The organism is Streptomyces sp. DH10, assembly GCF_029813805.1.
Classification (GTDB): Bacteria; Actinomycetota; Actinomycetes; order Streptomycetales; family Streptomycetaceae; genus Streptomyces; species Streptomyces coeruleofuscus.
Genome location: NZ_JARVKU010000025.1, coordinates 55,389 through 113,059 on the forward strand (window position 1 = coordinate 55,389; position 57,671 = coordinate 113,059).

Annotated in this window: 46 protein-coding genes and 1 pseudogene; 33 read left to right on the forward strand and 14 right to left on the reverse strand. The window is 71.1% G+C overall.

The features are described 5' to 3' along the window. Positions 1 to 60: 60 nt before the first annotated feature. From QC385_RS36635 to QC385_RS36680, 10 genes are all read left to right on the forward strand, one after another. On the forward strand, positions 61 to 1,143 hold the full coding sequence (locus QC385_RS36635) for a FecCD family ABC transporter permease (protein ID WP_279545710.1): 1,083 nt from the start codon (positions 61 to 63) through the stop codon (positions 1,141 to 1,143). Continuing rightward, entirely contained in the window at positions 1,140 to 2,147 is a 1,008-nt protein-coding gene (locus tag QC385_RS36640) for a FecCD family ABC transporter permease (protein ID WP_279545711.1), read from the forward strand. Before QC385_RS36635 ends, QC385_RS36640 begins: the two co-directional genes overlap by 4 nt. Before the next feature lie 19 nt (positions 2,148 to 2,166). Next, positions 2,167 to 2,988 carry an ABC transporter ATP-binding protein gene (locus tag QC385_RS36645; RefSeq protein ID WP_279545712.1) on the forward strand — a complete coding sequence of 274 codons (822 nt, stop codon included), beginning with the start codon at positions 2,167 to 2,169 and terminating at the stop codon, positions 2,986 to 2,988. A 58-nt stretch (positions 2,989 to 3,046) separates the two neighbouring features. Beyond that, a complete protein-coding gene (gene amiA, locus QC385_RS36650) occupies positions 3,047 to 3,160 on the forward strand; it encodes a streptamidine family RiPP (RefSeq protein WP_279545713.1) in 114 nt (37 codons plus the stop codon). A gap of 101 nt (positions 3,161 to 3,261) precedes the next feature. Next, positions 3,262 to 4,095: a hypothetical protein gene (locus QC385_RS36655; protein ID WP_279545714.1), complete on the forward strand. Its 834-nt coding sequence runs from the start codon at positions 3,262 to 3,264 to the stop codon at positions 4,093 to 4,095. Beyond that, entirely contained in the window at positions 4,092 to 5,576 is a 1,485-nt protein-coding gene (locus QC385_RS36660; protein WP_279545715.1) for a CocE/NonD family hydrolase, read from the forward strand. Before QC385_RS36655 ends, QC385_RS36660 begins: the two co-directional genes overlap by 4 nt. Continuing rightward, positions 5,573 to 6,952 carry a YcaO-like family protein gene (locus QC385_RS36665; protein WP_279545716.1) on the forward strand — a complete coding sequence of 460 codons (1,380 nt, stop codon included), beginning with the start codon at positions 5,573 to 5,575 and terminating at the stop codon, positions 6,950 to 6,952. The genes QC385_RS36660 and QC385_RS36665 overlap by 4 nt, the downstream gene beginning before the upstream one ends. A gap of 10 nt (positions 6,953 to 6,962) precedes the next feature. Continuing rightward, entirely contained in the window at positions 6,963 to 8,168 is a 1,206-nt protein-coding gene (locus QC385_RS36670) for a SagB/ThcOx family dehydrogenase (protein ID WP_279545717.1), read from the forward strand. Next, positions 8,165 to 9,904, forward strand: a complete 1,740-nt coding sequence (locus QC385_RS36675; RefSeq protein WP_279545718.1) for an ABC transporter ATP-binding protein/permease — start codon at positions 8,165 to 8,167, stop codon at positions 9,902 to 9,904. The genes QC385_RS36670 and QC385_RS36675 overlap by 4 nt, the downstream gene beginning before the upstream one ends. Then, the gene (locus tag QC385_RS36680; RefSeq protein ID WP_279545719.1) at positions 9,901 to 11,679 is read left to right on the forward strand and encodes an ABC transporter ATP-binding protein; all 1,779 of its coding nucleotides are present in this window, start codon (positions 9,901 to 9,903) and stop codon (positions 11,677 to 11,679) included. Before QC385_RS36675 ends, QC385_RS36680 begins: the two co-directional genes overlap by 4 nt. Before the next feature lie 425 nt (positions 11,680 to 12,104). Here QC385_RS36680 and QC385_RS36685 read toward each other — a convergent pair whose 3' ends face one another. Beyond that, positions 12,105 to 13,211, reverse strand: a complete 1,107-nt coding sequence (locus QC385_RS36685) for an FAD-dependent monooxygenase (protein ID WP_279545721.1) — start codon at positions 13,209 to 13,211, stop codon at positions 12,105 to 12,107. After that, positions 13,208 to 16,207, reverse strand: coding sequence for a LodA/GoxA family CTQ-dependent oxidase (locus QC385_RS36690; RefSeq protein WP_279545722.1), 3,000 nt, complete (start codon positions 16,205 to 16,207; stop codon positions 13,208 to 13,210). Before QC385_RS36690 ends, QC385_RS36685 begins: the two co-directional genes overlap by 4 nt. Before the next feature lie 822 nt (positions 16,208 to 17,029). Between QC385_RS36690 and QC385_RS36695 the strand changes: the two genes are divergently transcribed. Beyond that, positions 17,030 to 19,477, forward strand: coding sequence for a glycoside hydrolase family 95 protein (locus QC385_RS36695; protein ID WP_279545723.1), 2,448 nt, complete (start codon positions 17,030 to 17,032; stop codon positions 19,475 to 19,477). Between the two features lie 671 nt (positions 19,478 to 20,148). On the opposite strand, the gene QC385_RS36700 is transcribed toward QC385_RS36695, so the two are convergent. After that, positions 20,149 to 21,606 carry a non-reducing end alpha-L-arabinofuranosidase family hydrolase gene (locus tag QC385_RS36700; protein WP_279545783.1) on the reverse strand — a complete coding sequence of 486 codons (1,458 nt, stop codon included), beginning with the start codon at positions 21,604 to 21,606 and terminating at the stop codon, positions 20,149 to 20,151. A gap of 765 nt (positions 21,607 to 22,371) precedes the next feature. On the opposite strand from QC385_RS36700, the gene QC385_RS36705 reads away from it, so the two are divergent. Continuing rightward, positions 22,372 to 23,229: an MmyB family transcriptional regulator gene (locus QC385_RS36705; RefSeq protein ID WP_279545724.1), complete on the forward strand. Its 858-nt coding sequence runs from the start codon at positions 22,372 to 22,374 to the stop codon at positions 23,227 to 23,229. A gap of 179 nt (positions 23,230 to 23,408) precedes the next feature. On the opposite strand, the gene QC385_RS36710 is transcribed toward QC385_RS36705, so the two are convergent. The 3 genes from QC385_RS36710 to QC385_RS36720 form a co-directional block, all read right to left on the reverse strand. After that, entirely contained in the window at positions 23,409 to 24,551 is a 1,143-nt protein-coding gene (locus tag QC385_RS36710; RefSeq protein WP_279545725.1) for an acetamidase/formamidase family protein, read from the reverse strand. Positions 24,552 to 24,800: 249 nt separating this feature from the next. Continuing rightward, positions 24,801 to 27,023, reverse strand: a complete 2,223-nt coding sequence (locus QC385_RS36715; protein ID WP_279545726.1) for a cytochrome P450/oxidoreductase — start codon at positions 27,021 to 27,023, stop codon at positions 24,801 to 24,803. Between the two features lie 134 nt (positions 27,024 to 27,157). Further along, the gene (locus QC385_RS36720) at positions 27,158 to 28,240 is read right to left on the reverse strand and encodes an NAD(P)-dependent alcohol dehydrogenase (RefSeq protein WP_279545727.1); all 1,083 of its coding nucleotides are present in this window, start codon (positions 28,238 to 28,240) and stop codon (positions 27,158 to 27,160) included. Positions 28,241 to 28,313: 73 nt separating this feature from the next. Here QC385_RS36720 and QC385_RS36725 point away from each other — a divergent pair, with 73 nt between their 5' ends. The 9 genes from QC385_RS36725 (at position 28,314) to QC385_RS36765 (ending at position 39,123) form a co-directional block, all read left to right on the forward strand. Then, positions 28,314 to 29,762, forward strand: coding sequence for an aldehyde dehydrogenase family protein (locus QC385_RS36725; protein WP_279545728.1), 1,449 nt, complete (start codon positions 28,314 to 28,316; stop codon positions 29,760 to 29,762). 10 nt (positions 29,763 to 29,772) lie between these two features. Next, a complete protein-coding gene (locus QC385_RS36730) occupies positions 29,773 to 30,975 on the forward strand; it encodes a PucR family transcriptional regulator (RefSeq protein ID WP_279545729.1) in 1,203 nt (400 codons plus the stop codon). A 253-nt stretch (positions 30,976 to 31,228) separates the two neighbouring features. Further along, on the forward strand, positions 31,229 to 32,251 hold the full coding sequence (locus QC385_RS36735) for a quinone oxidoreductase family protein (protein ID WP_279545730.1): 1,023 nt from the start codon (positions 31,229 to 31,231) through the stop codon (positions 32,249 to 32,251). Then, the gene (locus tag QC385_RS36740; protein WP_279545731.1) at positions 32,248 to 33,627 is read left to right on the forward strand and encodes an amidohydrolase family protein; all 1,380 of its coding nucleotides are present in this window, start codon (positions 32,248 to 32,250) and stop codon (positions 33,625 to 33,627) included. The genes QC385_RS36735 and QC385_RS36740 overlap by 4 nt, the downstream gene beginning before the upstream one ends. Before the next feature lie 12 nt (positions 33,628 to 33,639). Continuing rightward, a complete protein-coding gene (locus QC385_RS36745; RefSeq protein ID WP_279545732.1) occupies positions 33,640 to 33,954 on the forward strand; it encodes a hypothetical protein in 315 nt (104 codons plus the stop codon). A 406-nt stretch (positions 33,955 to 34,360) separates the two neighbouring features. Next, entirely contained in the window at positions 34,361 to 35,449 is a 1,089-nt protein-coding gene (locus tag QC385_RS36750; protein WP_279545733.1) for a BMP family ABC transporter substrate-binding protein, read from the forward strand. Between the two features lie 28 nt (positions 35,450 to 35,477). Then, entirely contained in the window at positions 35,478 to 37,034 is a 1,557-nt protein-coding gene (locus tag QC385_RS36755; protein WP_279545734.1) for an ABC transporter ATP-binding protein, read from the forward strand. Beyond that, a complete protein-coding gene (locus tag QC385_RS36760) occupies positions 37,031 to 38,212 on the forward strand; it encodes an ABC transporter permease (protein ID WP_279545735.1) in 1,182 nt (393 codons plus the stop codon). Before QC385_RS36755 ends, QC385_RS36760 begins: the two co-directional genes overlap by 4 nt. Beyond that, positions 38,209 to 39,123, forward strand: coding sequence for an ABC transporter permease (locus QC385_RS36765; RefSeq protein ID WP_279545736.1), 915 nt, complete (start codon positions 38,209 to 38,211; stop codon positions 39,121 to 39,123). Before QC385_RS36760 ends, QC385_RS36765 begins: the two co-directional genes overlap by 4 nt. Positions 39,124 to 39,320: 197 nt before the next feature. Here QC385_RS36765 and QC385_RS36770 read toward each other — a convergent pair. Then, positions 39,321 to 40,354, reverse strand: a pseudogene (locus QC385_RS36770) (aldo/keto reductase). Positions 40,355 to 40,541: 187 nt separating this feature from the next. On the opposite strand from QC385_RS36770, the gene QC385_RS36775 reads away from it, so the two are divergent. Both QC385_RS36775 and QC385_RS36780 read left to right on the forward strand, forming a co-directional pair. Then, positions 40,542 to 40,994, forward strand: a complete 453-nt coding sequence (locus QC385_RS36775) for a VOC family protein (protein ID WP_279545737.1) — start codon at positions 40,542 to 40,544, stop codon at positions 40,992 to 40,994. Then, positions 40,979 to 41,374 carry a nuclear transport factor 2 family protein gene (locus QC385_RS36780; RefSeq protein ID WP_279545738.1) on the forward strand — a complete coding sequence of 132 codons (396 nt, stop codon included), beginning with the start codon at positions 40,979 to 40,981 and terminating at the stop codon, positions 41,372 to 41,374. Before QC385_RS36775 ends, QC385_RS36780 begins: the two co-directional genes overlap by 16 nt. Positions 41,375 to 41,779: 405 nt before the next feature. On the opposite strand, the gene QC385_RS36785 is transcribed toward QC385_RS36780, so the two are convergent. From QC385_RS36785 to QC385_RS36795, 3 genes are all read right to left on the reverse strand, one after another. Further along, complete coding sequence (locus QC385_RS36785) at positions 41,780 to 42,301, reverse strand: flavin reductase family protein (protein WP_279545739.1); 522 nt, start codon at positions 42,299 to 42,301, stop codon at positions 41,780 to 41,782. Between the two features lie 264 nt (positions 42,302 to 42,565). Further along, positions 42,566 to 43,231, reverse strand: a complete 666-nt coding sequence (locus tag QC385_RS36790) for a nicotinamide mononucleotide transporter family protein (protein WP_279545740.1) — start codon at positions 43,229 to 43,231, stop codon at positions 42,566 to 42,568. A 146-nt stretch (positions 43,232 to 43,377) separates the two neighbouring features. Then, entirely contained in the window at positions 43,378 to 44,487 is a 1,110-nt protein-coding gene (locus QC385_RS36795) for a sugar ABC transporter substrate-binding protein (RefSeq protein ID WP_279545741.1), read from the reverse strand. Positions 44,488 to 44,764: 277 nt separating this feature from the next. On the opposite strand from QC385_RS36795, the gene QC385_RS36800 reads away from it, so the two are divergent. The 4 genes from QC385_RS36800 to QC385_RS36815 are packed head-to-tail and all read left to right on the forward strand — an operon-like array spanning position 44,765 to position 47,969. Then, entirely contained in the window at positions 44,765 to 45,625 is an 861-nt protein-coding gene (locus QC385_RS36800; RefSeq protein WP_279545742.1) for a fumarylacetoacetate hydrolase family protein, read from the forward strand. 27 nt (positions 45,626 to 45,652) lie between these two features. Beyond that, positions 45,653 to 46,816, forward strand: a complete 1,164-nt coding sequence (locus tag QC385_RS36805; protein ID WP_279545743.1) for an amidohydrolase family protein — start codon at positions 45,653 to 45,655, stop codon at positions 46,814 to 46,816. A gap of 26 nt (positions 46,817 to 46,842) precedes the next feature. Continuing rightward, positions 46,843 to 47,616, forward strand: a complete 774-nt coding sequence (locus tag QC385_RS36810) for an HpcH/HpaI aldolase family protein (protein WP_279545744.1) — start codon at positions 46,843 to 46,845, stop codon at positions 47,614 to 47,616. Further along, complete coding sequence (locus QC385_RS36815; protein ID WP_279545745.1) at positions 47,613 to 47,969, forward strand: cupin domain-containing protein; 357 nt, start codon at positions 47,613 to 47,615, stop codon at positions 47,967 to 47,969. The genes QC385_RS36810 and QC385_RS36815 overlap by 4 nt, the downstream gene beginning before the upstream one ends. A 75-nt stretch (positions 47,970 to 48,044) precedes the next feature. On the opposite strand, the gene QC385_RS36820 is transcribed toward QC385_RS36815, so the two are convergent. The 3 genes from QC385_RS36820 to fdxA all read right to left on the reverse strand — a co-directional run bounded on the left by QC385_RS36820 (position 48,045) and on the right by fdxA (position 50,396). Continuing rightward, a complete protein-coding gene (locus tag QC385_RS36820) occupies positions 48,045 to 48,839 on the reverse strand; it encodes an IclR family transcriptional regulator (RefSeq protein WP_020277388.1) in 795 nt (264 codons plus the stop codon). A gap of 214 nt (positions 48,840 to 49,053) precedes the next feature. After that, positions 49,054 to 50,052: an NAD(P)/FAD-dependent oxidoreductase gene (locus QC385_RS36825; protein WP_336621343.1), complete on the reverse strand. Its 999-nt coding sequence runs from the start codon at positions 50,050 to 50,052 to the stop codon at positions 49,054 to 49,056. Then, the gene (gene fdxA, locus QC385_RS36830; RefSeq protein ID WP_443033080.1) at positions 50,049 to 50,396 is read right to left on the reverse strand and encodes a ferredoxin; all 348 of its coding nucleotides are present in this window, start codon (positions 50,394 to 50,396) and stop codon (positions 50,049 to 50,051) included. Before fdxA ends, QC385_RS36825 begins: the two co-directional genes overlap by 4 nt. 172 nt (positions 50,397 to 50,568) lie before the next feature. On the opposite strand from fdxA, the gene QC385_RS36835 reads away from it, so the two are divergent. The 6 genes from QC385_RS36835 to QC385_RS36860 all read left to right on the forward strand — a co-directional run bounded on the left by QC385_RS36835 (position 50,569) and on the right by QC385_RS36860 (position 56,348). Continuing rightward, positions 50,569 to 51,921 carry an aromatic ring-hydroxylating oxygenase subunit alpha gene (locus QC385_RS36835; RefSeq protein WP_279545746.1) on the forward strand — a complete coding sequence of 451 codons (1,353 nt, stop codon included), beginning with the start codon at positions 50,569 to 50,571 and terminating at the stop codon, positions 51,919 to 51,921. Continuing rightward, complete coding sequence (locus QC385_RS36840) at positions 51,918 to 52,442, forward strand: aromatic-ring-hydroxylating dioxygenase subunit beta (protein WP_279545747.1); 525 nt, start codon at positions 51,918 to 51,920, stop codon at positions 52,440 to 52,442. Before QC385_RS36835 ends, QC385_RS36840 begins: the two co-directional genes overlap by 4 nt. Positions 52,443 to 52,463: 21 nt before the next feature. Next, a complete protein-coding gene (locus tag QC385_RS36845) occupies positions 52,464 to 53,675 on the forward strand; it encodes a VOC family protein (protein WP_279545748.1) in 1,212 nt (403 codons plus the stop codon). After that, a complete protein-coding gene (locus QC385_RS36850) occupies positions 53,672 to 54,832 on the forward strand; it encodes a hypothetical protein (protein WP_279545749.1) in 1,161 nt (386 codons plus the stop codon). Before QC385_RS36845 ends, QC385_RS36850 begins: the two co-directional genes overlap by 4 nt. A 92-nt stretch (positions 54,833 to 54,924) precedes the next feature. Further along, positions 54,925 to 55,701 carry a CoA transferase subunit A gene (locus QC385_RS36855; protein WP_279545750.1) on the forward strand — a complete coding sequence of 259 codons (777 nt, stop codon included), beginning with the start codon at positions 54,925 to 54,927 and terminating at the stop codon, positions 55,699 to 55,701. Next, positions 55,701 to 56,348 (forward strand): CoA transferase subunit B, encoded by a 648-nt coding sequence (locus tag QC385_RS36860; RefSeq protein ID WP_279545751.1) that lies wholly within the window; start codon positions 55,701 to 55,703, stop codon positions 56,346 to 56,348. Before QC385_RS36855 ends, QC385_RS36860 begins: the two co-directional genes overlap by 1 nt. A 200-nt stretch (positions 56,349 to 56,548) precedes the next feature. Here the strand turns inward: QC385_RS36860 and QC385_RS36865 are convergent, their stop codons facing one another. Then, positions 56,549 to 57,622, reverse strand: a complete 1,074-nt coding sequence (locus QC385_RS36865; protein WP_279545752.1) for a TauD/TfdA family dioxygenase — start codon at positions 57,620 to 57,622, stop codon at positions 56,549 to 56,551. Positions 57,623 to 57,671: the final 49 nt, after the last annotated feature.

Sequence of the window (57,671 nt, forward strand, 5' to 3'; positions counted from 1 at the left end):
GCGACAGAAAGCGCGGTAGGTGCGACGGCCACGGGCAGGCGATTCTCGCGACCCGGCACGATGTGGCAACTTGCCGTGCTCCTCGGGCTGTTGGCCGCGGCGTCCGCCTGCGCGCTGAGCCTGGGCACGCCGTACGTCCCGCTGCACCGGCTGCCTGGTGCACTGCTGGACGCGGACGCCACGCTCGCCGGAGTCGTCGTCACCGAACTCCGTGTGCCCCGGCTGGTGCTGGCGCTGGTCGCCGGTGCCTGCCTGGGCGCGGCAGGGCTCGTGCTGCAGGAGGCGCTGCGCAATCCCCTGGCGGTCCCCGAGATGCTTGGCGTGTCCTCCGGGGCCGCGCTCGGAGTGGCCGCGCCACTGGTGCTGGCCGTGTCCATCCCCGCCGCCGTCCAGCCGCTGCTGGCCATCGGCGGGGCAGCACTCGGCGGTGCGCTCACGCTGCTCGCCGCCGGACTGGGGCGCAGCCCGTCCGCCGTGCTGCTCACCGGGGCCGCGGTCGCCGCCGCGTTGCAGGCCGCGCTGCTCGTGCTGATGGTGATGGCCGACCAGCTCGACCTCCAGCTGATCTACCGCTACCTGCTCGGCTCGCTCTCCGCCCGTACCTGGGACGACGTCACCGGCCTGTGGCCCTGGCTGCTGGTCGCCATGCCCGCGCTGGTGCTGTGCGCGCCGGTGCTGTCGGTGCTGCGGCTGGGGGACGAGGACGCCGAGGCGCTGGGGGTGCGCGCGCAGCGGGCACGGTTCGCCGCACTGGCCATCGCCATTGTGCTGATCGCGCCGGTGACGGCCGTGTGCGGGCCCGTGGCGTGGGTCGGCTTCCTCGCCCCGCACTTGGCGCGACGGCTGAACCCGGCGGTCGACGCGGTGCGTTGGCTGCCGTGGTCGGCGGCATGGGGTGCCGTCGTGGTGGCCGTCGCCGATCTGCCGGCCCGGCTCGCGCTGGCGCCCGTGGAGACGCCGGCCGGTGCTTGGACGGCCCTCTTCGGCGTGCCCGTCGGCGTCGCCCTGCTCCGGTCGGGCAAGCGGAGGCCGACGGCGCGGCGAGGGCCGGCGGCGGGTCCTGAGGCATCCGCGTCGTCGGGTGCGGAGCAGCGGGGGAGTGGTCCCGAAGTCGTGTCGACCGAAGTGGGGGAGTCCCGGTGAGCCGGCGTTTCGCGGTGTTCGCCGCGCTCGTCCTCGTGTGCGTCTGCGGCGAGTTGGCGGCTGGGCGGGGCATGTCCCCGGCCGTGGTCTGGGATGTCCTCGGTGGGGGCGGCGACGCGACGGAACAACACATCCTGTTCCAGCTCCGCCTGCCCCGGCTGCTGGTGGCTCTGGGCGCGGGGGCGTGCCTGGGCGTGGCGGGTCTGGTCCTCCAGTCCGCCCTGCGCAACCCCCTCGCCGGGCCCGAGGTCACCGGCGTCACGCCGGGCGCCGTACTCGGGGCCGTCACCGCGAGCGGCCTAGGGTTCGCGGGGTGGGAATCGCCCCTCGCCGTCGTGGTGTCCGCGTGCGTGGGCGGCTTCGTCGGGGCCGGTCTGCTCTGGCTGCTCGCCGGGCGTGGCCGGGGCGACCCCGCGCAGACGGCCGTGCACGGGGTGCTCGTCTCGGCGGTGCTCGGCGGGCTCACGGCCATGGTGCTGCTCGTGGCGCCGGGTGAGCTGGGCAGTGTGGTCCAGTGGCTCGTCGGCACGACCGAGGGCCGTGTGTGGCAGCACTGGCACCTGCTGTGGCCGTGGGCGCTCGCCTGGGGTGCCGTGGCGTGGCTGCTGGCCGGGCCGCTGACCCTGCTGCGCTGCGGCGATGACATCGCCGGTGCCGCCGGGCTGTCCGCCGCGCGGGCGCGGACCCTCGCCCTGGTGTGCGCTGTGGCGCTGACGGCGGGGGCGGTGGCCGCGGTGGGGGCGCTGGGTTTCGTGGGGCTGCTCGTGCCGCACCTCGCGCTGGCCGTGTTCGGTGCGGATCTGCGGGTGACGCTGCCCGGTGCCGCCCTCGTGGGTGCGGCCGTGGTGTGCGGTGCGGACGCGGCGGCGCAGTCGGTCTCGCAGCTGCTGGCGGTCGCGATGGATTCCGGGCGGCTCACGCTCCCGGTCGGGGCGCTCACCGCGTGCGTGGGTGCCGGGTTGCTGTTGGTCGTCGTACGCCGTACGCCGAGCCGAACGTTCTGATGTCGACGAAGGACAGAGCATGACCGAACCCGTGGGGATCCGTGTCGATGGAGTCCACTTCGGCTACCCCGGCCGACCCGTGCTGCGCGGAGTCGACGTGACCGTCGAACCGGGCGAACTCACCGCCCTCATCGGCCTCAACGGCTGTGGCAAGTCAACCCTCTTGCGGCTGGCCGCCGGGCTTCTGCAACCGGACGAGGGGCGCGTGCTGCTGGGCGGTGACGACCTGGCCCGGCTCACCCGGCGCTCCACCGCCCGGCGGGTCGCGCTGCTGCACCAGTCGGCCCCGGCCGTCCCCGGCATGACCGTCCGGCACCTCGTGCGGCAGGGGCGGTACGCGGCGCGCGGGCCCCTCGGCATGCTGCGCGAGGGCGACGACCCCGTCGTACGACGTGCGTTGCGCGACGTCGGCGTGGAACAGTGGGCCGAGCGGGACGTCGACGCCCTGTCCGGGGGCGAGCGGCAGCGGGTGCGGCTCGCCATGGCGCTCGCCCAGGACACCCGCGTCCTGCTGCTCGATGAGCCGACCACCTACCTGGACCTGCACCACCAGCTCGACGTGATGCAGACCGTGGTCCGGCTGCGCGAGGAGCGGGGCCTCACCGTGGTGTTGGTGCTTCACGACCTGGCTCACGCCGCCCGGTTCGCCGAGCGGATCGTCGCCCTGCGGGACGGCCGCGTGGTCGCCGACGGGACGCCGAAGGAGGTCGTCACGCCCGGGCTGCTGGCGGATGTGCTCAAGGTGGCGGGGCGGGTCGGCCGTGACCCCGAGGGCGGCTGGCCGGTGTGTTATCCGGATCACCCCCTCTCAGGGGTAGAATATGAAAATCATATTCATTAGAGTCTCTCCTGTGGCGCTCAACAGAACGCCGCACCTCCCTTGCGATGAAGGAGAGTTCATGGACAACGAGCAGGTCTTCGCGCCCATCGTCGACCCGGGTCAGCTGGCTCACGACTCGGCCTCCCACTCCAACGCGCTCGTCGAGAACCCCTTCGACGACACCGAGGAGTAAGCGAGATCCAGCGAGGGTCAAGACCCTCGATCGTGGGCCCGCCCGTCATCTGGCGGGCGGGCCCACGCCCTGCCAAGGCCCTTTCCCGACAGGAGGACTGAGTGTCGCGCAGCCAGCTCGCATCCGGTGTCGAGGTCGTCGCCGTACCCGGGCGGGGGCTCACCGTCCGCACGGCCGACGGGGAGTTCCTCAGCGTACGGACGGGCGACGCCGACGAGGAGGCCCTCCTCTCCCGGCTCTCCGGCTCGGCCGCCGACGAGCCGGATGCCGAACTCGACCGGATTCTGGGGGCCTTCGAGAGTGCCGGATACCTGGCCGACGGGTTGCGGCGCACGCCCTGGCCCGTCGAGCGCCGGGACATCCGGCTGCTGGGTGATGCCGGGCTGACCGAGCCGCTGGCGGAGCTTCTCCGCGCCTCGGGCGCCGACCCCCGGCCCGCCGCTCCCGACGACCTGGCCGATTCTCTGGCCAGGGAAGAGCCCGCAGCCGTCGTGTGGTGCCTCGACGGCCCCGTTCCCGAGGGGCTGTGGGATGCGGCCGACCGGCTGCCGGAGCGCGGCATCGCCTGGCTGCGCTGTCACCGGGAGGGCTGGCAGGCGTACGTGGAGCCGCTCGCGGCCGCTGCCGGTGACGTCACCTCGGCGCACGTCCGTGCCCGTCGGCTCGCCGCCACGCCCGCGCACCGTGAGCTGGCCGCCTACTGGAACGGGCCTCGCACGTCCGGCACGCCAGCCGACCTCACGGCCCCCGCGGCCGGGTTGCTCGCCGCCCTGCTCGCCGACGATCTCGCCCGGTGGGCCACCGACGCCCCCGACACCGGTGGGCTGCCCGCCCGGCGTCGGCTCCGGTGCGTCGACCTGCGCACGCTGACCGTCAGCGAGCACCCCGTCCTGCCCGTCCCCGACGTCGCCCCGATGCCGGGGAAGACCGGATGACGCTGGTCACCGTGGTCGTCGTGGGCCTTGCCACCGACGCCCGACTCCCGGACGGGGACGGGCCCTTCCCGGCCGTCCTCATCCGCACGCCCTACGACCGGCGCCGCCACCACGCCGAGCTGCGCGGGTGGGCCCGGCGCGGGTTCGCCGCCCTGGTCCAGGACGTACGCGGCCGGCACGCGTCGCCGGGGGAGTGGCACCCGTACGAGAACGAGGCCGCCGACGGAGCGGCGACCGTCCGCTGGATGCGTCAGCAGCCCTGGAGCGACGGGCGCCTCGTGGCGGTCGGCGCCTCCTACGCCGCTCACTGCGCACTCGTCCTCGCGCTCGACGCGCCCGAGGATTCCCGCCCCGACGCCGTCATCGCCGCGGTACCCGCCCTGGGCATCGCCGAGACGGCTCGCGAACCCTCGGGCGCCGAACGGCTGTTGGCCCGTGCCGGGTGGTGGGCGGCCCACGGCGACCGGCACGACTCCGACGAGGACGCCCTGGCGAAGGCCCTCGCCGCAGAGCCCGACCTGCTGGCCCACCTGCCGCTGAGCGACCTCCCCCGGCGGCTCGGCCGGAACCTTCCCTCCTGGCCGGGCCTGTGGCGGCACCGCGAGCGCGGCCGGCTCTGCTCCCGCGCGGAGCGTGCCGGTGTGCCCCTGCTCGCGGTGGGCGGCCACCACGACCACTTCACCGAGGACACCGTCACGCTGTGGCGCGGCTGGGGTGGGCCCTCGGCGCGGCTGCTGATGGGCCCGTGGGGTCACCGCCTCGTCGCCGGGCCCGGCCCCGACGCCTGGCCGGCACACCGGATCGGCCTCGGCGAGCTGTACACGCGCTGGGCCCACCTCGCCCTCACCGGGAACCTCGAGCCCGGGCACCGCGGCTCGGTCGGGCTGGGCGGCAGCCCCCTGTGGCTGCCCGTGGGTGCGGAGGGCGAGCCACGCACTCAGCGCCTGCGACCGCTGGACGGAGCCACCTTCACAGCCGACCCCGAACGCCCCGTGTCTTCCGAGGAGTTGACCATTCCCGCAGACGGCGGCACTCCTGACCGCTGCCTGCTCGTCACCCCGCCGCTGCCGCGCCCGCTCGACGTCCTCGGCACCGCGGAGGTGGCCCTGAGCGCCACTGCCGACACGCCGTCGGCCGACTGGGTCGCCCGGCTCGTCGCGATCAGCCCCACAGGGGCGGCCGAACGGCTCGCCGTCGGCACCGTCCGGCGTGAGGGCCCCCCGGGGCAGGCCGCAGAGATCACCGTGGCGCTCGGCCGGCTCGCACGACGGCTGCCCGCGGGCACCCGGCTCCGCCTGGAGATCGCCGGGCACCACTTCCCCGCCCACGCCCGCAACCCCCACACCGGCGACGACCCGGTCACGGCCACCCGGCTGCTCGCCTCCCGGCGAGAGGTCGACCCCGGGACTGTGGCGCTCCGCCTGCCCGTGCTCCGCACCCGCCCCGCCCCCACCGACCCCGTACAGGAGATCCTGCGATGACGGCGCTGCCGCTGGAAGCCCTGGTCGACCCTGTCTGCGGCATCGTCCGCAAGGTCAAGCCCGTCGAGCACCCCGTAGGCGCGCCACCCCGCTACACCGCGCTCACCGCGGAGATAGCCGACGCCCGCAGGCTCGGCCTGTGGCCCGCCGACCGGGTGTCGCTCGGCACCACCTTCGGTGACCCCGAGGGTGCCCGGATCGCGGCCATAGCGGAAGGAATCGAGCGGTACTGCGGCAACCGCGTAGCGCCGCCCGGCCACCCCGACGCCCCGCTGCGCGCCACCGCCGCCGAGCTGACCGGGAAGGGCCTGCGGCTGTACGGACCGGGCGAGCTGCCGACGTACGCCGACTGGCAGTACGCCCGCGAGAAGTTCCCCTACCGCCCCCTCACGCCCGACACCCCGTCCCTGTGGACGCGCGGCGAGGAACGGCTGCCCGGCGGGGAGCGGGCCGAGGTCTGGGCACCCGTCGCGCTCACGCACCTGAACTGGCGTCAGGGAGAGCTGCGTTCACTGCCCCGAACCCATCACCTGAACTACGCGGGGATCGCCACCGGACAGGGCCTGGACGACGCGATCGAGCGCGGACTGCTGGAGATCGTCGAACGCGACGCCCTCGAACTGTGGTGGCACCTCGACGGCCCGGCCCGCGGCATCGACCCGGCCAGCGTGCCCGGCCTCACCGACGACCTCGCCGGATCCGGGCTCGACGTCCACCTCGTCGAGATGCCCTCGGAGTTCGCCCCCTGCATGGCCGCGCTCGTCCACGACCCCCGGCTCGGCCTCTACGCCGCCGGGTTCGCGTGCAAGTACGACCCGGCCGAGGCCGCCCGCAAGGCCGTGCTCGAGGCCGTCCACACCTGGGTCTTCACCCAGGGCCTGACCGACCCCGACGGCTGGGTGTTCCAGGCCGTCGAAGCCGGACTGCTCGCCCGAGGCCTCTACCTGGACCACCGCGAGGACCGCCGCTACCTCGACGCGTGCGGCGAACACTTCGAGCACGTACGGGATCTGGGCGCACACGTCCAGGTCTGGCTGGACGAACGGATGGCCCCCGAGGCCAGGAGATTCACCGAGCCCGCGCACGGCGTCGTGCCCGTCGAAGCGGTCGAGCCCGGCAGCCGGGACCGGCTGGAGCGCGCCCTCCACGACGGCGGCCACCGCATCATGACGTTCGACCTCACCACCGAGGACGTGGCCGAGACACCGCTGCGCGTCGCCCGGGTCCTCGTCTCCGGTCTCATTCCGAACGCCCCGGCCGCCTTCGGCTACTTCGGCAGCCCGCGCCTCGCCGACATCGCCACCGGCCGAGGCTGGCGTACGACCGCGCCGAGCGCGCCGGAGGACTTCACCCTGGCTCCTCCACCTCACATGTGAGGGCGGCCTCGTGGATCTCGTCACCGCGCTCGCCCGCGCCCGTTCCCCCGAGAAGCCCGGACCGGACACGCCCGCCGGGCCCGCCGTCCACCCGTGGCCGGGACGGCCGCGCTCCCTCCCGGAGGGATGCCCGGGGGAGCTCGACCTGGGTCGGCTGCTCCGCCTCTCCCTGGCGGCCTCGGACGGTGCCGGACGGCTGCGGCCCGCCCCGTCCGCGGGCGCACTGCACCCGGTGGACACACGGCTCGTCGTGGGCACCGGATGCTCGCTGCCGCCCGGGCGTTACGGATACGACCCGTTGCGCCACCGTGTGCACCGCCTCGGCCCGGAGCCCGACGGCGCGCCGCCCGGGGCGACCGTCGAACTGTCCGCCACCCCGCAGCGCACGGTCTCTCACTACGGCCACCGTGCCTGGCCGTTGATCTTGCTGGACACCGGGCACGCCGCCGGGGCGCTGTGGCTCGCGGGATGCGCGCTGGGTGGGGCACCGGCGACGGTAGGCCTTGACGGGGGCGGTCTCGTCAGGGGCGACGAAGCCCCCCTCGCTGCTCTGCACTTCGCGCGGTCCGACGAGGCGCGAGGGGTTCCGGTCGCCCGAGGCCCGCGCCAAGTTCTCCTGGCCGAGGGGGCGGGCGGGGTCCCCCGGCCCGAGAGGGCACACCAGGGCCCCTCACCAGACGCGAGACACCAGGCCGTGGACGTGCCCATGCCCGGCGAGCTGCTGGCCCGCCGCAGCGCCCGGCCACCCCTGCGGGGCACCCCGCCCAGGGACGCCCTGCGTGCGGTGCTCGCCACGGCCCACGAAGCGAGCGCCGGCGCGGTCGCCTGGTGCGCGGCCGTCGGCGAACCTGAGCCCGAACTCGTCGGGTTGGCGCCCGACGGCACCCTGCGACGTCTTGCCGTGGGGGAGGCTCGGCCGACGCTCGCCACCTGGGCCGCCGGTCAGGCGTGGATCGCGGACACGGGCGCCGTCCTGCTGGGCTACGGCTGTCCGGCGGACGCCGATGCCCCGCTGATCCGCCGGACACACCTGCGCGCGGGCTTCGCCGTCCACCTGGCCCATGTGGCAGCAGCCCGACACGGCCTGTACGGCCGCCCCGTCGGTTCCTGGCAGCAGGCCGACCTCGGCGCCGCCCTGGGCACCCCGCCGGGCCGCGACTGGATCATCCACGGCCTTGCCCTCGGCACCACCCACTCCGAAGAAGGGTCCTTGTGATCGTTCACCCCGAGCTGCGCCGCGCCGCACATCACGCACGGCGCCCTCTGCTCGTCGCCACCCTCCTGCAAGGGGCCGTCACCGTCACCCACCTCGGCCAGGCCGTGCTGCTGGCCGCCGCCCTCGCCGACGTGGCCCAGGGCGACACCGACCGGCTCTCGCTGCTGCTCGGCGCGGTGCTCGGCGTCGTCGCCGCCCGTGCGGGGCTCGGCTACCACCAGCGTCGTACCGCCACCCGCGCCGGGGCACAGGTCAGGGTGCACCTGCGGGACGAACTCCTCGCTCACCTCGGACGGCTCGGGCCCGCGCACCTGACCACCGCGCGTGCCGGAGCGGTTCGCACCACCCTCGTCGATGGGGTCGAAGGCGTGGACGCCTACGTCTCCCGCTACCTGCCCCAGCTCCTCATCACCCTTACCGTGCCGCCCCTGCTGCTCGTCGCCCTGGCCGCGGTCGAACTGGTATCCCTCCTTGGTCTTGTGCCCGCGCTGCTGCTCGCCCTGTTCGGGCCGCGCGCCTGGGACCGGCTCCTCGCCAAGCGCGGCAAGGAACACTGGGACACCTACGAGGGACTGGGCGCCGACTACCTCGAAGCACTGCAAGGCATGCCCGCGCTGCGGGCCGCGGGTGCCGTCGGGCGCACCCGGGAGCGCCTCGAGGCACGGTCGGCGGCGCTGCACCGGGCCACAGTCGCCAAGCTGCGTGTGTCGCTCGTCGACACCGGACTCACCGACCTGGCCATCCAGGGCGGTACGGTGGCCGCCGCGCTGCTCGCCTGCTGGTCGGCCGTCACCGGATCCACCACGGCGACCGGCACGTACCTGGTGCTGCTCCTGGCCTCCGAGTGCTTCCGGCCCGTCCGTGACCTGTCCCGCGAGTGGCACGCCGGATACCTGGGCGTGTCGGCCGCGGACGGCCTCCGGGCACTGCGCACCGCCGAACCGGCGGTGCCCGACACAGGAAGGGCACGAGCACATTGGCCCTGCCCGCCCCAAGTACGCTTCGAGAACGCTGAATTCAGTTACGAGGGCGCCCAGACGCCCGCGCTCCGCAACGTCACCTTCACTGCCGAGGCAGGACGCACCACCGCGATCGTCGGCCCTTCGGGCGCCGGCAAGTCCACCCTGCTCGCCCTGCTCCTGCGCCACCGCGACCCGCAGCGGGGACGGGTCGCCGTCGACGGCCGCGACGTGACCGAGTACGCGCTCGACTCGCTGCGCCAGGGCATCGCGGTCGTCTCTCAGGAGACCTACCTCTTCCACGCCACCATCGCCGACAACCTGCGCCTGGCACGGCCCGACGCCACGGACGACGACCTCATACGCGCGGCACGGACCGCCGGCATCCACGACGAGATCGACGCCCTCCCCGACGGCTACGCCACCGTCCTCGGCGAACGCGGCGCCACCCTGTCCGGCGGGCAGCGCCAGCGACTCGCCCTCGCCCGGGCCCTGCTGGCCGACGCCCCGGTGCTCGTCCTCGACGAGGCAACGAGCGCGGTCGACGAACGCCGCGAGGCAGACATAGTGCGCGAACTGCTGGACGCCGCGGGCGACCGGACCATCCTGGTCGTCGCCCACCGGCTCGCCGCCGTCCGGCACGCCGACCGCATCGTCGTCCTCGACGGCGGACGCGTGGACGCCGTCGGCGACCACACAGCCCTCGTCGAGGCCGGAGGCGTCTACGCCGAGCTCGTCAAGGCGGGCCACACCTACGAAGGAGGGCTCGCCGCATGAGCACCACCACCGACGCGGGCGCCGATGTCACCGCCGGCGGCACCGCCGACGCGACCGAGCCCGCGCGGGGCTCGCTGCGCGCCCTGCTGCCCGCCCTCGCCGGGCACCGCGCCATGATGACCCGCACCTGTGCCGCAGCACTCATCGAACAGGGCTCCCTGGTCGCGCTGTTGACGCTCGCCGCGCACACCGTCGGAACCGCCGTCATCGAGGACCGCGCCCCCTCGGCGCTCACGGTCACCGCTCTCGTCGCCCTCGTCCTCGTACGAGCCTTGACGACCTGGCGCGAGATGGACCTGTCCCACGACCTGGCCTACCGGGTTCTGGCCGAACTGCGCGTACGGGTCTTCGACGGGCTCGCCCGCAGCGCACCCGCCCGCGTGGCCGGCCGCCGCAGCGGGGACCTCGCCGCCACCGCCATGGCCGACGTGGAGGCGCTGGAGTTCTTCTACGCCCACACCACCGCACAACTCCTCGCATCCGGCGTGGTGTTCACCGGCGGAGCCGCGGCACTGGCCACGGTGGAGCCATGGTTGCTCGTCGCGGTGCTGCCGGTCGCCGCACTGCTCGCCGTCGCACCCTTCGCCGACGCGCGCGGGCGCGCCACGCGCGGGGCCCGCACCAGGACGGCCTCCACGAAGCTCTCGGCCGACACCGTGGAGGCCGTCGACGGGCTGCGTGAACTGCTCGCCTTCGGCGGGCTGACCGAGCGGCGCGGCCGTCTCGCCGAACAGGGCCGAAGGGTGGGTGACGCACAGCGGGCGGAGGCCACCTGGGAAGCCATGGCCGCCGCCGTCCGCGACGCCCTCATCGTGCTCGCTGTCCTCGGCGTGGTCGCCGCCGCCGCGCAGTCCGTTACCTCCGGGCGGCTGCACGGGGCATGGGCGCCGGCGGCCATGGCGCTCGCCCTGTCCGTGCTGGGACCGGTCGCCGAGTCGGCCAGGGCACTGAGCCAGGCTGTCGGCCTGCGCTCCGCGGCCGCCCGCGTCCACGCGGCCCTGAAGGCCCCCGCTCTCGCCCCGCCGCCCGCCTCACCCCGCCCGCTCCCTCCGGGCCCGCTGGGCATCCGGCTGCACGGCGTGAACTTCGACTACGGGGAACGACGTGTGCTGGACGGAGTCGAGCTGACGGTCCCCGCAGGGCAGACCCTCGCCCTGGTCGGGGCCTCCGGCGCCGGCAAGTCGACCTGCGCCCACCTGCTGGCCCGCTTCTGGGACCCGTCGGAGGGTGCGGTCCACCTGGTTCCCGGCGACGGCCACCTCGTCGACCTTCGCGACCTGGCCGACGCCGACCTGCGCCTTGCCGTTGCCGTCGTGGGTCAGGACACCCCCCTCTTCCACGGCACGCTCGCCGAGAACCTTCGCCTCGCGGCACCGGACGCGGACGACGAACTGCTGGCCGAAACGGCCCGGCTGTGCGGGGTCGACCAGATCGCCCCCATGGACTCCCTCGTCGGGGAGCGCGGCACCACCCTCTCCGGTGGCCAGCGTGCCAGGATCGCTCTCGCCCGTGCGTTGTTGGCCCAGCCCCGGATCCTCGTGCTGGACGAGACCACCGCGCATCTGGACAACGCCGGCGACGCCCAACTCGCCACCGCGGTCGCCCGGGGCGACCGCACCACCGTGGTCATCGCCCACCGCCCCGCCACCATCCGCCGCGCCGACCGCATCGCCGTCCTCGAAGCCGGCCGGATCGTGGAGGAGGGCACCTGGGACGACCTCACCGCCCGCACCGACGGCGCACTCAACCGTGTGCTGGCCGTCCCGCCGTCCTGAACTCGGCAGCAAGGCGGCGGCCAGGGTGACTGTCAGGGCCGGTGAGACGGGAGCGGGGTCGGCACGTACTCACCGACCTTGCGGTGTTTGAGCCGCTGTACTGGCAGGTGGTTCGGTTGACCTGTTCGGTGATGCGGTAGACGTCGTCGGCGACGATGTTGTTGAGATTGACCGCGAACGCCTCACCGTTGCGCATGCCGCATCCGCTCATCGGGTCGGCGACCAGCAGGAAGCTGTCGTCACCGGCGGTGCGTATCGGCCGCAGCTGCTCGGGTGGGGATCACCACGCGCTCGGGGTCGTACTACGGAGGCTTCACACCGGCCACGGGATTGTCAACGAAGGGGTGAGTGCCGGTCGGAGCCGATCCTCCCCGGCAGGACCGTGGCCTTGATCCGGTGGTGGAGTCTCAGCGGGAGTGCCGCCGTCAGGGCGTTTGTTGTCGGCGTTCCCAGAACGGGTGCTCCGACCAGCGCTGTTCCTGGCCGTAGATCTCGGCGTGATGCCGCTCGTAGGCGTCCGTGATCCGCTGCAGGAACAGGGAGTAGTCCGTAAGGGCGGCCGTCTCGCCGGACAGGCACAGATCGACGGTCCGGCCTGCGCGGGCTCCCGTGTGCAGGGCCGTGAGGATGCCCTGGGAGGAGAGCGGGTCGAAGGCGAGGGCCGCGTCCCCGGCGGCGATCCATCCGGGACCCGCCGCGGGGGACAGACGCAGCCCGTGGGCCGCGGTCCAGCAAGGCGCGGGGGCGTGGGCGGGGTCGTAGCCGTCGAGGCGGGTACGGACATGACGGGTGGTCCCGATCGCGTCGAGGAACCCCTCGGCGGTGCGCAGGGCGGAGTCGGTCAGGTCCGCGTCGGTGAGGTGTGCGACCAGTCGCCCGGCCGGTACCTTGGCCGTGTACCACCAGCCGCCGGGTACCGCCTCGACGAGCGTGCGCAGCTCCGCGTCCTCGGTGCGATGACCGGGGAGCCGACGTCCGAACAGGGCGAACAGGGCCACGAGCCGGTCCTGCTTGCGTCGCCGGCCGCGTCGGCGGCCGATCACGGCGCGGCGGCCGGTGGCGTCCACGACCCAGTCGCAGCGCACCTCTTCGAGGCGGCCGTCTTCGCGGATCAGGACGCGCCGGTCGCCCGCGTGCGTGAGATGCGGCATGGCCTCCGCCCGGCGCAGCTCGGCACCGGCTGCCCCGGCGGCGCTCCGCAGGAACGCGTCGAACCGGGCCCTGTCGAGGTGCCAGCCGTGTCCGTGCGGGTCATGGAGGTGGCTGCGGCCGTGCAGTTGCTCCGATCCCCAGGAGGCGTAGGTCCCCACGCACCGCAGGTGCGGGCCCGCGGCGAACTCGGGCCACAGGCCCAGATCGTGCAGCAGCGGCCGGGCTGCGGGCAGCAGGGTCTCGCCGATCCGGAACGGGGACGACGCTGGGCCGCCCGTGCTCTTGTCGACGACCAGCACACGGCGGCCGGCCCGCGCCAGTACCAGGGCCGCGACGGCGCCCGCCGGACCGCCTCCGGCCACGATCACCTCGAAGGTCACCGCTCGTCCGGGAAGCGTGCCACCTTCTCGAAGTAGCCCGCCATGACCTGCTCGTGGGGTACGTCCGTCCGCTCCAGGGCCGCGGACACGGCGCCGCCGTTCAGTGCCGGGTCCGCCGCCTCCGGCACGTGCAGGCACCGCAGGTTCCGCAGCGCGGGCGGAGGCGGCTCGGAGGGGAAACTCACCGTGGATTCCACGAACATCGTCTCGGGCAGCTCCGGGTCGTCGGCGGCGCCGGTGCGCCGTTCGACGAGGCCCAGTTTTCCGAATTCCTTGACCATGGCGTTCATCTGCTCGATGCGGTCCGGGGGCAGCCACCTGTCCCAGACGGCCCGGCGCTCGAAGGCGGTCCGGCGTTCCTCGGCGGGCCTGCCGGGGTCGACCGCCAGGTCGTAGTCCTGTTCCGTCAGGACGTGGTTGGGCACGCGCGCGGGCCAGAAGGTGGGCAGGTAGGGGTCGTAGCGCGGGCCGTACCCGAGGTAGTAGCCGGAGCGGCAGCGCGCGGTGTCGGTCTGCCAGGGCACCGCCATCCAGCGCGTCAGATCGCCCGGCCCCTGCGCGTACAGCGGACCGTCGCCGCCGAGTGCCGCCTGCGGAGTGAGCACCTCGCCAGGGTCGGACTCGGGTGTTCCGGGGGCGCGGTGCCGCACCCGGAACGGTGCCGCGTACAGGCTGCTGTGGCGCATCGGCCAGGACAGTTCGCACCCCGGATGGAACGCGTCGGCCAGACAGAACGACAGGGCCGCGCGGTCGAGCATGCCCGGCCGCTCCGCCGGCGGCACCTCGTCGAGGTTTCGCGGCGGCACGGCCGACGGGTCGTAGTCGGCGTCGAAGTCCCCTGCGGCCCACCGAGCCAGTGACCGGTACTGCAGCGAGGACAGCGTCAGATGCTGCCGTGCGGAGACCGGCCGCACGCTCATCGAGTCACCGTAGAAGGGCGGCCACGGTACGGGGGAGAGACCGTCGCGGTCGAGGTCCCGCATCGTGGCCCAGATCTGGTGGCGCAGCTCCGCGTGGCGCGGCCCGGGGTCGGCCAGCCTGGCGAGCCGCCCGGGCGCCAGGAAGTGCTCCCGCCCGCCGTGTCCGAACAGCGCAGCGATGCCGCGGTTGACCCACTGAAGGTCGCACAGGCGCCGCAGGATCGGCAGGACGTCACGGGTGAACGACACCTTCTCCGGCATCGGCAGTGTTCCGGCGGATACGAAGACGTCGCGCATCAGGTCGTACATCGTGCGGACGGACTTCAGCTCCGGCGCGAAGTTCGGTGGCGCCACCACCACCCAGGCCGATTCGACGGGGACGCCCCGGCCGTCGATGCGCACGCGGGCCGTCACCGGGCCGTCGGAGATGTCGTCGTGCCAGCCGTCGTTGTTGGCGAAGTGCGTGGCCTGAGCGTGGTCCACCGAGGCCGAGACGCCGTGCCCACCGAGGAACAGCAGCCGGCCGGCGCCGTCGGTGCGCACCTCGCCCAGGTGGACGGGCTTCCCGAGGAAGCAGCCGGTGTCGAACCGGTACTCGGGCCGGTCGGCGCGGTCCCGACCCCGGATCGAGCGGGGACCGGGATCGATGACCAGCCGGCCGCGCTCCTTTCGCGGCACCTTGGGATTGCGGGGCGTGCTGGCGGGTGCGGCGGCCGCTTCGGGGATGTCCAGGGCCAGCTGGAACTGGTACCAGGCGGCCTTTTTGTTGGCGACATGCACGGTCCACCGGATGTCCGCGTTGTCAGCGGTCAGCTCGGCGACCGGCTCGCCGGCGGCGTTGTAGCCGTAGACGCGGAAGCGCGCCGCCTGCCGTTTCAGGGCGCCGGTGGCGTCCTTGTACGAGCCTGTGGGCAGCGGCGGAGGGTCGTCCACCTCGGGTGCGAGGAAGAACTCGTCCGTGCTGTCTCCGACCCGTGCCACGCCGATGGCGGGATGGATCGCGGCCCGCACGATCCGGGTGTCACGCCCGTGCGGTTCGCCGGACGGCGGGCGTGCGGGGCCGGGTTCCGCCGCCGGAACGCCGTTCGCGTCGCGGCGCCGGGCGGCCGACGCCCGGTACACGACCTTGCGGGCCTCGGCCATGCTGCCGACCGGCCGGTGCTCGGCCAGGCAGTGCCAGGGGTTATAAGCCAGGTTCTCGCCGTAGGCGTCCTGACCGCGTGCGCGGACGTCCTGCTGACGCAAGGTCAGTCTGGCCACGCGGACGGGAGCGCTCAGCGACTCCTCCCAGCGCACGGTGGCACGGTCCAGGGGCATACGGTCCGGGTCCGTGCGGAACTGCACCATCAGGTCGAAGGCCGCCTCACCCGCGGCCAGCCGGTGCCGCAGATCCTCCCGGAAGAAGGAGGGGTTCTCCTCGGGAGGCGTCGCCTGGGGGTCACCCGGCGGACAGGAGACGGGCACGAGCACGTACTTCACATGGCGGTCGGGCCCGAACGCGTACGGCAGCACGCCCCAGTACCTGGCCGTCAGCGTGCTCTCCTCGGGCTTGCGCATGGCCTGAAGGATGCTGCGGGTCACCGGGTGCGCGTTCTGGTACGCGACCGGGTCCTGCTGGAACTCGCACATGTCCCGCGCGGTGTCGACGAAGAACACGTCATGGTTCTGCAGCACGAGATCCTGGGTGTCCGCCCGGCTGTCGTCCTCCAGCAGCTTCGGGCCGGGAACGCCGAACAGCTTGATGCCCATGCCCAGGGGCCGACGGAAGTCCGGACGGTCCGGCAGGACGTCGCTGGAGAAACGAACCCAGGCGGTCAGACCGTCCTGCTGGTCCCGGGCGGCCCTGAGGAACCCGACACAGAGGTCCGGCGGCAGATCAGGAGCGACCGTGAGCACGCCTCGGGCGGTGCCGTGGTACTTGACGAAGACGGGCCGCAGGACCGGTTCCTGGCCCTGGGAGATCCGCTGCCCCATGCGCTTGTCCACGAACTCGGCCAGGATGCCGGCGATCGGCTCGGCCGCGCAGTCGGTCAGGGCCTGCGAGGAGTTCTGGTGCGGGTCGGCCGTACCGGTCATGGGCGCGCTCTCCTGCTGCTTGAGCTGATTCGGAGTTCCCTGCTCATAGGTGGAGCGAGACCGGAGAAAATATGTCTGACCGGGGACAAGTTCCTCCGGTCGCGGGTGCCTGAACTCCGTCGGCCCTTGTCAGAGCCGACGGAGTACACCGGGGCGGCGGAGCCGCCGTACGGCTGAGCGCAGTCCCGTGCCGCGTGTGGATGAACCAGGGCGAGTACACGGTCGCGGGGCGCCGTGCAGGTCACGCCGTTCTCGGCGCCCGGCACGCGGCCTCCGAAGTCGCGCACGGCGTGGGTGGGCCGCGTCCCAGCCGTTCCCAGCCCGGGGCCTCGTCCGTGGCGAAGCGGACCCACGCCGTGTGCATCGCGTCGGGCCGGTTCCTGAGGGGCGCCCTCCCCTGCGGGTTTCCGCCACTCGGGGGCCGTCCCGGTGTCGAAGACGAAGCCGAGCTCCAAGGCGTGGCAGGAGCCGAGGCCGGGGTGGTTCGAGGGCCAGGTGAACTCCTAGACGTACGAGGGCTCCGTACGGGCGTCGGCCAGGTGGGCCAAGGGGGACGCGGAGAAGGTGGCCGGTGACGAGCTGGCCGACGATGTCCGCCGTACTGGCCTCGGGGTACGGCGTGCGATTGCCGCGCGGGACATCGCCGCCCAGCCGCAGCGGGCCATGCACTGGCCAGGGCGAGGCCCCGAAGCGGTCGTCGCGGTCCAGGAGGCCGCGCCGTGGAGGACCGCCCACCCTCGAAGCGGTCCCAGCACGGCGGAAACTTTCGGATACGGCCCCGAGGGTCGACAGCAGACATCCCATGACTCGACGCTGTGAAGTATGGATCGCAGACATTTCCTCGCACTGTCCACCACAGCCGGAGCGAGCGCTGCGGCTCTCATGCCGTCCGGCTGCGCGTATGCCGCTGGAGGAACCGACGCCGACCGGACGCCGTTACAGGACACTTCGGCGGCCGGCCCGGACCCGGATGAGTTCGTGCTCTGGTATCCCCGGCCGGCCTCCGAGTGGCTGGAGGCACTGCCCGTCGGCAACGGGCGACTCGGCGCCATGGTCTTCGGCGGTACGGACGTCGAATTACTCCAGCTCAACGAGGACACGGTGTGGGCCGGTGGCCCCTATGAGCCGGCGAACCCCAAGGCTCTGGCCGCCCTCCCCGAGATCCGCCGACGCGTCTTCGCCGGAGAATGGAGCGCCGCCCAGTCCCTCATCGATTCGGACTTTCTCGGCATCCCCAAGGGCGAGTTGATGTATCAGCAGGTCGGCAACCTGCGGCTGGCCTTCACTGCCGAGGGCGAGACAGAGGACTATCGGCGAACGCTCGACCTTGACTCGGCGGTCACCTCCGTCCGGTACCGGCGGAACGGGGTGACGTATCGCCGCGAGACCTTCGCCAGCCATCCGGACCAGGTGATCGTCGTTCGGCTGACGGCCGATGTCCCGGGGGCACTCTCCTTCACGGCCGCCTTCGACAGCCCCCAGGCCGTAACCGCGTCATCGCCCGACCGGATCACCATCGCGATCGACGGAACGACGGAAACCCGTGAGGGCATCAAGGGACAAGTACGGTTCCGGGCCCTGACCCGCGCCCACGCCGAGAACGGGACCGTCACCAGCGACAAGGGGACGCTCGAGATCACCGGAGCCGACGCCGTCACCCTGCTGGTCTCGATCGGCACCAGCTACACCAACTACCAGGACCCGACGGGCGACCACGTCGCCAGGGCCACCACCGCGCTCAACGCCGCGTCGGCCGTCCCGTATGCCCGATTACTGAGACGTCACGTCGCCGATTACCGGAAGCTGTTCCGGCGGGTGGAGCTCGACTTCGGCAGGACCGATGCCGTGACGCTGCCCACCGACGAACGCGTGACGAGATTCGCCACCGCCGCCGACCCTCACCTGGTGGCCCTGCACTTCCAGTACGGACGCTACCTGCTGATCTCCTCGTCGCGGCCCGGCACCCAGCCCGCCAACCTCCAGGGCATCTGGAACGACTCGCTCAGTCCGCCCTGGGACTCGAAGTACACGATCAACATCAACACGGAGATGAACTACTGGCCCGCACCCGTCACCAACCTCATGGAGTGCTGGGAGCCGGTCTTCGACATGCTCGGGGACCTGGCCGATGCCGGTGCGAGAACCGCCGAGGTGCAATACGGAGCCGGCGGCTGGGTCACCCATCACAACACCGACGCCTGGCGCGGCACAGCCCCTGTGGACGGCGCGTTCTGGGGCATGTGGCAAACCGGGGGAGCCTGGCTGTCGACCGGCATCTGGGAGCACTACCTCTTCACCGGCGACAAGCAGGCGCTGCGTCGCCGCTATCCGGTACTGCGCGGCGCGGTGCGGTTCTTCCTCGACACCCTGGTCACCGATCCGGGAACCGGGCACCTCGTCACCTGCCCCGCGGTCTCCCCGGAGAACGCCCACCACCCGGACGTGTCCGTGTGCGCCGGGCCGACCATGGACAACCAAATCCTGCGTGACCTCTTCGACGGATTCGTCAAGGCATCGCAGTTGCTCGACGAGGACCGTGCCATGCGGAGCGCGGTCCGGGCCGCACGCGGGAAGCTGCCGCCCATGAAAGTCGGTGCCCAGGGGCAGTTGCAGGAGTGGTCGGAGGACTGGGACGCCACCGCGCCCGAGCAGGAGCATCGGCACGTCTCCCACCTGTACGGTCTGCACCCCAGCAACCAGATCACCAAACGGGACACCCCCGACCTGTTCGCAGCGGCCCTCAAGTCGCTGGAGCAGCGCGGAGACGCGGGTACCGGGTGGTCGCTCGCCTGGAAGATCAACTTCTGGGCGCGGCTGGAGGACGGCGCACGCTCCTACAAGCTGCTGGCCGATCTGCTCAGCCCCGAGCGCACCGCGCCGAACCTCTTCGATCTGCATCCGCCGTTCCAGATCGACGGCAACTTCGGTGCGACGGCGGGCGTTGCGGAGTGGCTGCTGCAGTCCCATGCGGGTGAGCTGCATCTGCTGCCCGCGCTGCCTCCGGCGTTGGCGAACGGATGGGTGCGCGGTCTGCTCGCGCGCGGTGGCTTCGAGGTGGATCTGGAGTGGCGCGAGGGCGCGTTGGTGGGTGGTGAGCTGCGTTCCCGCTCGGGCAATCGGGTGCTCGTGCGGTCTGCGACCCGGTTGAAGGTGACCGCGCACGGGCGCCCCGTCCGGGTACGGCACCCGGAGCCAGGAGTGCTCGAATTCGAGACACGAGCCGAGGGGAGGTACCGCCTGACGGCTGTTGGTTCGCCAACTTCCCAATGAATCGTTCCCGTTGAGGCCCTCGAAAGCGAGGCTGCAAGCCGACTACGGCTTGGGCGCCCGTTGCTCCCCGAGTTCCGGACGATCAGCCGGGTGGGTACGGTGAGGGTGCGTGCGCGGGAGCGGTCGCCGTCGAGGCGGGCCAGGGCGGTGGCCGCGGCAGGTGTTCATCCGCCGGCTGTCCAGCAGTGGCAGCAGATGGATGTTCGGCAGCGACTCGAGGTGTCCCACGGACGCCGGACCCAGGTCCCGCTGGGCGGCTTCGGCGGCGCGGCGTTCCACGATGAGGGAGACAAGGTCGTGGTGCTCCTGAAGGTCGCGGGTGCGGGGTTCGTCACCGGGTGGGAGTTCAAGGCCGAGGCGCCGGTAGCGGTCGGACTTGTCCCACAGGTCGTCCAGGAGAGGGATGAGGACGTCGTTGGTGATCGTCGACGAGCCTCACCGACCGCCGGGCCTGCGGGAACGCCGGGGTTGCCGGGCGTTGCAGCGCGTATCAGCTGCCGTTAGTGGTGCCAAATCCGGGTTCTCCGCGTGCACGGGCGGGCTCGGCCTTGCACCGAGCCCGCCGCTCCAACTCCACCCGTTCCTGATCGCCCGCTGTGACGCTCACCCGGTTCGGCGTACGTCGTTGCCCGCGAACGTCAGGAACACCAGGACCTGCGTCACGCCACCGGCTATCGCTGCAGTGTCAGCACGCCCGGCCGGTACGGCAGGAGGCCGTAGTCCATGCCGTCGGTGCGGGGGTCGCGCCCCTGGTAGAGGAACTGCAGATTGCAAGGGTCAATGGTCTTGGTCTGGTCGGGGTTGGTGCGAACCAGATCGCCGTGGCTGATGTCCCTGGTCCAGGCCGTCGCGCCGCTGTTGGCACTGCCGGCGAAGGGGCTGGTCACGGTGTCGGCCTGCGGCTGCGGTGTCCACGTGCCGCCGAGGCTGGTGGCCGTGAACGAGCGGAAGTAGCGACCATACCCTGTGTAATTCTGGGCCTCGACGATCATGAGGTACTGGTTCTGACCCTGAACCTTGTAGACCTCGACCGCCTCGAACAGGTTGAGCGGCGTGTCGCTCATGATCTTCGTGAACGAACCGAAGGTGCCCGGGAAGTTGCCGATGGGCATGCTGGCGCGGTAGATGCCGCCCTCATCGTCGGCGAAGAACATGTACATGTTCGTGTCGTCGCCGATGAGGGTCACGTCGAGGGGGCCGACCTTCCGGCCTTCAACGTCAGGGAGGGTGGTCGTGAAGAGTTCCTGCTGTGGACCCCAGCCGTTGGGGTTGGTGGGGTCGCTCGAGGTGCGGTAGGAGAAGCTGTATGGCCAACCCCCGTTGTAGGCGAGCACCCAGAGGTTCTTCGGGGCGAAGTAGAACAGCGTCGGCGCGATGCCATCGAAGGGAATCGTGTTCTGGTTGGCGGTGGCCATGTCGGACCAGTTCGTGAAGGGGCTGAAGGTCGTCAATCCCCAGCGCCCATCGTTACCGGCGAGGGTGTTGTGCGTCGTGGCATAGACGATGTGCTTGCCGTTGTGGACGACGCTGGTGAAGTCCTTGAGCGAGGCCCACCCCGCCTTCGGCTCCGCCAGCGGACCGGTCGATGTCCAGCGGTACGTCGACGGAAGAGCACACGCGTTGCCCGTCCCGGACAGACCGGTCCACTTCTGGTTGGTGCCGCCGTGGCACGACCAGATCTGCACCCCCGTGCCGTTGGCCTTGCCCCAGCCCGATACTTCCAGGCACAGCCCGGACCGCACGCCGACGATCGTGCCGTCGGGGTTCACCCGCCACTGCTGGTTGTCACTGCCGTTGCACGTCCAGATCTGCACCGGGGTACCGGACGTGGTGGCGCCGCCCCGGACATCCAGGCACTTGTTGCCGTACACGGCCAGCCGGTTGCTGTCCGTCAACGTCCACTGCTGGTTGATGCCACCGTGGCAGTCCCAGATGTGCACGTTAGCGCCGTCGGTCTGGCTGAAGCCCGCCACATCGAGACACCGGCCGGAATCAACACCGCGCACGTCGCTGGTGGTGGCCGCCTGCGCCGGACTGGCGACGAGCAGCGCCGCCAACGCGGCCAGGGCCGCAACCACGGCGGCGAGCACCAGCGACGTGCGTCTGAGACTGAAACTACGTCTGTGCATAAGGACCTCGTCATCCTTGAGCAAGCGGCTCCGGTTCGGCCCGCCGGAGGCTGTCCGGTTGCCGGTGTGGTGTGGCCCTAGCGTGTTCGGTATAGCGAACATGGGTCGAAGTATCGAGCAACTGGATAATAGGGTTCCGGTGATCAGCGTCAATACCTCTCGCAAAATCCGCGGACAGAAACGTTCGCAGGCTGAAACCAGGCGGCTTCAAGTCCCCTGGTTGTACGGGTCTTTGACTGAGGGTCAGGTGGCGGGGCGGGCGCGGGCTTGGTGATCATTACGGAACCCGACCAGGTCGCTCACCCGAGCCTCTGGTTCGGCTCGGTGCCCGACCCGCGCTCGCGGCGGGGCCGGTGGCACTCACTGACGCCGGTCCCGTCGACGTGCCTGCGGCGGTCGTCTGCACTGCGGGGAGCGTCGAGAACTCGCCGAGCGGGGTGCGAGTGGCCGGGCGAGCAGTCCTGCTCATCCCGCACCGCAGCGACGCGGCCGATGAGGGCGCGCTGCCCGGCGACTACCGCAAGATCCTTGCGATCGTGCGGGAGGCCGACGGCCTGGTGCAGGTCAGGGCGGTCGGCGAGCGGCTGGGCCTGGACGCCCTCGGCGCGCGGCAAGCTGGAGCCGCTGCGGGCGAAGACCAATCTCGCCGACCGCGGCTGGCTGCACAAGCGTCCCGACGGCAGGTTCACCGCACGCGCGCAGGCGCAGGGAGGCGGGCGCCGACGGGGCGTAACTCGCGGGCCCCCGGCGGCAGTTGATTTTCGTGTGAAGAAAGACAACCATCCCGTCGAGGGCCCTGACGGCCTTGTCCGCACTGCCCGCCTGCCGCTGTCGAGCGCCACCCTGAACTGGCTCGCCGATCTGATACGCGGCCACTGCAAGAAGATCAGATCACGGTGGCGGGCCCTGCCCTCGGGGAAGATCGCCGCCATCTTGCTCGCGGTACTGCGCTGTGACCAGCGGCCGGGCGACCTGGCCGGCGGCAACGGGATACACCGCACCACCGTGACCCGGCGGGTGCGGGAAGTCGTCGGCCTGCTGGCCGCCCGCGCCCCGCGCCTGGACCGCGCCCTCAAAAAGATCGCCCACAAGGGTGGCGGGGTGGTGCTGTTGGACGGCACGCTGATCCGCACCCGGCGGCGCACCGGCAAAGAGAACCGGAAGAACTACTCCGGCAAGAGCAAATGCCATGGCCTACTCGTCATCGCGCTCACCGACGACCGCGGCCGACTGCTCTGGGTCTCGGCGGCCCGGCCCGGACGCACCTCGGAGATCACTGCCTGCCGCCACGACCAGCTCACCGCCAAGCTGCGGGCGGCCGGCCTCGTCAGCCCGACGCTGCTGCGGGTCCTGGACCGCCTGGACGACTCCCCGGCCCTGGTGCAGACCGACCTGGTCGACACCCTCGCGATGAACCCGTTGGCCGTCGCGCTGCTCGGCGACCAGACCCGCCACACCGGTCTGGCCAGTAGCGGCGCTACTACCGCTGGTTCATGGACCCGGCCGAACGTCTCATGGTTCCCGAGGAGGCCCGTGAACGCCACGGCCGCGCCCAGGCAGCACGCCTGCGGGCCGCGCTGCGCTCCGCCGCGCTGGCCGCGCTGGCGACGGCCTGCGGAGTGACCTCTGGGGATCAGGATGGGAGCGAGTACAGGGCAGTGGTGAGGTCCCTGCGGCCGGCCTGCGCCCAGATCCTGGCCGCGGTCGCCGCCCGCGTGTTGCCCGTAGCGCTCTGCTCCTGGGCCTGAACCGGCCGCCCCGGCGTATCCCCACGCCGGGGCGGAAAGCGGCGCACCCACCGGTCAATCCGGTCGGCCGACCTCGCGGAAGTCCGACTTCCGGATCTTCCCGTGAACGCCCTTCACGCCGTCGACGACCTGGGAGACCGCGAAGTCGCCTGCCGCGCTGAGGTACGCCATCGCCACATGGCGGTCGATACCGTAGTCGGTCGCGAGCAGGTTCAGCGCGCAGCGCACGCAGTCGCGCATCGCCTCGTCCAGGTCCTCGTCCAGGCCGATCGGCACGAGGTAGTCGTCCGTCTCGGCGAACGGGGTGACGCGACCGTGACCAGGGCGCACAGCCGCACCGCCCGGCACCACCTCGAGCTTCACGGTGGCGCGCAGCGACGCCTCGAACGCCGTCAGGGCGACTTCGCCATCGCCCTGCGCGAAGTGGGGATCTCCGAAGTAGACCAGTGCGTCGTCGACCTGCACCGGAAGGAACAGCGTGGCGCCCTCGCCGAGCAGGGAGACGTCGATGTTGCCCCCGTGACGCCCCGGCGGGACCGAGTGCGGTCGTCTGTCCCCGGGCACCGCCACGCCCATGACGCCGAGGAACGGCCGCAGCGGGAAGCGCAGTGAGCCGCGGGAGGAGTCCGTCGGGTCGACCGCCATCCGGCCCCACGCGCCGTGGCGAGCCGCGTGTGCCGTCGCGAAGGTGAACGCGGGGCCGGGCAGCGACGGCATCTCGCCGGGGAGCGAGCCGAAGCCGTGGCGTGCGGAGACCATGCCGTACGGGACTCGCGGGGTGAGGTCGAGGACGGTCACGGCGAGCAGATCGCCCGGCCTGGCGCCGGCCACGGCGATCGGCCCGGTGACGAGGTGCGGCCCGTCATCGTCGAAGTCGTGCGGCATGCCGGACTCCGCCACCTGCTGGGCGTCGTCGAGCACGTGGCCGCCGCTGACGCCGTAACGGCCGAAGAACTCGCGCGGGTTGCGGCCCTGGTCCTCCAGAACTCCCTCGTGACTGATCGTGTCGACCGTGATGACGGAGCCCGTTTGCACGACCGCGCACGGTGAATCCGCCTCGCACGGAAGGCGACCCCACAGGGTGTTCCCGGGCGTGGCCGGGAGGTAGGTCGTCGACGCGATCACCCCACGACCGGGCTGGAGGATCGGGAAGCCGGTCGCGGCAACGTCGAGCAGGGGCGAGTCGGTCACGGTCATGGCCCACCTTTTCTGTAAGCGATGACTCGACGCTAGGAACGCCCTGTTGCCGTGGTGTTTCGCCTAGAGGGCTGCGCGGTAACGGTATCTCGTAATGCAATACGCCATCTTGTGAAACGGGATGGGCCCCGACCGTTGTTCGGACGGAGCCCATGTCGTGCCCGGAGGTGTCGCGCGCGGCGGTGGTGGCCTACGACGTGATCGTCGGCCCGGCCGGACGGGCGGTGGACGCGTCCGCCTGGTCGGCCCTCAGAGGTCGAGGACGAGCCGGTCGCCCTGACAGCGGCCGACGCAGATCATCATCGTGCGTCCGGCCCGGCGTTCCTCGTCGCTGAGGACGGAGTCCCGGTGTTCGGGTGTCCCGGCGAGGACACGGGTCTCGCAGGCGCCGCAGTATCCCTTCTCGCAGTCGTAGGACAGGCCGCTGACGTTCTCGCGCAGGACCTCGATGAGGCGGCGGTCGGCCGGCACGGGGAGCGTGACCCCCGTGCGCGCGAGCTGGACCTCGAAGGGCCGGTTCTCAGCGGCGTCGAACGCCGTCTCGAGGCCGTCCCCGGCGGTGAAGCGCTCCAGGTGCAGCCGGTCGGTGAGGTCCAGGCGGGCGCACTCGTGCTCGACGGCCGCCAGCATCGGTGCCGGCCCGCACGCGTAGACGGCGGTGTCCGCGTCCAGGCGGCCCAGCAGCCGGGGGAGGTCCGGCAACCCGGCCTCGTCCTGCGGGAGCAGAGTGAGCGCGTCCCCGGCGATGGCGGCCAGTTCGTCGGCGAACGCCATCGTCGAGCGGGTGCGTCCGCCGTAGACGACGGTGAAGGGCGTGCCGCGGCCGGCGGCCTCGCGGACCATGGCGAGTATCGGGGTGACGCCGATGCCGCCGGCGAGGAACAGGTAGGACGACGCGGGCGTGAGCGGGAAGTGGTTGCGCGGCCCGCGCACCGCGAAGGTGACTCCGGGGCGGGCGAGGTCGTGGAGTTCGACCGATCCGCCCCGGCCCTTCGGCTCGTGCAGGACGCCGATGCGCCACGTCGCGGTGTCGGCGGGGTCGCCACACAGCGAGTACTGGCGCAGCCTGCCCGAGGGCAGACGCAACTCGACGTGTGCGCCGGGCTGCCAGGCGGGCAGTTCCCCTCCGTCCGGCAGGCCGAGGCCGACGGCGACGACGCCGTCGGCCGCCGTGCGCACCTCGGCCACCCGCAGCGGGGTGGGCGTGGTCAGCGCGCGGATCGATCCTGCCGCCGCGGTCGCCCGGGGACCGGACGGGAAGACCGCCGGGATCGCGTCCCAGCCGGACTGGTTGCCGCGCGTCGGGTAGGGGACGAGCCCTTCCTCGATCACCCGGTAGTCGGGCAGACGGGTCAGAATTTGCGTCATCATCGCGCGGAACATGGCTCGGGCGAGGTGCGCGCCGGCACACCGGTGCGATCCGATGCCGAAGCTGAGGTGCCGGCTGGCGTCGCGGTCCAGTCGTACTTGCTCGGGGTCGGGGAACACGGCGGGGTCGTGGTTCGCGGCGACCCATGGGATCAGTACCCGGTCGCCCGCGTGCATCGGGCAGCCGCCGACCTCGACGTCCCGGGTGACCGTGCGCGCCATCGACTGCGACGGGGCGAACGCGCGCAGGAACTCCTCGGTCGCGGCGTCCAGCTGATCGGGGGAGTCGATCAGCTTCTGGCGCTGGTCGGGGTGGCGAGCGAGGTGAACGAGGGTCGATCCGGTCAGGGAGGTCGTGGTGTCGACGCCGCCGGCGATGAGCAGGCCGATCACCGACACCAGCTCGTCGTCGCCGAACTCGCTGCCGTCGGCGCGCCGGCCGGCCACCAGCGTGCTGACCCCGTCGGGCCGCGGCTCGGACCGGCGCTCGGCGATCAGCTCGCGGATGCGCCGGTCCATGTAGGCCAGCCCGGCGGCCCCGCGCACGGCGCGTTCGCTGCCGGCCGGAGCGGCGAAGATGTCGTGGATCGGCCCCGCCAGCTTCGCCCAGTCCTCCTCGGGGAAACCGAGCCAGTCCAAGGTGACCGCGGCCGGCAGCGGGTTGGTGAGGTCGCGGACGAAGTCACAGGAGCCGAGCTCGATGAACTCGTCCACGACGCGGGCGGCGTGGCGCTCGATCATGGGTACCAGGTGCCCGACCGCCTCCGGGGTCAGCAGCGGGTTGATCAGTGTCCGGTACTCGGTCGCACGCGGCGGGTCGAGCTCGATCGGATACTGCTCCAGCCCTGGTCCTTTGGGGATGACGATGCCGACCCCCTGGCCGCCGTGGTCGCTGCGGGCGGAGGAGAACGTCTCGTCGTCGCGGGCGATGCGGGCCACGTCGGCGTACCGCGTCGTGTACTGGAAGCCGCCATGGGCGGCCGAGCGGCCTACCGGACAGCTCTCGCGGAAGCGCGCGTAGTAGGCGACCGGATCGGCGTTGGCCTCGTCGGAGTGGTGGTCGAAGTCGGTGTCACCGGGCATGAAGTCGATGTCGGCGGACATGGTGGGCACGCTCCACGTGCTCGAACCTTGTGCGCGGTGTTGTCCGGCCGCGCCACCGGATGTATGCGAGCCTCATCGGCGTCGGCCCACCCTAAGGTGTCGCGCCGCGTGCGACAACGCCTCGTGGGAGACGCTCAGAAGGTCAGTACGGCCTTACCGACCGTGCCGGACCGGACCGCCGCGACGGCCTCGTTGATCTGCTCGAACGGGAAGTAGGTGATCATCTTCTCGACCGGGAACCGGCCCTTGGCGTTGAGTTCGAGCAGCCGCGGCAGGAACAGCTGCGGCAGGCTGGAACCGGCGATGATGCCGGTGACGGTCCGCCCGTTGAGGACGCTGCGCCACTCGAAGCTCATCGACTCGCTGGGGCCGATGCCGATGACACCCGCGCGACCGAGCGGTCCGAGAGCCTCCACCGCGGTGCGCAGGACGTCCTCGCGCCCGGTCGTGTCGATCACGAAGTCGAACCCCTCCGGGACCAGGGCGGCCAGCTGCTCGGCGGCCTCCCCGGCCGAGGAGTCGACGGTGTGCGTGGCTCCGTAGCCGCGGGCCGCCTGGAGCTTGGCCGGGTTCACGTCGACGGCGACGACGACCTCGCAGCCGCTCAAACCGGCGGCGATGACAGCGGCCACGCCGACGGCCCCCGCCCCGAAGACCGCGATGGACGAGCCGGGGCGCGGCTGAAGGACGTTGAGCACGCCGCCGGCTCCGGTCTGGAAACCGCATCCGAAGGGGCCGGCCCGCAGCAGGTCCAGCGACGGGTCGATCCTCACGACCGCCCGCTCCGGTGCGACGACGTGACTGGCGAAGGACGACTGTCCGAGGAAGTGGGCGTTGACCTCCCGCCCCTCGTGGGTCACCGCGGTGGAGCCGTCAGGCCGGCGGCCGGAGAAGTTCACCGCGTCGAAGCCGCGGCAGTAGGCGGGCGAGCCGGTGCGGCACAGCGCGCACGTGCCGCAGGACGCGAAGGACATGGCGACGTGGTCACCCGGGCGTACGGAGGTGACGTGGGCGCCGACCTTCTCGACGATGCCCGACCCCTCGTGCCCGAGCAGGGCGGGCGTGGGAAAGGAGGTGGCGAACTCAAGGTCGGTACCGCAGATACCGACGCCCGCGACGCGGACGAGCACCTCGTCCGGGCGGGGATCGTCCAGGTCCACCTCTGTCAGGACGAATGGCTGTCCGGCTTGCTCCAGCAGAGCGGCGGTGGCACGCACAGGGCCTCCTCGTTGCCTCACATTGCGAGACCGCATATTGACATGCGCGACAAGGTCGGTCAAGGTTCGCCCTATGGCGGCTGTTGACTTTCCTTCTTCCCAGCACTTCATCGACGGCGAGTGGGTTGCGGCCCGCGACGGCGGCACGCTGGACGTCCTCGATCCGGCCACCCGGCAGGTGATCACCGAGGTGGCCCGGGCGGGCGGCGCCGACGTCGACGACGCGGTCGCCGCGGCGCGCCGCGCGTTCCCCGCCTGGACGGCGACCAACCCGAGCGAACGCGGGGCGCTGATCCGGCGCTGGGCCGACCTCGTCATCGCCGAGGTCGAGGCCCTCGCGGCCGTCGAGGCCCAGGACGTGGGCAAGCCCCTGTCGGGGGGCCGGACGAACATCTACATCGCGCACGGCATCATCGACTACTTCGCCGGCGCGGCCGACAAGCTCACCGGCGTCACGCTGCCCACCCGCAGCCCCGACTACCTGGGCTACACGGTGCACGAGCCGTACGGCGTGTGCGCCGTCGTCATCCCGTGGAACGTTCCCGCCGTCCTCACCGCCGCCAATGTCGCGCCGGCGCTCGCCGCGGGCAACACGGTCGTGCTCAAGCCGTCCGAGATCGCGCCGCTGGCACCGTTCGCCCTCGTCGAACTCGCCCGCCGCGCGGGCTTCCCGCCGGGGGTGGTCAACGTCGTCGCGGGCCTCGGCCCCGAGGCGGGCGTCGCACTCACCACACACCCGGGCGTCGACCACATCAGCTTCGTCGGCTCCACCGCCACCGGACGGGCGATCATGGCGGCCGCCGCACAGAACCTCGTCCCGGTGAAGCTGGAGCTCGGCGGCAAGTCGCCGAACGTTCTCTTCGCCGACGCCGACCTCGACACGGCGATCCCGGCGATCGTCGCCTCGATCACCGAGAACGCGGGGCAGAACTGCTACGCCGGTTCCCGGCTGCTCGTGGAGGCTTCGGTGCATGACGAGGTCGTGGAGCGGGTCGCCGCCGGCATGGCCGACGTCAAGACCGGGCCCTGGGAAGCCGACCTGGACATGGGGCCGCTCGTCAGTGCCGCGCAGTTCGCCCGCGTCAGCGGCTTCCTCGAGGAGGCACCTCGCGAGGGGGCGCGGCTGGTCACCGGTGGCGGGCCCACTGGTGAGGGGTGGTTCGTCCGGCCGACCGTGTACGACCGTGTGGACGCGGGCATGCGCGTCGCCCGGGAGGAGGTGTTCGGCCCGGTGCTCGCCGTGCAGTCGTTCCGCGACACCGCCGAGGCGACCGGGCTGATGAACGCGACGGACTTCGGCCTGCTGGCCTGCATCTGGACCAACGACATCTCCCGGGCGCTCCGGCTGGCGAAGGGCGTCCGTTCCGGGCAGGTGGCGGTCAACCAGTTCCATGACGCCGGAGTGATCGGCTTCCCGTTCAACATGCAGAAGGACAGCGGCTTCAGCCGGGGCGGTGGATACGCGGCGCTGCGCGAGTACACGCAGGAGAAGGGCGTGGCCATCCGGCTGCTGGCCCGCTGAGAGCGACACCATGGGAACCATTGCCGGGGCACGGTCCGAACCGGCCCGGGAAGGGCCGGGGCCGGAGGCCTCGATACCTGCCCTGCTGGAGCGGGAACTGACCGAGGCGGTACTCGCCGGCGCCGCGCGCTCGGACATACTGCACGCGCTTCGCCGGGCGACCGGTCGGCACGTGCGCCTGCTGTCCGCCGAGGGCGCGCCCCTGGCCGCCACCGACAGCGGCGCGGGAGTGCCGCCCGCGGTGGCGGACGGCGTGCTCGCCGAAGCGACCGGACCGGTGGTCCACACACTGGACGGACTGCGGGCCACGGCCCTGCCCGTGCGTGCGGGGACGACAGTGGCCGGTGTGCTGCTGACCGTCGGCCCCGGTGATCCGCGCGTGCGGGCGCTGGCCGGTGCCGCCGTCACCGCGCTGCTCATCGACGCCGTGCGCGCGGGGGACGGCTCTGCCGAGGTCTCGTCGCAGCACACGCCGGCCGACGTCATCGCCGCGCTGCGGTCAGGGACGGTGAGCCCCGAGGTGTGCACGGCGGCCGCGGGGCTGGGCATCGATCTGCGGCGACCGCCGACCGGTGCCGTACTGCACTACGGCGGCTCCCGCCTGCGCGCCTGGTCCACCGCCCTCACCTGGCTGGAGCACCCGGTGCGGCAGGAGGGGCGCACCGCGTGGACGGTGGTGCCCGACGAGGCCGTGCTCGACCGCCTGCGGAACCGGCTGCGTCTCATGACCGACGACGACTCCGCCGACCACGTCATGGCGGCGAGCGGTTCCCGTCCCGACTCGCCGACAGGCCTGGCCCGGTCCTTCACCGAGGCCGAGAGGCTGCTCGGACTTGCCCGGATCCGGATGGTCCCGCTGCTCACCTTCGACCGCTGCGGGGTCGTCCAGGTACTCCTGCCCCTTCCACGACCGCAACTCGAGGCCTACGCCGAGGCGCATCTCGGGCCGATCCGGCAGCGTCCGGAGCTGATGACGACTCTGCGCGCCTGGCTGGCCGAGAGGGGCAGCCGGCAGAGCGTCTCCACACAACTGCATCTGCACCGCAACTCGGTGGGCTACCGGGTGCGCCAGATCAAGAGCCTCCTGGGCACCGACCCCCTGCTTCCCGCCACCTCGGCGCAGCTGCACCTGGCGCTCGCGGCCCTGGACCTGCTCGCCGCTGACGACCAGCGGCCGCACGGCGACGACGAGCCGGTGCCGACCGGGCGCTGAGCCGCCACCATGCCGCGCCTTCGCATGGCGCGGTGACGCCTTCCGGTGCGGTCGCCCGCACCTGCCTCCGCACCCTCACCACCTGCTGCGGCCTGGGCTGTCAGCCCTCTGTATGGGCGATACACCAATGAAACCAAGATGTTCCCAGGGAGCGTTGACAGCACCGGCCGACGGGGGCAGAGTACCTCGCATTACGTTCCACCGCCTCGCAATGCGAGACGGCCCAGGGTAAGGAGGCAGTGCGGTGCGAGCCATGGTTCAGACGGATTTCGGCGGACCCGAGGCCGTGTCCCTACGGGATGTGCCCGAGCCGGTCTGCGGACCGCGCGACGTTCTCGTCAAGGTCGTGTACTGCGGGCTGAACCGCCTGGACCTGCTGCAGCGCAAGGGGCCGGCCCTGGTTCCCGGTTTCCGGCTTCCGCACGTGCCGGGCATGGACTTCGCCGGGACGGTGGTGGCGACCGGATCCGCGGTCGGCTCGGTCGTCCCCGGTGACCGGGTCGTCGCGGATCCCACCCAGGGGTGCGGCAGTTGCTCCCGGTGCGCGGTGGGCGATCGTGCGTACTGCTCGAGTCCTCGGATCCTCGGCGGCAACGCCCCCGGCGCCCTGGCCGAGTACGTACTGGCCTCTGCAGAATCGATTGTTCAGGTCCCCGAGTCCTTGCCGCTCGCCGCGGCCGTCACCCTGCCGACCGCCGCCGCGACGGCGTGGCACGCGGTGCACTCGGTCGGGTCACTCGCCGCGGGTGAGACCCTCGTCGTACACGCCGGCGCCAGCGCCGTGAGCCTGGCGGCCATCGCGCTGGCCAAGCGGGCCGGTGCCTCGGTCGTCGCGTTCGCCGGCAGCGAGGCGAAGCGGGACGCGGCCCGCACCGCCGGTGCCGACCTGGTACTGCCCAACGGCGACCCCGACGCGGCGAAAACGGTGTCGGTGTTCACCGGCGGCGCCGGAGCGGACCTGGTCCTGGACCACGTCGGCACCCACACCTGGCGCACCTCACTGGACTGCCTGGGCATCCGCGGGCGTCTGCTGCTGATGGGCAACACCAGTGGCGACGAAGTCTCGTTCTCGCTCCAGGAGGTCTTCCACCGCGGCCTGAAATTGCTGGGCACCGGCGGCTACACCTCGGCCGACTTCGTCGCAGCCACCTCAGCCTGCTTCGCCGACGGCCTGCACCTGCCCACCGCCTTGCGGCTGCCGCTCGAGGACCTGGCCGACGCCTGGGACGTGCTCGCCGCCCGCGAGACGATCGGCAAGGTCGTGATCGAGCCATGACGGACCTTCTGATCGTGGGTGGCGACATCGTCACGATGGACCCCGCCCGACGCGTCCTCACCGGTGCGACGGTCGCCGTGTCCGGGGACAGCATCGCCGCCCTCGGCACGGCCGAGGAACTGCGCGCCCTCTTCCCGGGCGCGCGGGAGATCGACGCGTCTGGCTGTGTCGTGATCCCGGGCCTGGTCAACGCCCACCAGCACACCACCGTCGACCCCCTCGTGCGCAGCACGATCCCGGACCACATCGGCTCACAGGAGTCGATATTCGACTGGATCGTCCCGCTGCACGCCCACGCCGACGGTGACGACGACGAACTGGCCGCGACCATCACCGCGATCGACTGCCTGTCCCGGGGCGTCACCACGGTGCTGGAACCGGGCACGGTGGCATACCCGGAACGAGTCGCCGCCGGGCTCGGCACCGCGGGTGTCCGCGCGCGGGTCGGCGGCTGGGGCTGGGACGCCGAGGCCGTGCCGTTCGGCGCGCCCGCCGACGAGGTGCTCGCCCGGCAGGAGGACATCGTCCGGTCCCTGCCGGCCACCGGGCCGGTCACCGGCTGGGTGACGCTCGTCGGCCACGACCTGGCGAGCGACGAGCTCTTCGCCGGGGCGGCGAGCCTGGCCGAGCGGCTCGATGTCGGACTGACCTGGCACATCTCGCCGGGACCCGCCGACATCGAGGCATACGCCCTGCGCTGCGCGCGCCGGCCGGTGCTCCACTTCCGCGAGCTGGGAGTACTCGGCCCGCGCCTGTTGCTGGGGCACGCCGTGTGGCTCGACGACGCCGAGGTCGACGCCATCGTCGAGACCGGAACCGCGGTCGCCGCTTGCCCGGGGGCCTACCTGCGTCTCGCCCAGGGGTACACACGCGCATCCCGCCACGCCGAACTGGTGCGGCGGGGCGGTCGGGTCGCCCTGGGCTGCGACGCGCACAACGCCGGAGACGGTCCGGACGTCCTCCTCGCCGCCTATCTGTTCGCCGCTCTCGAACGCGACCGTGATCTGCCCGACCCGGTCCGCGCCGAGCAGGCGTTCGCCCTCGCGACGATCGACGGCGCCCGGGCGATCGGTCTGGGCGAACGCATCGGCTCACTCGAAGTGGGCAAGGCGGCCGACATCGTCGTGCTCGACGCCCGCGACCCCGCCTGGGTGCCCCGGGGCGACCTCGCCCGCCAGCTCGTATGGGGCCATGTGTCGCGCACCGTCCGAGACGTGCTGGTCGACGGCCGTGTGGTCGTCCGCGACCGGCGACCGACCGGCGTCGACCTCGCGGCCGTCGCCGCGGCCGCCGCCGAACGATCCGCCGCCCTCCTCAGGCGCGCCGGCATCACGCCCCGCCCCACCTGGCCCATGGAGCGGGCTGCCGACCGGTAAGGAGACCCGCCGTTGAACGTCATCGACAAGTCCGGGCTGCCGCCGGCGAAGAAGCAGGGCCCGCCGTCGCGACCGATGGTCGCCGGCCCGGAGGGCACGACCCGTCCGGCGCGACTCCGACACAGGGGTCGATGCCTCGCCGTACGGCTGCCGCACACAGGTGAGCGAGGGCCGCCGTCGATCACGGTCATTCCCTCGGCGCCCGGCGGCCGGACACCCCGGAGCCGAAGGACGCCTGTCGACACCGAGCAGATCGCCGCGTTCGTACCGAACGTCACGACCGGCGAGATCCCCGAGCACATCGAGGCACTGTCCCTCGCACACTGACCTGCGTCAGCACATGGCCGTCGCCGACCGGCGAACCCGCCCTCGCAGATCGCCGACACACCGTCGCCGGCCGTTATCCCCTGCGGAGTGCCGCGTGCACGAGGCGAAGACCGCGGCGACCACAGCCCCTGCTTCCCGGACGCGCACATCGCGCTCGCGGAGGCGTCAGCATCACCACCGACCTTCGGTCACGTCCGCTCCTTGCCGCATCGACCCCACCCGGGTCCGAGCGGTCGGGCGGATGGTCTCCCGTGGTTCGTCGCCGCGGGTGAGGAGCCCTTCTCCCACCAAGACCGTGTCTCCTGCGCCGGGACTCGACGGGGCCGTCGGCCCCGCCCACTGATCCCTCAGACGTCACCCCACCGCCCCCACGGGGCAGTGCCACTCAGCGATTGGAACCACGCACATGACTGCGAAAAGCACGCTCCGTCGTCCTCGGGCCGCGGTGGGCCTCGCCCTCGCAGGGGCCCTCGCGCTCTCCGGCTGTGCCAGCAACGCGGCGACGGCGCCCAAGGCGACCGCCCAGCCGAGCGGCGGCAGCGGCTCGGGCCTCAAGGAGCCCGATGTCAACGGCGACGGCAAGGTCGTCATCGGAGTCCTCAGCCCCGGCGACATCAACGACCACGGCTACTACCAGAGCTTCGTCGACTCGGCGGACGCCTTCGCCAAGGAGAAGGGCTGGACAGTCATCAAGCGTGGCAGCGTGCCCCCGAACGACGCGCTCAACGCGGCACGCGCGCTGTGTCAGCAGCACGTCGACATGGTCGCGCTCGCCGCGAGTGAGCTCAAGACCGCCGTACCCGCCGCCCAGGACCCGGTCTGCGCCAAGACCGCCTGGTACATGCCGGGGCAGGCGGGCTCCGCCCCGATCCCGCGGGTCCTGCTGTCCACCGACGACCCCAACCAGGGAATGTTCGCCGCCGGTTACGCCGCGGGCCTGAAGATGAAGGCGGCCGGCTACACCAAGGCCGGATTCATCACCGGTGCCAAGGCCGACTTCAGCGTCGCCGCCGCCAAGGCCTTCCTGGCCGGGATCCGGGAGGTCGTCCCCAAGGCCAAGCTGACGAGCACCTACACCGGCGACTTCAACGACTCGGCGAAGGCCAAGGAAGCCACTCAGGCCCAGATCAGCCAGGGCGCCAAGGTCATCTACCCCTATCTCGGCGGCGCGACCGACGCGTCGGCGAAGCTCGCGAACGCCAACGGCGTTCTCACCCTCACCCCCGGCACCGATCGGTGTGACTCGGCCAGCCCGAAGTTCGACTTCTCGGTGATCTTCGACCCGGGTGACTACTTCCGCGCCGCGCTGGAGGAGTTCGCCAAGGACAACCTGAAGATGGGCACGACGCGTGTGTGGCAGCTGGGCGTCGACCCCTACCCGACCGTCAAGATCTGCGACCCCAAGGGCGACGAGAGCAAGCAGCTGGCGCAGTTCCTGAACAAGATCGGCAGCAAGAAGATCGACACGGCGGCCGAGGTCAAGCGCCTCGGCTGACTGCCGACACCGACGAGGAAGATCAGCAATGACACCGACGGCCTCAGCGGTTCCGTTTCTCGAGCTGCGCGGCATCACAAAGTCCTACGGATCCGTCACGGCCTGCGACGCCGTGAACCTCAGGGTCGACGCCGGCGAGATCCACGGACTCCTTGGTGAGAACGGGGCTGGCAAGTCCAGCCTCATGAAGGTCCTGCTCGGGCTGGTCCGGCGCGACGCCGGCACCGTCCTGGTGCGCGGCGAGGAGGTCGCGCTGGACAGCCCGCAGGAAGCCGCCGAACTGGGTATCGGCATGGTGCACCAGCATTTCAGCCTCATCAACGGGCTGACCGTGTGGGAGAACGTGGCGCTCGGCGACACCGGCAAGGTGAACAAGCACGCCATCTGTGCCGGCATCGCCGAGGTCTCCGCGCGGTACGGGCTGCCGATCGACCCCGAGGCCCGCGTCGACGCGCTCTCGGCCGGCGAGCGGCAGCGGGTCGAGGTGGTCAAGTGCCTGCGGCGCGACCCTCAGATCCTGATTCTGGACGAGCCCACCTCGGTGCTGACCCAGGCCGAGTCGGAGGAGTTGTTCGCCGTGCTCGGCCGCGTGGTGCAGGAGGAGGGGCGCGCTGTCATCCTCATCAGCCACAAGCTCGCCGAGATCGCCCAGGCCACGGACCGGGTGACGGTCCTGCGCAAGGGCCGTGTCGCCTTCCGGGCGGTCACCTCCGAGACCACTCCCCAGCTACTCGCCCAGCAGATGGTGGGCCGTGAGGTGTCATTGGGCGAGGAAGGCGCCGCCCTCGGCCTGCTGCCGGTGCAGGAGGCACGCACCGGCGGGAGCGGGGCCCACGACCGGCAGCAGCCCGTCCTGCGCCTCACCGGCCTCACCGTCGAGCAACGTGGCGTCAGGGTGCTCGAAGGAGTCGACCTGACCGTGGGCGCGGGTGAGATCGTCGCCCTCTACGGCGTCGAGGGCAACGGCCAGGCGACGCTCGGCGATGTCCTCGCCGGGCTGGTCGAGCCGAACGCCGGCACCGTCGAGGTCGCCGGGAGCAGGGTCGACGTGACCCGGCCCGGTGCTCTCGCCAGGGCCGGTCTCGGCATCGTGCCCGAGGACCGGCACCAAAGCGGCGTCGTCCTCGACATGAGCGTCGCCGAGAACCTGACGATGAAGTCGCTCGACAAGGTCAGCGGCCGGTTCCTGCTGCGGCGGGGTGTGATGCTCGCCGAGGCCCGTCGCCTCGCGGACGAGTTCAACATCATCACACCGTCGCTGGACGCGCCGGTGCGCAGCCTGTCCGGCGGCAACCAGCAGCGGGTCGTACTCGCCCGGGAACTGTCCGGTGACACCCGCGTCCTGGTGGCCGCGCAGCCCACTCACGGGCTGGACGTCGGTGCCATCGAGGACATGTATGCGCGGCTGCGCAAGGCGGCCGCCGAAGGCGTCGGAGTGCTGCTCATCTCCACTGAATTCGAGGAAGTCATGGCCCTTGCGACCCGGATCGCGGTGATCTCCTCCGGGCGGATCACCGGAGCACTCTCCGCCTCGGAGGCGACCTCCGAGCGGCTCGGCATGCTGGTCGGCGGTGAGGCCGCATGAGTGCCGCCTCACCGATGGATCCGGACGACCTCGCCCGGCGCTTCCTCGTCCGGCTGCGACCAGGCCGCGACGGCTGGGTGACAGTCGGCCTCACCGTCGCCTTCGTCGCCGTCGCCCTGGGCGCGTCAGCGCTGCTGCTCATGCTGACCGGTGCCTCGCCGAGCGCCTCCCTGTCCGCGATATGGACCGGGTCGGTGGCCAACGCCACCGGATGGACGACGACGCTGCTCAACGTGGCGCCGCTGCTGCTGGTCGCGGTCGGCGCGTGCATCTGCTCGTCCGCCGGCACGTTCAACATCGGCCAAGAGGGGCAGGTGCTCATCGGCGGCCTGGCCGGAGCCTGGGTCGGGCTGCGGCTGGCCGTGCCCGGCCCCATGCTGATCGTCGTGGTGCTGATCGCCGCCGCGGTCGGCGGCGGCGCCTGGGCAGCGCTCAGCGCTCTCATGCTCCGCTACCGCGGCGTCAACGTCCCGGTGAGCACCCTGCTGATGACGTTCCTCGCCATCCAGCTCGTCACGTTCGCGGTCAGTACACCGTGGGGCCTGCAGGAGAGCGTGCAGGGCTCCTCGGGCATCGCCGACGCCCAGTCCAACCCCCTGCCGGCGAACGCCCAGCTCGCGAGCTTCGGGCAGTACCCTTCGCTCCAGCTCAACACGGGCCTGTTCATCGCGCTCGTCGCCGCGGTCGGCGTCGCCCTCGTCCTGACCCGCAGTCGGTGGGGCTTCAGGGTCCGCATGGTCGGACTGAATCCGCTGACGGCCAAGCACGCCGGTGTCCGGGTGGGCGCGCTCGGCGGATTCACCCTGGCACTGTCGGGCGCCTTCGCGGGGCTGGCGGGAGGGCTGCTGCTGGCCAGCCCGGTCAGTACCAACCGGCTCCAGACCGGGCTCTCGGACAACGTCGGCTGGGACGGCCTGCTCGTCGCGCTCGTCGCGCGCAACCGGCCCATGGCCGCGATCCCGGTGTCGTTCGTGTTCGCCGTGCTGCGTGCGGGCGGCGACTTCCTCTCGGCCACCGGCGTGCCGTCGTATCTCGTCGACATCGTCAAGGCGTTGCTCGTCCTCGCCTTCGTCGCACCGCCCGTCCTCGTCGACCTCTTCCACGGGCGTCGCGGTGCCACCCTGCGGGCGGCGCCCGCCGTTTCCGTTGTCCCGGCCAAGACGGAGGCAGCCGCGTGAGCGTTCTGGACAGCACCACGACCATTCTCGCGAGCGGCGTCCGGCTGACCGTGCCGTTGGCCTTCGCCGCCTGCGGTGAGTACCTGGCCGAGCGCGCCGGCGCGATGAACATCTCCGTCGAGGCGATGATGCTCAGCGCCGCCTTCACCTCGGTCGCCGCAGCCAGCGCTACCGGCAATGCCACCGTCGGCCTCATGGCCGGCGTCGTGACCGGCCTCGTCGTCGGTTTCGTGCACGGCAACCTGTCCCACCGGGCCCGGATCAACACCTTCGTCGTCGGCCTCGTGCTGAACGCGCTGGTGCTCGGGCTGACGAGCTACCTGATCACGACCGAGCAGTTCGCCTCGCACCAGGTCGGGGTGCTGTCGATCCCGCTGCTCGAGGACATCCCGCTCATCGGCAAGCCGCTGTTCTCCGAACGCTGGCCCGCCTACCTTCTGATTCTGCTGATACCGCTGACGTGGTGGCTGGTGGAGCGCAGCCGCTGGGGCCTGGAACTCCGGGCGGTGGGGGAGAACCCGCAGGCCGCCGACGTCACGGGTATCAAGGTGAACGTGCGCCGCCGGCAGGCCCTGCTGTGGTGCGGCGCGCTGGCCGGCCTCGGCGGCGCGTACCTCGCGGTCGGCGAGGTCGGATCGTTCAACCAGAACATGACCGCCGGACGCGGCTACATCGTCATCGCCGCGGTGATCTTCGGGGCCTGGCGGCTCGGCCGGACCATGCTCGGCTGCCTGGTGTTCGGCCTCTCCGACGCGATGCGCCTGGCGCTCCCCGCGCTCGGTGTCACCCTCAACGCCCAACTGCTCGTCGCGGCCCCGTATCTGCTCGCGCTCCTCGCCATGCTGCTGTTCACCACCCAGCACCGAGAACCCGCGGCGCTCGGCCGCCCCTTCGAGCGCGGGTCGGCCTGACGGCAGGACCCGAAGAAGGCCCCATCGGCCACGCCGCGTGCAGGCCCTCGTAAGTCCAGTACGTGGGCCTGCACGGGCACGCCGAGAGCACGCGAGTCGGACACCCCCATGACCGGCGTGCGCAGCGGTCCAAGCGCATGGCTACTCGGCGCGTGCCGGTCCCGCGGCGGGCCGGTATGCGCCGTGGCACAGCGGTGTCAGCGGCGGCGGAGCTCCGCGGTCTCCAGCGCCGGAGGCGTATGGCCGATGTCGCGTGGGTTGAGCACGCTGCCCGGTGCGACGAGTTCGTCGATCCTGTCCAGCGCCTCGGCCGACAGCGGCCGGTCCACCGCGGTGAGCTGCGTCAGGAGCTGGTCATGGGTGCGCGGGCCCATGAGGGCTGAGGTGACGCCGGGATGGGCGAGCACGAACCGCAGCGCCAGCTCGACGAGTGTGCAGCCCTCGTCGGCGGCCAGGCGCACGAGTTCCTCGACGACCGCCAGCTTGCGCTCGCGTATCCGCTCGTCGGCGTAGTCGAAGTGGTCACCGTGGGTCCGCGCGCGCGAGTCTCCCGCCGGTTCGGAGCCGACCCGGTACTTGCCCGTCAGCCAGCCGCCGCTCAGCGGGCTCCAGACCATGACCCCCACACGGTGCCGCTGCGCGGGGGCAGGGTGGCGGCCTCCGCGTGCCGGGCCAGGATCGAGTACGACAGCTGCTCCACGGTGAACCGCTCGCGGCCGGCGCGCCGTGCCGCCCACTGCGCCTCCACGATCTCCTCTGCCGGGAAGCTCGAGGTCCCGATCGCCCGCACCTTGCCCGCCCGCACCAGGTCGCTCAGCGCACCCAGCGTCTCCTCGATGCCGGTCCGGGGATCGGGCCGGTGGACGAGATACACATCGAGGTGGTCCGTCCGCAGCCGTCGCAGGCTGTCCTCCACGGCACGCATGATCCAGAGCCGGGAATTGCCGCGCCGGTTGCGGTCGAGCGGCCGTCCGGGCATCTGGTTGTGGAACTTCGACACGAGTACGACGTCGTCGCGGCGTCCTTTCAGCGCGCGGCCGAGGATCTCCTCGGACTCGCCGAAGGCGTACACGTCAGCCGTGTCGACGAAGTTGACCCCCGCGTCCAGCGCCGTCGACACGATGCGGTGGCACTCCGCCTCGTCGGTGTTGCCCCAGGCCCCGAACATCATCGACCCGAGGCAGAGCTCACTCACCTCGATGCCCGTCCCACCCAGAATCCGGTAGCGCACGTCTTCTCCTCGTCCTCCCCGGCGACATCCGTCGCCGTCATGCCGCAGGCTTCCACCGCGGCGGGCGCGGAACCGATGTCGCGCGGGGTCAGTGTTCTCGGCCTACGCGTTGTGTCCGCAGCACATCGACCTCCGGGCGCGCGCAGACCTAGGCTCGAGGAAAACCGCACCACTCACTGGAGGTACCGTGGCCACCGGTCTCACCTCGGCCCGCTGGACTCACGTCGCGCTGCCGACCGGCGATCTCGACAAGGCGATCGAGTTCTATACCTCGCTGACTCCCCTGGTCGTCGTCGAGCGCTTCAAGGACGCCGACGGCGAAAGCGTCTGGCTCTCCAACGACAAGCAGGTCGAGACGCCCTTCGTGCTCGTCCTGGTGTCGTTCAACAAGGACAAGGGCACCCAGCAGGGCCTGCTGCACCCGTTCGCGCACATCGGCATCGAGGTGCCGGAGCGCGGGGACGTCGACGCGCTCGCGGACAGGGCCCGCGAACTGGGCTGCCTGCACTGGGAGCCCCGCCAGATGCCCGACCCCATCGGCTACATCTGCGCTCTGAAGGACCCCGATGGCAACGTCATCGAGATCTCCCACGACCAGCGTGTCTTCGACACGGTCCGGCAGAAGTGGGGTTCGTCCTGAACGAAACCCGCGCCGCGGTCGAGGCGTACCTGGCGGCGTTGAACGCGCATGACGCCGACGCCGTGGCCGCCCGCGTGGCGCAGGACTTCGTCAACGAACACACCTCGTCGACGGGGCAGAGCCGCAGGGGCCGCGCCGCGTACCGCGCCGCGCTGACCGGGTTCCTCGAGAACTTCGTGGACCTGCACTACGCGCCCGAGCGCTTTCTCGTCGACGGCGAGTCGGCCGCGGTGCCGTACGTCATGACGTTCCGCATGCGCTCTGCGGGCGACCGCCCCGTGCGCATCCGGGGGGTCTTCGTGTTCACCGTCGCCGCCGGTCTCATCACGCGCCGAACGGACTACTGGGACAGCGGCGAGGTGCAGCGGCAGCTCGCGTGACGTCCCGGCCGACAGGACCGGAACCGGCGCCCTGATTCGGCAGCCTGTCCCTGTGACACCCCGCCCGCATTTCTGCGGACGGGGTGTCAGTCCTTCCCGGACGGGGATTCTCGTCTGTGCCCAGCCCTGGGCGACCGTCTCTCTCTTCTTCTCCGGCCGCGCATGCGGGGGCCTGGGAGTGTCCGCGACCGTAGGCAGCCGTGTCAGAGGTACGGCTTGGGAGCAGACGCCGCCACGTGAGGCTGACCGGCGTCAGCAGCTCGTCCGGATCTCCCGTGACAGAGACTCGGTCCACGCCGCGCCGACGGTCGCGGAGCCGCCCCACCGACCGGTTGATGCCGGTCGGCAGGGCGACGAGTTCTTGCGTGACGTCCGGACCTGTCCGGCCGGCTCCAGTGCGGCTGGCTACAGCGGGTTCAGCGTGTGGAACCGGCGTCCTTGATAGGTGAGCGGTTCCCCTCCGCCGACCACCACACCGGCCACCTCGATCAGGATGATCGTGTGGTCGCCGGCGGTGAGGCGCTGGTGCACGACGCCCTCGAGCGACACGATGGCGCCGTCGAGCAGGGGCGGACCGAGCTCACCCGGACTGAAGTGCGCCGCAGCGAACCTGTCGGCGCCGAGCGTCGCGAACGCCTGCGCCACGGGGTGCTGGTCGGCCCCCAGGACGTTGACGGCGACCGACTCGGCCTGGCTGAAGGCCGGGTGGACGTCCGCGGTGTCGGCCAGACAGACCGAGATCAGCGGCGGGTCCATCGACACGCTGGTCACCGAGTTGGCAGTGAAGCCGTACCGCTGCCCGTCCACTTCGGTGGTGACTACACAGACGGACGTGACCATGGAGGACAGTCCGTCGCGGTACGCCTGCGGGTCGTGGTGGGCGACCGGCCGGCGCGTGACGGCGTGATCCCGGGAGGGAGTGGGCATGTCAGACCCCCGCCATCTCGTCGGCGGATTCCGGCGCGCCGTCGGCCGTTGGCTCGGTGGCTCGGTGGATGTGGCCGGGCGCTCCGGATGCATCGCCGCCGACGGCGATGCGGGACGGTCGTCGTGTCGCGGGATTCGGTGGGGAGGCCGGCCCGGCGGCCGGCGGGAAGAAAGCGGATCTCATCATGTCTTGCCTTCGTTGAGGGATGCCTCGACGCTAGGATGGGGCGTCTCGTATGTCAATACGGCATCTCGCATGGATCGCTACTGCGACACTCCCTCGGACGCGTGCGCACCGGGCAGTTCCAGGGCGGGCTGCGGTCCGCTGCGGGAACGCAGCCACCAGTCGCGCATGCCCCACAGGACGAGCGCGCCGTAGATGACGTAGACGAAGCCGGAGAAGGCGTAGCCGTTGGCGAAGGCCAGCGGAACGCCGACCACGTCGACCAGCAGCCAGGCGAACCAGAACTCGACCAGGCCGCGCGCCTGGGCGTACATCGCGACGACCGTGCCGACGAAGACGTAGGCGTCCGGCCAGGGGTCCCAGGAGAGGGTCGGGTAGGCCTTGAACAGGAGGGCCACCGCGACCGTGCAGACGGTGGCGGCGCCGACCATCGCCGCACGCTCGCGCCAGGTGGCGAACCGCGGGATGATCTGGCCGCTTCCGGATCGACCCTTGTCGCGGTTCCACCGCCACCAGCCGTACAGGGCCACGGTCATGACGACGGCCTGCTTGCCGGCGCTGCCGGTCAGGTGGCCGAAGAAGGCCCCGAAGAGGATGAGGCCGGACAGGAACTGCACCGGCCAGGTCAACAGGGAGCGGCGCCAGCCGAGGGTGAGGGCGGCCAGGCCGAGGATGTTGCCGATCATGTCCGACCACAGGATGTGCTGGTCGAACAGGACGAACGCCTCGGAGTTCAGCCCGTTCACCGGGCGACCGGACCGTTTTCAGGCGAGTGAAGCGCGAACCTGCCGTTCGGCAGGTCGTCGGGTATCAGGTTTCGGGAGCGATCCATAGGCGACAGCTTCAGGCCCCCATATCCACATTGTCCAGACTTAAACGGTGCCGTGGGGGCTTACTTCTTCAGGCCTGTCGCCATGCAGTCGGCCGCGAGCGCGGGCGTGCATATGTCGGGCGCCTTGTACATGCCGTCCCTGATGACCGTGTCCTTGATGTTGTCCTTCGTCAGGGCGACAACGGGCACGAGATGCGCGGGGATGTTCTTGCGGTGGGGGCTGTCGACCTTGTCACGTGTGAGGGCGGCAAACTGTATGTCTCTGCCCTGGGCCCTCGCCACAGCCATCTCCGCGGCGCGTTCGGCCTCCTGCGGGTACGGCTTGTACACGCTCATGTACTGCTCGCCGGTGACGATCCGCCGCACCGCCGGGAGCTCGGCGTCCTGTCCGGTGATCGGCGGCAGGTCGGTTACGCCTGCGGCCTTCAGCGCCTCGATGACGCCGCCCGCCAGACCGTCGTTGGCGGCGTAGACGGCCTTGATGTCGTTCTTGCCGATTTCGTTGATCGCCTCGGTCATGTTCTTCTCGGCGGTCTGCGGCTTCCAGTCCTTGGTATCGAACGACTTGGCGATCGTCACCTTGCCGTCGAGCGCGAGGAGCGCGCCCGCCTTGAACTGCTGGGCGTTCGGGTCGATGGGCGAACCGTTCATCATGACGATCTTGTCGGAGCGGCCGGCGTCCTCACCGAGGGCCTGCAGCAGGGAACGGCCCTGCACCTCGCCGACGAGCTCGTTGTCGAAGGTGATGTACGCGTCGATCGGGCCCTCGGCCAGCCGGTCGTAGGCGATGACAGGAATACCGGCCTCCTTGGCCTTCCTCACTCCGCCGGCGATGGCGTGCGCGTCGACGGGGTCCAGCAGGATCACGTCGACCTGTGTGTTGATCATGTGCTGCAGTTGTCGTGCCTGCTCGCCCGCGTCCGCATCGGCGTTGGCGTACTCGACCCGGCCCTGGCCGCGGGTGAGGGACGCGACCTTCGCCTTGATGACGGGGTAGTGGAACTGCTCGTACTGGGGGTTCGAGTTTTCGGGCAGCAGCAGTCCCACGGTGATGTCGTCGCCTTTGGTCGGGCTCGCGTCGCCGCTGCTCCCCGCCGCGTTGAGCCCGCCGCAGCCGACGAGTGAGACAGAGAGCGTTGTGGTGGCTGCGGACATGGCGATACGACGCATCAGGAGCTCACTTCAGGCGCGATCCGGACGTGGGTGCCGCATTGCGGCCCACCTGACTGAAAAGCCGACACGGAGGCGCCCTCGGTGTCGAGCGGGGCCACTCTACGAGATAAGAGACGGCATCTCGCACTATGTCCACCCCGGGTGGCGGTCGGACTGTGCCGATCTCAGACCTGACCGCCCGTCAGTTCTTGCCCGGACGGGGCGCCGGCCTACCCGCATCCCGCATGTCTGTATCGCTTGACACGATGCCATCTCGCATTGAAAGATGCCCGCCATGCGAGTAGTGACGACGGACGCCGGCCTGGGCCGGATCGAGGACGGGGCTGTCGCCCTGCTGAACACTGCTTTTCCGCACGTCGGCGCGGTCATCGAACAGGAGGGTTCGCTGCGGTGCCTGGCGTCGTGCGCGGTGCGCCGGCGCATCCCGCTCGAAGAGGCCACGCTCGTGGCGCCCCTGGGCCGCCCCCGCGCGGTGTGGGGTGTCGGGCTCAACTACGTGTCGAAGGCGGCCCGCACCGGACGCGGACTGCCCGAGCAGCCGATCCTCTACCTCGCCGCGTCGTCCGGCGTGTCGGCACCCGGCGCGCGCGTGGTGATCCCGCAGTCCGCGACCGAACCCGACTACGAGGGCGAGATCGCGGTGGTCGTCGGGCGCCGGCTGTACCGGGCGACCGAGTCCGAGGTCTGGCAGGCGATCGCCGGTGTCACCGCGGCCAACGACATGACGGCACGCGACATCATGCGCGCCACAGGCACTCCCGCCCTCGCCAAGAGCCACCCGGGCTTCACGCCGCTCGGCCCGTCGGTCCGCACTCCCGAGGATTTCACCGACCGTGACGCGATCCGGCTACGGACCCGGGTCAACGGTGAGCTCGTGCAGGACGACACGAGCGACGGGATGATCTTCCCTATTCCCGATCTGCTCAGCAGGCTGTCGTGGTTCACCGCGCTCGAACCCGGCGACGTCGTCCTCACCGGAACCCCGGCCGGCACCGGCCAGGATCGCGCGTGCTTCCTCGCCGACGGCGACGAGGTACGCGTCGAGGTGGACGGCGTGCTGCCCCTCGTCACCCGCATCGTGCGTCCCACGGATGCCCCACAGCGCGACCACCGGCTGACCGAACCGGTCAGCTGACCGTTCCCCACCCTGGAGCACACTTCGATGTCCATCTCCTCCCTGTCGTCGTACGACCTCGTCCTGGCCGGCGGCACCGTCATCGACCCGGCGTCGGACACCCATGCCCGGCTCGACGTAGCGGTCACCGGTGACCGCATCGCCGCAATCGGGGAGGGCCTGTCGGAGAACGCGGCCCGCACGATCGACGTCACCGGCTCCACCGTGCTGCCGGGCCTCGTCGAGGGCCACACCCACATCTTCCAGTACGTCTCCGCCGTCGGAGCCCCCGCCGAGGAGGCCCACCTGCGTCGCGGCGTGGTCGCCGCGGCGGATGCCGGCACGGCCGGCGCCTCGACGTTCGCGGCCTTCCGCAAGCTGGTGGTCGAAGCCAACCCACTGCGCATCGTCAACTTCCTCAACGTCTCCGTGCTCGGCCTGATCGACTTCAGGTTCGGCGAGCTGCTGAACCCCGACACCCTGGTCCCCGAGGACGCGCTCGCGACCGCCGAGGCCCACCCCGACATCGTCCGTGGCTTCAAGATCCGTCTCTCCGAGGACGTCGTCGGCGAGAACTGGGAGTCGCTGCTGAAGAAGTCCGTGGCTCTGGCCGAACAGGCCGGTCTGCCGCTGATGCTGCACATCGGTGAGACCTCGGAGCCGCTCCCCGTCGTCCTGGACCACCTGCGCCCCGGCGACATCGTGGCGCACTGCTACACCGGCAAGCCGTACGGCATCCTCGACGGCGACCACGTCCAGCCCGCCGTCGCCGCGGCCCGTGAGCGCGGCGTGCTGTTCGACTCCGCCCACGGCAAGAGCAATCTCAGCTTCGAGGTGGCACGCCGGGCGATCGCCGACGGATTCCTGCCCGACGTCCTCAGCTCCGACACCAGCGCCCGCAACTGGCACGGCCCGGTGTTCGACCTGCTCACCAGCATCTCCAAGCTGGTCGCGCTGGGCGCGCCGCTTCAGGAGTGCGTCCGGCGGGCCACCGTGGCGCCGGCCCAGTTGCTCGGGCTCGACGCCGAGGGCTACGGACGCCTGGAGGTCGGTGGGCGGGCCGACGTCACGGTCGTCGACTGGACCGACGAGGTCACCCTGCCCGACGCCGCCGGCAACACGATCGTCGCGCCGCGCCTGGAGCCGACCGTGGTGCTGCACGGTGGCAAGGAGGTCGACATCGTGCCGTGGCGGGGTCTGAAGTCGGCGTGACACGCCCGCACATCCCAGGAGACTCCATGAGCGTCGGTGACGTCCATCTGCTGCGGCGCCGGCTGCGCATGGCCCTGACGGCGGGGCGACCCGCCGTCGGCACATTCGTCAAGCTGGCCTCGCCCGACGTGGTGGAGCTGGCCGCGGCGGCCGGGTTCGCGTTCGTGGTCGTCGACCTCGAACACTCCACCCTCACCGAGCGAGACGCCGTCGACCTGGTGCGCCACGCCGACGCGTGCGGGCTGCCGGCTCTGGTCCGCGTGCCCGAGGTGGACGCCGCCGCGGTCAACCGGCTCCTGGAGGCGGGGGCGGCGGGAATCCAGCTCTCCATGCTCACCCGCCTCGCCCAGTTTGAGGCACTCCTGGCGGCGACCCGGTTCGCTCCGGCCGGCAGCCGGTCCGTGAGCCTGGCCAACAGGGCCGCCCGGTTCGGCGCGGCCCCACTGGCCGGGTTCCTGCGCGCCGAGCAGGACGACCCGCCGGTGCTGGTGGGCCAGATCGAGACGGCGCGGACGGAGCCGCTGCCGGAACTGGTCGCCGCCCTCGACGTGTGCTTCGTCGGCAGCACCGACCTCGCGGTCGACCTCGGCCTGCCGGCGGACCCGGCGGTGCTGGGCGCCGCGGTGGACCGGGTGCGGGACGCCGCCCGCTCCGCCGGGGTGGCGTTCGGCGGCTGGGCGCCGAACCGGAACGCCGCGTCGGACCTGGGACTCGGTGACGCCGATTACCTGGTCGTCGGATCGGACTTGCAGATGTTGGCGGCCGGCCTGCGGGCGGCCGCTGGAGAGGAGAACCAGTGAGCACACGCAACGCGGCCCTGTTCCACACCGTCGTCAACTGGCACGAGATGCCGGTGACCCAGGTACGGCCGGGGGTCCGCCGTCGCGTCTACGCGACGGACGAGGTGATGATCTGCCACCACGAGCTCGAGGTCGGCATGACCTTGAACCCGCACCGGCACGAGGACTTCGACCAGCTCGTCCATATCGCCGAGGGGCGTGCGAACTACTACGTGGACGGGGTCGCGCACGACATGCGTGCCGGATCCTTCCTGCTGGTTCCCCGCGGCAGCGAGCACTACGTGGAGCCGACAGAGGCCCCGTGCGTGAACATCGACTTCTTCGTCCCGCCGCGGGCCGACCTGCTTCCCTGAGCGGCGGATCTCGCGCGAGAGCGAAAGAGGGCCCACCGCATCGGCGGTGGGCCCTCCAGTGTCGCCGCAGTCAGGTCAGCCGCCGTTGGGCGCGTCTTCGGAGGTGCCCAGCCGCTGCGACAACGCGCGGGCGGTCTCCAGCAGCGCCTGGGCCATCGGTGACGTGACGTCGTCGGAAACGGTCGCCGTCGTGCCGACGATCGCCAGCGTTCCGCTGATCGTGTCGCCCTCGAAGATGGGCGCCGCGACCGTGCGGACACCGTTGACGGTGGGGGAGTTGACCGACAGGCCGTGCTTCCGGATGGCTTCGAGCTCCTCGTTCAGCTCGGATTTGCGGACCGAGCGCGGCAGGGTCGGCACCTGCTCCGGGGGCAGGAACGCGAGGAAGACGCGTCCCTGGGCCGAGGACGTGAGGTTCAGGCGCGAGCCGACGCGGACGCTGATGCGCACCATGTGGTCGGTGTTGTCCACCGAGCGCACCACGGTCGCCGACTCGCCGTCCCAGACCGACAGCACGATGGTCTCGTCGATGCGCCTGACGAGTTCCTCCATGTACGGCTCGGCGGCGGCGACGATCGGCAGGCCGGCCCGCGCGGCCGTGGCGAGCGTGAGTACCTGGGGCCCGAGGGAGTACAGCGAAGTGCGCTCGTCGTACCGCAGCAGGTTCGCCGCCCGCAGTGCCTTCGTGTAGCGGTGCGCGGTCGCCTTGCTCGCACCGAGACGCGCGGTGATCTCGTTGAGGCTCATGTGCGGCTTGCCGACCGTGAACGAGCCGAGGATCAGCGCCGCACGCTGCACCGTCTGGATCGTCGGCGCGGTCCTGTCCGGACCGTCCTGCTCGCCGGTGCCGCCCTGCGCCTTCGTGGCCATGGAATTCTCGCTCCTGTCCGTGCCCAGTCAATGGTTGGGACGTCAAATGAAACGCCGTCTTGAATGAAGCAATGGTAAGGGTCGGGTCATGGTGGGTGAAAGAGGCGCTGGGACGCGCATCCCGGTGAGCCGTGGCGGAACGGGAGCCTGACGCTCCGCCGTCGTCAGGCTCCCGTTCACGGCCACGGTTCACCGCGCCGCTCAGCGCGGCACCTCAGGCGTCCGAGGAGTGCCCCGGTGTGATCGAGCGTGCCGGATCGAGCAGGGCGGCGATGTGGTTGACGGCCAAGGCCGCCTCGCCGAAGCCGATGGAGATGAGGCTGACTTTGCCGTCGTGGTCGGCGATGTCGCCGGCCGCGAAGACGCGCTCCCGGTTCGTGCGCATCGTGCGGTCGACGAGGATACGCCGACGCCGCAGCTCGAGTCCCCACCGTTCGATCGGGCCGAGATCGGCGATGAAACCGAGCGCGGCCACGACGGACTGGGCGGGCAGGGTGACCCGGTCGCCGTCGGAGCACGCGACCACGACCTCCGACACGGCTCCCTCGCCGGAGACCTTCTCGACTTCGTACGGCGTCAGCACCCGCACTGAGGACGCGTGCACCTGCTCGACACTGCGCTCGTGGGCCCGGAACCGCGTGCGCCGGTGCACCAGCGTCACCGACGAGGCGATCGGCTCCAGCGACAGCGCCCAGTCCAGTGCGGAGTCCCCACCGCCGACCACCACGACGTCCTGTCCGGCGAGCTCGTGCAGCCGCGGTACGAAATACCGCAGCCCCCGGCCGAGGTACTCGGATCCCACCGGGAGCTCGCGGGGGATGAAGTTGCCGATGCCGCCGCACACGAGCACCGCGCCCGCGGTGATCCGCGCGCCGGCGTCGGTGGTGGCGACGATGCCCTCGCCCGTGTCGTCCAGCCGGGTGACCCCGTGACCGAGCAGATAGGTGGGGTTCCACCGCCAGGCCTGTTCGGCCAGCCGGTCCACCAGGTCCTGCCCGCGGACGGCGGGAAAGCCGGCCACGTCGTAGATGAACTTCTCGGGGTACAGCGCGGCGATCTGGCCGCCCACCTCGGGCAGGGCGTCGGCGACCGCCACGCTCAAGCCGCGGAAGCCGGCGTAGTACGCGCCGTACAGCCCGGTCGGGCCGGCGCCGATGATGAGCAGGTCGACGGAGACCTCGGGGCCGGCTCCCATGGGCGCGTGGCCGGTCACGCGCCCACCTCCGGGTGGTCGTGGCCGACCTGGCCGACCTTCCGGGCTCCGCCGGGTGAGCCGAGCGGATCGGTTCCGAGGGTGAAGAACTCGGCGTTGATGCGCTCGAACTGCTTGCTCTCCTCGGGCAGGTCCTCGTGGTGGAAGATCGAGATCTGTGGGCAGACGGGTTCGCAGCGCCCGCACTCGACACATTCGTCGGGCTGGATGTAGAGCATCCGGTCGCCCTCGTAGATGCAGTCGGCCGGGCACTCCTCCATGCACGACTTGTCCATGACGTCGATGCAGGCCTGCGTGATGACGTACGGCACGAGCTTGTTGCCCTTCACACGGTCGCACAGCATGCGAGACGGTGTATTTCAATGTGGAACAGGATGATGGCCGTGCCGAGGCAGGGTGTCAACCGGGAAACGAATGCTTGACACCTTGAGAATGCTGGGGGACTCTGATGCGACATACGAGATGGCGTCTCATAGCACGCCACTCGGGTCGGGACTTGTGAGAGGCAAACTCCCCATGGGAAGCAACCCCCGGACCGTCCCAGCGCCGATGATCGTCGAGGACTGGGACCAGCTCACCTTCCGGGTCAACCGCGAGGCCTACCGAAGCGCGGAAATCTTCGCCCGGGAACGCGGCTGGGTGTGGATGCACACCTGGCTCTACCTCGGGCACGAGACCGAGATCCCCAACCCCAACGACTTCAAGGTCCGCACCCTTGGCGGCCGGCCGCTGATCTTCTGCCGGGACAGCGCCGGCGAAGTACACGCGTTCCTGAACTCCTGTCCGCACCGCGGCACCGTGCTGTGCCGCGAAAGTGAGGGTTCGACCAGGCTCTTCCAGTGCTTCTACCACGCCTGGACGTTCCGCAACAACGGCGAGGTCGCCGCGATCCCGGACGCCGGGGCGTACGAGTCGAGCGACGAGTTCCGGGCGTCGATGGGGCTGCGCGGCGTGCCGCGCCTGGAGACCCACGAAGGGTTCGTCTTCGTCTCCTTCGACCCCGACGTCCCGCCGCTGCTCGACTACCTCGGCGACGCGGCCGACTACATGACGATGATCCAGCAGCAGCACGCCGGCGGCATGACCACACTGCCCGGCACACAGCTCTACAGCGTGCGCGGCAACTGGAAACTCGCTGTCGAGAACGCCATGGACGGCTACCACTTCGCGCCGACGCACAACACGTTCGTGGGCTACCTGCGCGAGAGCGGCTACGCCGTCACCGACGACGACCAGTACGCGTACAACCTCGGCAACGGCCACGGACTGCTGGTCCTGACCGGGCACGGCGGACGCATCAGCATGCTCTGGGAACCGCGCTTCGGCGAGGACGAACGGGTCCGCACCGAGGCCCACCGAGCGGAGATGACACAGCGGCTGGGGGAGGAGCGGGCGCACTACGTGGCTGACGAGAGCCACATCCTGTTCGTCTTCCCGAATCTGCTGCTGTTCGACATCGAGGGTCTGTCGATCCGGCAGCTGGAGCCGGTGGCGCCCGACCAGACGGACGTGCGTGCCTGGCAACTGGTCCCCCGCGACGAGGACCCGGATACGCGCGCCCTGCGCATGAAGACGGTCGTCAGCTTCGTCGGCCCCGGCGGACTCGCGACGCCGGACGACATCGAGGCGTACGAGGCGGTCCAGCGCGGCATCCAGGCCACGGCGGGCACCACCGCGCCCGAACTGGACTACAGCGACATGTCACGCGGCATGGCCGACGAGGTCAAGGGCGTCCAGGGCAGATCGATCGACGAGGGCGCGATGCGGGGCTTCTGGCGGCAATGGGTCGAAGCCACCGGGCTCGACGACGGTCTCGAGATCCACGGCGAGCGACCGGCGTCCTTCCTGGCAGGGAGGGACGTGCGATGACAACGATCAGCAACCGCGGCCTGGTCCGGTGCGCGGGACGCACCGTCACCAGGCCGGAGGTGGAGGACTTCCTCTACGCCGAGGCGGACATCCTCGACCACTGGGACTACGACAGCTGGCTGGCCCTCTTCGAACCAGGTGCCCGCTACGAGATCCCGACCACCGACTACCGTCCCGGCTGGTCCCCGCACGAGACCGGATCGTTCGTCGACGACGACTGGGACCTGCTGAACGCGCGGGTCAAGCGCCTGAAGTCCCGCAAGGCACACGCCGAGAACCCGCACTCGCGCACGCACCGGCTGGTGTCCAACGTGCGGCTGTCCGAGGAGTCGGAGGACTCCTTCCGGGTGGCGGCGGCATTTGTGGTGCACCGTGCCCGCGACGGGCGCTTCGACGCCTACGTCGGGTGGTACGACCATCTGCTGGTGCCGACCGAGGACGGACTGCGTTTCCGGTCGCGGCGCTCGATCCTCGGCCACGAGTCGCTGGCGGCAGGCGCCCGGCTCAGCTTCATCCTCTAGCCGGCGACGGAAGGCTATCCGATGATCCGACACACCCTGTCCTTCCGTTTCGCCGACGGAGTCGACGAGGCCACGCGGGAGTCCGTGCTGGCCGAGCTGCGCACCTTCCCGGACCGGTACCCGGTCATGTGCGGCTTCGTCCTCGGCGAGAACATCAGCACCCGCGACCAGACCTTCACCCACACCATGGCCGTCGACTTCGAGAGTCAGGACGACCTGCTCGCCTATCTCGGCAGCGAGTCCCACGAGAGCTTCGTGCGCACGCGCTGGCGGCCGGTCATCGCCCAACAGGCCATCACCTCGTTCGAGTTCGCCGAGCGTCCCTCGCTCGCTGCAGGAAGGACACCGCCGGTGAGCACCCGCCCGCACGGCCCGTACGGCATGGAGTACGCCCGGATCGAAGTTCCGGACATGCAGGCCACGATCGACTTCCTCGAGTACCACGTCGGGCTCCAGCTGGAGCAGCGTACGGACGAGTACGCCTACCTGCGCGCCGACATCGAGCACCACGCGATCGAACTGATCCACGCCCCCGAGCGCACCGACGGCTGGACCACCGCGATCGGCTACAGCGTCGAGAGCGAGGAGGTCCTCGAACAGCTGCACAAGAGCGTGCTCGACGCCGGACTCGAGGTGCTCGAGCTGCAGGAGCGACAGAAGGCTCTGTGCGACAACGGCTTCGCGGTGAAGGACCCCGACGGCCTCGTCGTCGAGCTGTTCACCGAGTTCCAGGAGTACGCCGAGCCGCCGCACATCGAGATCCGGCCGCTCGACCTGGTGCACCCTTTCATCGCCACCGCGAAGTTCGAGGAGTCGGTGGACTTCTACCAGAACGTCCTGCGGTTCCGGCCCTCGGACCACGTCGTCGGCTCGACCACGTTCTTCCGCGGCGAAGACCGCTACCACCACAGCCTCGCGATCCAGAACAACAAGGAGCACTTCACCGCGCACCTGTGCTTCGCGATGAAGAGCCTCGACCACGTCATGCGGATGCGAGCCCGCGCACTGTACAAGGGCGCGCCGATCGCCTCGGACATCGTCAACCACTCGGCGTCGACGTCGATCGCGTTCTACCTGCACGACACCCGCTTCGGCCCGCGTTATGAACTGTGCGACCGGCACCGGGTGTTCACGCCGGAGGAGCACGAGACGCACCGGCCCCGCAGGATGCCGGCCGACCCGCGCAACATCGACGTGTGGCGTCCGGCTTCCGACGACTGGGGACGTTTTTGAGACAGCGGTTGCTCGACGTCCTGCACCTGCTCGACGCGCTCCCCGCCCCACGCGGCGGGGAGCGCACGGCGGCCCACCGGTTGCGCGCCTGGTGCGCCGAGCGGTGGCCGCACGTCGAGTGGCAGGTGCTGGAGCACGGCTCCACGGGCGGCAGCCTGGTCGCCGACCGCGGAGCCGGGCCACTGCTCTACTCCCACCTCGACACCTCGCTGGACGAGCAAGGCGCGGCCACCCGGCTCGTCACCGGTGACGACACGCCCGTCGGTCCGCTCACTGTCGACGGCGACACGGTGACCGGCTTCGGCCTCGGGGTCGCTCGCGGGCCCGCGGCCGCCGCGCTGGTCGCTTTCGCCGAGGCGGGTGCCGGGCGGCTCCTGCTCGCGGGCTCCGGGACACACCGCCGCACCAGCGGCATCACGGGTCTGGAGGCGTACACCGACGCCTACCCCCTGCCGCCCTCCGCGATCGTGGCCAAGTGCGGCCCGCCGACGCTGCTGTGGCACGAGCCGGGCGCGTTCTACCTGACCGTCCGGGTGTCCGGACGCTCCGGGGCCGCGATGGTGGCGGAATCCGCCACGCCACCTGGGGGAGTCGTCGCTCAGGCCGGCGTCGTCCTGGACGAACTGGCACGCTGGCGCACGGCCTTTCTGGCCGCCGATCCCAAGGCGGGACAGACCGGCCGGGCGTGCGGTATCGGAGCGATCAGCGGGGGATGGCCGGACAAGCCGGACCTGCTGCCGGCTCAACTGCGGGTCGATCTGTACGTCGTCGTCGGTGACCAGGCGGAGCCGAAGACGCTGGCGGCCGAGCTGACCGACCGGCTGCGGGCGCGGTGCGCGGCGTCGGACTTGCGTGATTGCGAAATCGACGTGGTGGCCGAGCCGGTCGCGTCCGCCGCGGCCACGCCGGCCGACGCCCCGGTGGTGACGGCCGCCCGAGCGGCCTGGCTCGACGAGTTCGGTACGCGGCCGCCGCCGATCACCGGATGGACGGGCTCGACAGACGGCGTCGTCCTGCGCGCTCGCGGCGTCGACACCGTACGCCTCGGCCCGAGGGCGAGGCCGGACACCGACGAACCGCGTCGGGACGCCCTGTCGTTGACGGAGCTGGCCGCCTTCGCGCGCATGTACCGAGCGCTCTTGACCGAACTGGGCTAGCCCAGGCGGTTGCCGACGGTGGACCCAGGGAGGCGAGCGATGTCGAGACCATACGTAGGGCACGGATGCCCTGAAAGGAAGTGGACAGGCCGATGGACAAAGTCATCGCCTCAGCCTCCGAAGCCGTGGCGGACGTCCCTGACGGGGCCTCCCTGACAGTCGGCGGTTTCGGTTTGAGCGGGGTCCCGGACATCTTGATCCAGAGCCTCTACGACGCCGGTGTGACAGGACTGAACGTGTTCTCGAACAACTGCGGCGCTCTGGACTCCGGTCTCGCCGTGCTCCTCGCCGCAGGCCGGATCGCCCGGGTGACCGGCAGCTACATCGGCGGCAACCAGGAGTTCGCCCGTCAGTACCTGGGCGGCGAGATCGAGTTGGAGCTGATCCCCCAGGGCACGCTCGCCGAGCGACTACGGGCCGGGGGCTGCGGCATACCGGCCTTCTACACTCCGGCCGGCGTCGGCACCCTGGTGGCCGATGGCGGCCTGCCGTGGCGGTACGACGGTGACGGCGGCGTCGCCGTCGCCTCACCGCCCAAGGAGGTCCGCGAGTTCGCAGGCGGGGACTACGTCCTGGAGCACGGGATCACCACCGACTTCGCCCTGGTGCGGGCGGCGAAGGGGGACCGCCACGGCAATCTGGTGTTCAGCAAGTCCGCCCGCAACTTCAACCCGCTGGCGGCCATGGCCGGCCGCATCACGATCGCCGAGGTCGAGGAGCTGGTCGAGCCCGGCGGCATCGACCCGGACCAGGTCCATCTGCCGGGCATCTTCGTGCAGCGGGTCGTGGCCCTCAGCCCCGAGCAGGCCGCCGACAAGAAGATCGAGAAGCTGACAGCCGTCCCCAGGGACCGGGAGGTGCGGGCCTGATGGCGTGGACACGCGACGAAATGGCCGCCCGCGCGGCGCATGAGCTGCGCGACGGCGAGTACGTCAACCTGGGCATCGGCCTGCCGACCCTGATCCCGAACCACTTGCCCAAGGGCGTCCATGTAGTGCTGGAGTCGGAGAACGGCGTTCTCGGCACCGGCCCCTTCCCCTACGAGGACGAGGTCGATCCCGACCTGATCAACGCGGGCAAGGAGACCGTCACGGTGCTGCCCGGCGCGGCGTTCTTCGACTCGGCGCTCTCCTTCGGCATGATCCGCGGCGGCCACATCGACACCGCCGTACTCGGTGCCATGCAGGTATCCGAGCTGGGCGACCTCGCCAACTGGGCGATCCCGGGCCGGATGGTGACCGGCATCGGCGGAGCCATGGACCTGGTCCACGGTGCCCGTCGGGTGATCGTCACCATGACGCACACCGCGAAGGACGGCAGCCCGAAGATCGTCCAGGAGTGCGACTTGCCGCTCACCGGGAAGGGCTGCGTGGACCGGATCATCACCGACCTGGCCGTCCTCGACGTGACCGACGGCGGTCTGGTCCTCGTCGAGACCGCCCCCGGCGTCACGCATGCGGAGGTCGCCGCGAAGACGGCGGCGAAGGTGATCATCCCCTACGAGACCGCCTGCTGACCCTGCTGAACGTGTACGTCGACGATGCTGTCGGCACCCTGGTCCCTGGTACGGAGGCGCGCCGAACGTAGGCGCGCCTCCGTACGTTTGGGCAAGAAAACCGCCGCAGCCATGCGTCGGCATGGCTGCGGCGGTGGGGGAACTGTTGTGTGAACCACCCGCACCGGCCGTCAGCGTGAGGGCCGGTGCGGGTGGCGGTGTCACACTCCCCAGTCGTCGTTGACGGTGACCGCGTCGGCGATACGGAACCGGCCGCCAGGCACCAGCGGCGTCGTGGGCTCACCCAACTCGACGACGTGCTTGCCGAACTTGGGAGCCAGCGGGCGGCCGACGTCCCGCTTGAGCCACAGCCGCAGCAGGTGCCGACGGCGCTCCGGCTCCGGGTGATCGACGTAGCTGGTGCGTGAGTGCAGCGCGGCGTAGTTGAGCAGCCACTGCACGTCCCCCGGCTGGAAATCCATGTCGATCGGCAGGCCCGGCTCCTGTGAGATCTCGTCGAAGAGGTTGATGGCCGAGACCTGGTCGGGCGTCAGTTGCGGGACACCGGGGTACTCCTGGGCGCTGAAGATCATCGAGTTGCCCGCGTAGGTGCTGAAGACTCCGTCGACGTAGCCGATGATCGGCGAGGTGTACGTCAGTTCCGGGGAGTCGGGGTCCTGACGCCGCCAGTCCCAGTGGTACGTGTCGAAGAGCCGAGGAGCGAGGTCCGGCCGGCGGCGCAGCATCTCGTTGTAGATCGTGGTGCCGCTGACCAGGCTGGAGGCTCCACCCTCCTTGGCGCCGCGCAGGCACATGAGGGCGACGACGTCGGAGCTGTCCGAGTGGAACGGCAGCCGGTCCCGTACGCGGGAGGGCAGAGCCCCCTCGTCGGACAACGTCTTGTTGGAGGTGGCGATCACGTGGTCGAGCAGGTCCCCTCGCTGGTTCTGCCCGATCGGCTGGCCCAGGTGCAGCCCCATGACGAAGAAGATGGCGGCTGCCATGGCGTCGCCGTACTCCTCGGTGCGCAGGCCGCGCACCAGGACGAAGCCGCGTCCGGCGTCCATCTGGGCTGCGCACTCCTCGTTGAGCGCGCGGCAGGCGTCGAACGGGTAGTCGGCGGCGGTGACGGTGCGCAGGTCGGGGTTCTCGGCGACGAAGCGCCGTCCCAGTGCCTCCAGCTCAGCTCGCTCGGCGTCGCTGAGCACGTAGATCCATTCGGTGGACCTCGACAGCTCGTCGCCGCGCCAGGCGGACGGTCCGGAGATCGGCTGAAGGCCGACAGTGGTGGTCATGATGATGCGCTCCTCGAAAATGCGGTGAAAGCCCGTGGGTGAAGACCCG

What these genes read in the sequence shown, in the direction of transcription:
- QC385_RS36635 (WP_279545710.1), top strand. Translation starts at nt 61, where the DNA reads ATGTGGCAACTTGCCGTGCTCCTCGGGCTGTTGGCCGCGGCGTCCGCC.
- QC385_RS36645 (WP_279545712.1), top strand. Translation starts at nt 2,167, where the DNA reads ATGACCGAACCCGTGGGGATCCGTGTCGATGGAGTCCACTTCGGCTAC.
- amiA (WP_279545713.1), top strand. Translation starts at nt 3,047, where the DNA reads ATGGACAACGAGCAGGTCTTCGCGCCCATCGTCGACCCGGGTCAGCTG.
- QC385_RS36660 (WP_279545715.1), top strand. Translation starts at nt 4,092, where the DNA reads ATGACGCTGGTCACCGTGGTCGTCGTGGGCCTTGCCACCGACGCCCGA.
- QC385_RS36665 (WP_279545716.1), top strand. Translation starts at nt 5,573, where the DNA reads ATGACGGCGCTGCCGCTGGAAGCCCTGGTCGACCCTGTCTGCGGCATC.
- QC385_RS36680 (WP_279545719.1), top strand. Translation starts at nt 9,901, where the DNA reads ATGAGCACCACCACCGACGCGGGCGCCGATGTCACCGCCGGCGGCACC.
- QC385_RS36690 (WP_279545722.1), bottom strand. Translation starts at nt 16,207, where the DNA reads ATGACCGGTACGGCCGACCCGCACCAGAACTCCTCGCAGGCCCTGACC.
- QC385_RS36695 (WP_279545723.1), top strand. Translation starts at nt 17,030, where the DNA reads ATGGATCGCAGACATTTCCTCGCACTGTCCACCACAGCCGGAGCGAGC.
- QC385_RS36700 (WP_279545783.1), bottom strand. Translation starts at nt 21,606, where the DNA reads ATGCACAGACGTAGTTTCAGTCTCAGACGCACGTCGCTGGTGCTCGCC.
- QC385_RS36710 (WP_279545725.1), bottom strand. Translation starts at nt 24,551, where the DNA reads ATGACCGTGACCGACTCGCCCCTGCTCGACGTTGCCGCGACCGGCTTC.
- QC385_RS36715 (WP_279545726.1), bottom strand. Translation starts at nt 27,023, where the DNA reads ATGTCCGCCGACATCGACTTCATGCCCGGTGACACCGACTTCGACCAC.
- QC385_RS36725 (WP_279545728.1), top strand. Translation starts at nt 28,314, where the DNA reads ATGGCGGCTGTTGACTTTCCTTCTTCCCAGCACTTCATCGACGGCGAG.
- QC385_RS36730 (WP_279545729.1), top strand. Translation starts at nt 29,773, where the DNA reads ATGGGAACCATTGCCGGGGCACGGTCCGAACCGGCCCGGGAAGGGCCG.
- QC385_RS36735 (WP_279545730.1), top strand. Translation starts at nt 31,229, where the DNA reads ATGGTTCAGACGGATTTCGGCGGACCCGAGGCCGTGTCCCTACGGGAT.
- QC385_RS36740 (WP_279545731.1), top strand. Translation starts at nt 32,248, where the DNA reads ATGACGGACCTTCTGATCGTGGGTGGCGACATCGTCACGATGGACCCC.
- QC385_RS36750 (WP_279545733.1), top strand. Translation starts at nt 34,361, where the DNA reads ATGACTGCGAAAAGCACGCTCCGTCGTCCTCGGGCCGCGGTGGGCCTC.
- QC385_RS36755 (WP_279545734.1), top strand. Translation starts at nt 35,478, where the DNA reads ATGACACCGACGGCCTCAGCGGTTCCGTTTCTCGAGCTGCGCGGCATC.
- QC385_RS36760 (WP_279545735.1), top strand. Translation starts at nt 37,031, where the DNA reads ATGAGTGCCGCCTCACCGATGGATCCGGACGACCTCGCCCGGCGCTTC.
- QC385_RS36785 (WP_279545739.1), bottom strand. Translation starts at nt 42,301, where the DNA reads ATGCCCACTCCCTCCCGGGATCACGCCGTCACGCGCCGGCCGGTCGCC.
- QC385_RS36795 (WP_279545741.1), bottom strand. Translation starts at nt 44,487, where the DNA reads ATGCGTCGTATCGCCATGTCCGCAGCCACCACAACGCTCTCTGTCTCA.
- QC385_RS36800 (WP_279545742.1), top strand. Translation starts at nt 44,765, where the DNA reads ATGCGAGTAGTGACGACGGACGCCGGCCTGGGCCGGATCGAGGACGGG.
- QC385_RS36805 (WP_279545743.1), top strand. Translation starts at nt 45,653, where the DNA reads ATGTCCATCTCCTCCCTGTCGTCGTACGACCTCGTCCTGGCCGGCGGC.
- QC385_RS36810 (WP_279545744.1), top strand. Translation starts at nt 46,843, where the DNA reads ATGAGCGTCGGTGACGTCCATCTGCTGCGGCGCCGGCTGCGCATGGCC.
- QC385_RS36820 (WP_020277388.1), bottom strand. Translation starts at nt 48,839, where the DNA reads ATGGCCACGAAGGCGCAGGGCGGCACCGGCGAGCAGGACGGTCCGGAC.
- fdxA (WP_443033080.1), bottom strand. Translation starts at nt 50,396, where the DNA reads ATGCTGTGCGACCGTGTGAAGGGCAACAAGCTCGTGCCGTACGTCATC.
- QC385_RS36835 (WP_279545746.1), top strand. Translation starts at nt 50,569, where the DNA reads ATGGGAAGCAACCCCCGGACCGTCCCAGCGCCGATGATCGTCGAGGAC.
- QC385_RS36840 (WP_279545747.1), top strand. Translation starts at nt 51,918, where the DNA reads ATGACAACGATCAGCAACCGCGGCCTGGTCCGGTGCGCGGGACGCACC.
- QC385_RS36845 (WP_279545748.1), top strand. Translation starts at nt 52,464, where the DNA reads ATGATCCGACACACCCTGTCCTTCCGTTTCGCCGACGGAGTCGACGAG.
- QC385_RS36855 (WP_279545750.1), top strand. Translation starts at nt 54,925, where the DNA reads ATGGACAAAGTCATCGCCTCAGCCTCCGAAGCCGTGGCGGACGTCCCT.
- QC385_RS36860 (WP_279545751.1), top strand. Translation starts at nt 55,701, where the DNA reads ATGGCGTGGACACGCGACGAAATGGCCGCCCGCGCGGCGCATGAGCTG.
- QC385_RS36865 (WP_279545752.1), bottom strand. Translation starts at nt 57,622, where the DNA reads ATGACCACCACTGTCGGCCTTCAGCCGATCTCCGGACCGTCCGCCTGG.